This window comes from Paenibacillus sp. ISL-20 (assembly GCF_018613005.1).
Classification (GTDB): domain Bacteria; phylum Bacillota; class Bacilli; order Paenibacillales; family Paenibacillaceae; genus Paenibacillus_AQ.
In genome coordinates, this window is sequence record NZ_JAGGRD010000070.1 from 1 (window position 1) to 57671 (window position 57671).

At 51.5% G+C, this 57671-nt stretch carries 55 protein-coding genes and 2 pseudogenes; 6 read left to right on the top strand and 51 right to left on the bottom strand.

Annotated features, from left to right (window positions below):
- Nucleotides 1–41 precede the first annotated feature (41 nt).
- From J7E85_RS31750 to rpmG, 7 genes are all read right to left on the bottom strand, one after another.
- Nucleotides 42–1016 (bottom strand): Gfo/Idh/MocA family protein, encoded by a 975-nt coding sequence (locus J7E85_RS31750; RefSeq protein WP_215163988.1) that lies wholly within the window; start codon nucleotides 1014–1016, stop codon nucleotides 42–44.
- 24 nt (nucleotides 1017–1040) lie between these two features.
- Nucleotides 1041–1199, bottom strand: coding sequence for a hypothetical protein (locus J7E85_RS31755; RefSeq protein ID WP_215163989.1), 159 nt, complete (start codon nucleotides 1197–1199; stop codon nucleotides 1041–1043).
- A gap of 39 nt (nucleotides 1200–1238) precedes the next feature.
- Nucleotides 1239–1427 carry a hypothetical protein gene (locus J7E85_RS31760; RefSeq protein WP_076321309.1) on the bottom strand — a complete coding sequence of 63 codons (189 nt, stop codon included), beginning with the start codon at nucleotides 1425–1427 and terminating at the stop codon, nucleotides 1239–1241.
- A 180-nt stretch (nucleotides 1428–1607) separates the two neighbouring features.
- Nucleotides 1608–2519 (bottom strand): alpha/beta hydrolase fold domain-containing protein, encoded by a 912-nt coding sequence (locus J7E85_RS31765; RefSeq protein ID WP_215163990.1) that lies wholly within the window; start codon nucleotides 2517–2519, stop codon nucleotides 1608–1610.
- A gap of 209 nt (nucleotides 2520–2728) precedes the next feature.
- Nucleotides 2729–3337, bottom strand: a complete 609-nt coding sequence (locus tag J7E85_RS31770; RefSeq protein WP_215163991.1) for a DUF1349 domain-containing protein — start codon at nucleotides 3335–3337, stop codon at nucleotides 2729–2731.
- A gap of 105 nt (nucleotides 3338–3442) precedes the next feature.
- Nucleotides 3443–3916: a hypothetical protein gene (locus tag J7E85_RS31775; RefSeq protein ID WP_215163992.1), complete on the bottom strand. Its 474-nt coding sequence runs from the start codon at nucleotides 3914–3916 to the stop codon at nucleotides 3443–3445.
- Nucleotides 3917–4028: 112 nt separating this feature from the next.
- Entirely contained in the window at nucleotides 4029–4178 is a 150-nt protein-coding gene (gene rpmG / locus J7E85_RS31780; RefSeq protein WP_215163993.1) for a 50S ribosomal protein L33, read from the bottom strand.
- A gap of 306 nt (nucleotides 4179–4484) precedes the next feature.
- Here rpmG and pdxR point away from each other — a divergent pair, with 306 nt between their 5' ends.
- On the top strand, nucleotides 4485–5921 hold the full coding sequence (gene pdxR, locus J7E85_RS31785; RefSeq protein WP_215164061.1) for a MocR-like pyridoxine biosynthesis transcription factor PdxR: 1437 nt from the start codon (nucleotides 4485–4487) through the stop codon (nucleotides 5919–5921).
- A gap of 280 nt (nucleotides 5922–6201) precedes the next feature.
- On the opposite strand, the gene J7E85_RS31790 is transcribed toward pdxR, so the two are convergent.
- The 11 genes and pseudogenes from J7E85_RS31790 to J7E85_RS31840 form a co-directional block, all read right to left on the bottom strand.
- Entirely contained in the window at nucleotides 6202–6723 is a 522-nt protein-coding gene (locus J7E85_RS31790; protein WP_215163994.1) for a TlpA family protein disulfide reductase, read from the bottom strand.
- Between the two features lie 26 nt (nucleotides 6724–6749).
- On the bottom strand, nucleotides 6750–7325 hold the full coding sequence (locus J7E85_RS31795; RefSeq protein WP_215163995.1) for an SCO family protein: 576 nt from the start codon (nucleotides 7323–7325) through the stop codon (nucleotides 6750–6752).
- Nucleotides 7322–7687, bottom strand: coding sequence for a c-type cytochrome (locus J7E85_RS31800; RefSeq protein WP_251036194.1), 366 nt, complete (start codon nucleotides 7685–7687; stop codon nucleotides 7322–7324). Before J7E85_RS31800 ends, J7E85_RS31795 begins: the two co-directional genes overlap by 4 nt.
- Before the next feature lie 37 nt (nucleotides 7688–7724).
- A complete protein-coding gene (locus J7E85_RS31805) occupies nucleotides 7725–8126 on the bottom strand; it encodes a FixH family protein (protein ID WP_215163996.1) in 402 nt (133 codons plus the stop codon).
- A gap of 31 nt (nucleotides 8127–8157) precedes the next feature.
- Complete coding sequence (gene cyoE / locus J7E85_RS31810) at nucleotides 8158–9030, bottom strand: heme o synthase (RefSeq protein WP_215163997.1); 873 nt, start codon at nucleotides 9028–9030, stop codon at nucleotides 8158–8160.
- A complete protein-coding gene (cyoD, locus tag J7E85_RS31815) occupies nucleotides 9027–9350 on the bottom strand; it encodes a cytochrome o ubiquinol oxidase subunit IV (protein WP_215163998.1) in 324 nt (107 codons plus the stop codon). Before cyoD ends, cyoE begins: the two co-directional genes overlap by 4 nt.
- 1 nt (nucleotide 9351) lies before the next feature.
- Nucleotides 9352–9978: a cytochrome o ubiquinol oxidase subunit III gene (gene cyoC, locus J7E85_RS31820; protein ID WP_215163999.1), complete on the bottom strand. Its 627-nt coding sequence runs from the start codon at nucleotides 9976–9978 to the stop codon at nucleotides 9352–9354.
- Nucleotides 9978–11951: a cbb3-type cytochrome c oxidase subunit I gene (locus tag J7E85_RS31825; protein WP_215164000.1), complete on the bottom strand. Its 1974-nt coding sequence runs from the start codon at nucleotides 11949–11951 to the stop codon at nucleotides 9978–9980. The genes cyoC and J7E85_RS31825 overlap by 1 nt, the downstream gene beginning before the upstream one ends.
- A gap of 14 nt (nucleotides 11952–11965) precedes the next feature.
- Entirely contained in the window at nucleotides 11966–12886 is a 921-nt protein-coding gene (cyoA, locus tag J7E85_RS31830; protein ID WP_215164001.1) for a ubiquinol oxidase subunit II, read from the bottom strand.
- Between the two features lie 152 nt (nucleotides 12887–13038).
- The gene (locus J7E85_RS31835) at nucleotides 13039–13965 is read right to left on the bottom strand and encodes a COX15/CtaA family protein (protein ID WP_215164002.1); all 927 of its coding nucleotides are present in this window, start codon (nucleotides 13963–13965) and stop codon (nucleotides 13039–13041) included.
- 248 nt (nucleotides 13966–14213) lie between these two features.
- A pseudogene (locus J7E85_RS31840) lies at nucleotides 14214–14435 on the bottom strand (low molecular weight phosphatase family protein); the annotation flags it as partial.
- Here J7E85_RS31840 and J7E85_RS34430 point away from each other — a divergent pair.
- A pseudogene (locus tag J7E85_RS34430) lies at nucleotides 14436–14566 on the top strand (arsinothricin resistance N-acetyltransferase ArsN1 family A); the annotation flags it as partial.
- Nucleotides 14567–14598: 32 nt separating this feature from the next.
- On the opposite strand, the gene J7E85_RS31845 reads toward J7E85_RS34430, so the two are convergent.
- On the bottom strand, nucleotides 14599–16143 hold the full coding sequence (locus J7E85_RS31845; RefSeq protein ID WP_251036195.1) for a sensor domain-containing diguanylate cyclase: 1545 nt from the start codon (nucleotides 16141–16143) through the stop codon (nucleotides 14599–14601).
- Nucleotides 16144–16401: 258 nt separating this feature from the next.
- Between J7E85_RS31845 and J7E85_RS31850 the strand changes: the two genes are divergently transcribed.
- Nucleotides 16402–17049 carry a putative glycolipid-binding domain-containing protein gene (locus J7E85_RS31850; protein ID WP_251036196.1) on the top strand — a complete coding sequence of 216 codons (648 nt, stop codon included), beginning with the start codon at nucleotides 16402–16404 and terminating at the stop codon, nucleotides 17047–17049.
- 200 nt (nucleotides 17050–17249) lie between these two features.
- Here the strand turns inward: J7E85_RS31850 and J7E85_RS31855 are convergent, their stop codons facing one another.
- A complete protein-coding gene (locus tag J7E85_RS31855) occupies nucleotides 17250–18551 on the bottom strand; it encodes an NCS2 family permease (RefSeq protein WP_076320743.1) in 1302 nt (433 codons plus the stop codon).
- Nucleotides 18552–18746: 195 nt separating this feature from the next.
- Between J7E85_RS31855 and J7E85_RS31860 the strand changes: the two genes are divergently transcribed.
- Complete coding sequence (locus tag J7E85_RS31860) at nucleotides 18747–19454, top strand: SOS response-associated peptidase (RefSeq protein ID WP_215164003.1); 708 nt, start codon at nucleotides 18747–18749, stop codon at nucleotides 19452–19454.
- A gap of 157 nt (nucleotides 19455–19611) precedes the next feature.
- Here J7E85_RS31860 and J7E85_RS31865 read toward each other — a convergent pair whose 3' ends face one another.
- The 4 genes from J7E85_RS31865 to J7E85_RS31880 all read right to left on the bottom strand — a co-directional run bounded on the left by J7E85_RS31865 (nucleotide 19612) and on the right by J7E85_RS31880 (nucleotide 24737).
- Nucleotides 19612–19899 carry a stage VI sporulation protein F gene (locus tag J7E85_RS31865; protein WP_215164004.1) on the bottom strand — a complete coding sequence of 96 codons (288 nt, stop codon included), beginning with the start codon at nucleotides 19897–19899 and terminating at the stop codon, nucleotides 19612–19614.
- 86 nt (nucleotides 19900–19985) lie between these two features.
- On the bottom strand, nucleotides 19986–22037 hold the full coding sequence (recG, locus tag J7E85_RS31870; protein ID WP_215164005.1) for an ATP-dependent DNA helicase RecG: 2052 nt from the start codon (nucleotides 22035–22037) through the stop codon (nucleotides 19986–19988).
- A 14-nt stretch (nucleotides 22038–22051) separates the two neighbouring features.
- On the bottom strand, nucleotides 22052–22909 hold the full coding sequence (locus tag J7E85_RS31875; protein WP_215164006.1) for a DegV family protein: 858 nt from the start codon (nucleotides 22907–22909) through the stop codon (nucleotides 22052–22054).
- 49 nt (nucleotides 22910–22958) lie between these two features.
- Nucleotides 22959–24737 carry a DAK2 domain-containing protein gene (locus J7E85_RS31880; RefSeq protein WP_215164007.1) on the bottom strand — a complete coding sequence of 593 codons (1779 nt, stop codon included), beginning with the start codon at nucleotides 24735–24737 and terminating at the stop codon, nucleotides 22959–22961.
- A 366-nt stretch (nucleotides 24738–25103) separates the two neighbouring features.
- On the opposite strand from J7E85_RS31880, the gene rpmB reads away from it, so the two are divergent.
- Complete coding sequence (gene rpmB, locus J7E85_RS31885) at nucleotides 25104–25292, top strand: 50S ribosomal protein L28 (RefSeq protein ID WP_006209230.1); 189 nt, start codon at nucleotides 25104–25106, stop codon at nucleotides 25290–25292.
- Nucleotides 25293–25736: 444 nt separating this feature from the next.
- On the opposite strand, the gene spoVM is transcribed toward rpmB, so the two are convergent.
- The 18 genes from spoVM to J7E85_RS31975 all read right to left on the bottom strand — a co-directional run bounded on the left by spoVM (nucleotide 25737) and on the right by J7E85_RS31975 (nucleotide 46349).
- Nucleotides 25737–25817, bottom strand: a complete 81-nt coding sequence (gene spoVM, locus J7E85_RS31890) for a stage V sporulation protein SpoVM (RefSeq protein WP_034273235.1) — start codon at nucleotides 25815–25817, stop codon at nucleotides 25737–25739.
- A gap of 160 nt (nucleotides 25818–25977) precedes the next feature.
- Nucleotides 25978–26637: a ribulose-phosphate 3-epimerase gene (gene rpe, locus J7E85_RS31895; protein WP_215164065.1), complete on the bottom strand. Its 660-nt coding sequence runs from the start codon at nucleotides 26635–26637 to the stop codon at nucleotides 25978–25980.
- Between the two features lie 3 nt (nucleotides 26638–26640).
- A complete protein-coding gene (gene rsgA, locus J7E85_RS31900; RefSeq protein WP_215164008.1) occupies nucleotides 26641–27549 on the bottom strand; it encodes a ribosome small subunit-dependent GTPase A in 909 nt (302 codons plus the stop codon).
- A gap of 51 nt (nucleotides 27550–27600) precedes the next feature.
- Nucleotides 27601–29739, bottom strand: coding sequence for a Stk1 family PASTA domain-containing Ser/Thr kinase (gene pknB, locus J7E85_RS31905; RefSeq protein WP_215164009.1), 2139 nt, complete (start codon nucleotides 29737–29739; stop codon nucleotides 27601–27603).
- Nucleotides 29736–30512, bottom strand: a complete 777-nt coding sequence (locus J7E85_RS31910; protein WP_076320735.1) for a Stp1/IreP family PP2C-type Ser/Thr phosphatase — start codon at nucleotides 30510–30512, stop codon at nucleotides 29736–29738. Before J7E85_RS31910 ends, pknB begins: the two co-directional genes overlap by 4 nt.
- A 6-nt stretch (nucleotides 30513–30518) precedes the next feature.
- Nucleotides 30519–31559: a dual-specificity RNA methyltransferase RlmN gene (rlmN, locus tag J7E85_RS31915; RefSeq protein WP_076320734.1), complete on the bottom strand. Its 1041-nt coding sequence runs from the start codon at nucleotides 31557–31559 to the stop codon at nucleotides 30519–30521.
- 180 nt (nucleotides 31560–31739) lie between these two features.
- Nucleotides 31740–33122 carry a 16S rRNA (cytosine(967)-C(5))-methyltransferase RsmB gene (gene rsmB, locus J7E85_RS31920; RefSeq protein ID WP_215164010.1) on the bottom strand — a complete coding sequence of 461 codons (1383 nt, stop codon included), beginning with the start codon at nucleotides 33120–33122 and terminating at the stop codon, nucleotides 31740–31742.
- Nucleotides 33119–34060, bottom strand: coding sequence for a methionyl-tRNA formyltransferase (gene fmt / locus J7E85_RS31925; protein WP_215164011.1), 942 nt, complete (start codon nucleotides 34058–34060; stop codon nucleotides 33119–33121). The genes rsmB and fmt overlap by 4 nt, the downstream gene beginning before the upstream one ends.
- A complete protein-coding gene (gene def / locus J7E85_RS31930) occupies nucleotides 34057–34551 on the bottom strand; it encodes a peptide deformylase (protein WP_076320731.1) in 495 nt (164 codons plus the stop codon). Before def ends, fmt begins: the two co-directional genes overlap by 4 nt.
- A gap of 43 nt (nucleotides 34552–34594) precedes the next feature.
- On the bottom strand, nucleotides 34595–37123 hold the full coding sequence (gene priA / locus J7E85_RS31935) for a primosomal protein N' (protein ID WP_215164012.1): 2529 nt from the start codon (nucleotides 37121–37123) through the stop codon (nucleotides 34595–34597).
- Nucleotides 37123–38376, bottom strand: a complete 1254-nt coding sequence (gene coaBC / locus J7E85_RS31940; protein WP_215164013.1) for a bifunctional phosphopantothenoylcysteine decarboxylase/phosphopantothenate--cysteine ligase CoaBC — start codon at nucleotides 38374–38376, stop codon at nucleotides 37123–37125. Before coaBC ends, priA begins: the two co-directional genes overlap by 1 nt.
- A 124-nt stretch (nucleotides 38377–38500) precedes the next feature.
- Entirely contained in the window at nucleotides 38501–38701 is a 201-nt protein-coding gene (gene rpoZ, locus J7E85_RS31945) for a DNA-directed RNA polymerase subunit omega (RefSeq protein ID WP_100536098.1), read from the bottom strand.
- A gap of 58 nt (nucleotides 38702–38759) precedes the next feature.
- A complete protein-coding gene (gmk, locus tag J7E85_RS31950) occupies nucleotides 38760–39332 on the bottom strand; it encodes a guanylate kinase (RefSeq protein WP_076320728.1) in 573 nt (190 codons plus the stop codon).
- Nucleotides 39333–39345: 13 nt separating this feature from the next.
- A complete protein-coding gene (gene remA / locus J7E85_RS31955) occupies nucleotides 39346–39606 on the bottom strand; it encodes an extracellular matrix/biofilm regulator RemA (protein ID WP_006209218.1) in 261 nt (86 codons plus the stop codon).
- A gap of 53 nt (nucleotides 39607–39659) precedes the next feature.
- Entirely contained in the window at nucleotides 39660–40547 is an 888-nt protein-coding gene (locus J7E85_RS31960; protein WP_215164014.1) for a YicC/YloC family endoribonuclease, read from the bottom strand.
- Between the two features lie 38 nt (nucleotides 40548–40585).
- Nucleotides 40586–42457: a bifunctional homocysteine S-methyltransferase/methylenetetrahydrofolate reductase gene (locus J7E85_RS31965; RefSeq protein WP_215164015.1), complete on the bottom strand. Its 1872-nt coding sequence runs from the start codon at nucleotides 42455–42457 to the stop codon at nucleotides 40586–40588.
- Between the two features lie 184 nt (nucleotides 42458–42641).
- Nucleotides 42642–43478 (bottom strand): diaminopimelate epimerase, encoded by an 837-nt coding sequence (gene dapF / locus J7E85_RS31970; protein WP_215164066.1) that lies wholly within the window; start codon nucleotides 43476–43478, stop codon nucleotides 42642–42644.
- A gap of 75 nt (nucleotides 43479–43553) precedes the next feature.
- A complete protein-coding gene (locus tag J7E85_RS31975; RefSeq protein ID WP_215164016.1) occupies nucleotides 43554–46349 on the bottom strand; it encodes a calcium-translocating P-type ATPase, SERCA-type in 2796 nt (931 codons plus the stop codon).
- Nucleotides 46350–46527: 178 nt separating this feature from the next.
- Here J7E85_RS31975 and J7E85_RS31980 point away from each other — a divergent pair, with 178 nt between their 5' ends.
- Nucleotides 46528–48285, top strand: coding sequence for an Rqc2 family fibronectin-binding protein (locus tag J7E85_RS31980; RefSeq protein ID WP_215164017.1), 1758 nt, complete (start codon nucleotides 46528–46530; stop codon nucleotides 48283–48285).
- A gap of 176 nt (nucleotides 48286–48461) precedes the next feature.
- Here J7E85_RS31980 and J7E85_RS31985 read toward each other — a convergent pair whose 3' ends face one another.
- From J7E85_RS31985 to J7E85_RS32025, 9 genes are all read right to left on the bottom strand, one after another.
- Nucleotides 48462–49316: a PHP domain-containing protein gene (locus J7E85_RS31985; protein ID WP_215164067.1), complete on the bottom strand. Its 855-nt coding sequence runs from the start codon at nucleotides 49314–49316 to the stop codon at nucleotides 48462–48464.
- A 49-nt stretch (nucleotides 49317–49365) separates the two neighbouring features.
- A complete protein-coding gene (locus J7E85_RS31990; protein ID WP_215164018.1) occupies nucleotides 49366–50271 on the bottom strand; it encodes a selenium metabolism-associated LysR family transcriptional regulator in 906 nt (301 codons plus the stop codon).
- Between the two features lie 118 nt (nucleotides 50272–50389).
- Entirely contained in the window at nucleotides 50390–50827 is a 438-nt protein-coding gene (locus J7E85_RS31995; protein ID WP_071223691.1) for a hypothetical protein, read from the bottom strand.
- A gap of 430 nt (nucleotides 50828–51257) precedes the next feature.
- Nucleotides 51258–51521 (bottom strand): YlbG family protein, encoded by a 264-nt coding sequence (locus tag J7E85_RS32000; protein ID WP_076320721.1) that lies wholly within the window; start codon nucleotides 51519–51521, stop codon nucleotides 51258–51260.
- 47 nt (nucleotides 51522–51568) lie between these two features.
- Complete coding sequence (locus J7E85_RS32005) at nucleotides 51569–52006, bottom strand: YlbF/YmcA family competence regulator (protein WP_215164019.1); 438 nt, start codon at nucleotides 52004–52006, stop codon at nucleotides 51569–51571.
- Nucleotides 52007–52111: 105 nt separating this feature from the next.
- Nucleotides 52112–53830, bottom strand: a complete 1719-nt coding sequence (locus tag J7E85_RS32010; RefSeq protein WP_215164020.1) for a helicase-associated domain-containing protein — start codon at nucleotides 53828–53830, stop codon at nucleotides 52112–52114.
- Nucleotides 53827–55611: a DNA repair helicase XPB gene (locus tag J7E85_RS32015; protein ID WP_215164021.1), complete on the bottom strand. Its 1785-nt coding sequence runs from the start codon at nucleotides 55609–55611 to the stop codon at nucleotides 53827–53829. The genes J7E85_RS32010 and J7E85_RS32015 overlap by 4 nt, the downstream gene beginning before the upstream one ends.
- 213 nt (nucleotides 55612–55824) lie before the next feature.
- Nucleotides 55825–56997: a M20 family metallopeptidase gene (locus J7E85_RS32020; RefSeq protein ID WP_251036199.1), complete on the bottom strand. Its 1173-nt coding sequence runs from the start codon at nucleotides 56995–56997 to the stop codon at nucleotides 55825–55827.
- A gap of 30 nt (nucleotides 56998–57027) precedes the next feature.
- Nucleotides 57028–57537 carry an NUDIX hydrolase gene (locus J7E85_RS32025; RefSeq protein ID WP_215164022.1) on the bottom strand — a complete coding sequence of 170 codons (510 nt, stop codon included), beginning with the start codon at nucleotides 57535–57537 and terminating at the stop codon, nucleotides 57028–57030.
- Nucleotides 57538–57671: the final 134 nt, after the last annotated feature.

Below are 57671 nucleotides of genomic sequence, written 5' to 3' on the forward strand. Positions count from 1 at the left end.
AGTTACTATCCCCGCTGGGGAGAATCTGAAGGGTTAGTCGATCATTCCCCGACCTTCACCGGTACTCCCGATTCGGCTGACCGCAAAGCCGCATCGGTAACTTCCATGGTTTTGACGGCATCCTCATAGGTCGATAAGATTCCGGAAGCGTCGCCTGTGCGCAGCCCATGGATGAAAGCTTCATTCTCTCGAAGATAAGGATTGGCTGCATTGCGGATTTCTGTCAATCTTCCTTTTTCCTTGACGATGAGTTTATCGGGTTGAATGTCAATGACCCCCTGCTCCGTATAAATGGTCAAGCCTACCTTATCCGATTCCGGCAGCATGCAGGTATTGGAGATCGTTGCCACGGCCCCGCTCCTTAATTTCAGCGTTGCGGTGCCCACGTCGTGTACCGTTACCCCCTCATGAATGTCCTTCATGGCTCTATGGGCGAACGCCGCATACACTTCATCCACTTCACCCAGCAGGCAGCGAAGCAGGTCAACCATATGAGTGGTTTGCTCGATAAATTGCCCCCCGGAGCCTTCCTGCTGTCTCCACCAGTATACCTGCGGCATGTCTCCCATCCAGTAGCCAAGTGCCATCCCGATCTTCCGGCTTTCCAGCATCTCGGCAGCCTTCATGGCTGCATCCGTATAACGAAAATGATACCCGGCGGACGTCATTAATCCGGCCTTCTTCACCCCATGCAGAATCTGTCTTGGCGTAGCCAGGTTTGTCCCTAGCGGCTTCTCAACCAGAAAAGGAATGCCCCTCTGCACGAGCTGGGATTCGATCTCTCCATGCGCAAACGGCGGAACGCAGATATAAACCGCATCGGGCTTGGTTTCATCCAGCATCTGCTCAGTGTTGCTATACGCCTTCGCCGAGGCATAGCCCTGCACCGCTCGTGCCGCCTTCTCCTGACTTGTCCCGACAAAAGCAGCAACTTGTACTCCGTCCATGTTGGATAATATATCTGCATGTACTTTGCTAAACCAGCCTGTGCCTATGATTCCAATTTGCAATGCCATGTAATCCTAAGACCTCCCCTTCGATTAGAGACGCTGTGGTTTTCTTCTCAGCCATTGATATACAAATCCTGCAGCGAACACAACCAGCATCAGGACGTAAGCGATGATGACGATCTCCGTGGAGCTGATGTCTCCAGAATACATCAAATGGACCCAGGTTCCAATGATCATCATGAATAACAAAAGGCCGCTCCCCGATCGTTCAGGAAACAGCCTTTATAGTTATCTCAAAATCATCCATATCACAATAAACGCAATTAACGAAACAAAATAAATGATGAGCAGCTTCGTGAGATTGGTTTTTGTTTTCCGCTCATAGTTCGGGTTTGCCTTCTTATTCTCCTGAGATAATCCGACAAGAAGCGTGGAAACTCCACCAATTAATGCCAGCGCGATGACGATAATATACATAACCAACCACAAACAACCCCATTCGATTATTCATTATATACACTCTATTATAGAACCTGAGGCATCAGGATCAACAGTAATCATCATTCATTTGTCATTTCTGCCTCATTATAATGAACAATCGGCTAATGCACACCATCCAATTGCGCGTCAGTTATGACCATCCAATTGGATGGTCCGTCACCCTCCATTATGCTTTCCTCCACCGCACGCCACCCATTGATGCAGCCGCTCCAGTGCCTCTACGGCTTCAGGCATCGGAAACAGAGGCCACACATGCATCATGTTCTCGTATTCCCAGTACTCGGAATCAACACCTTCTCGGACCAGTTTATCGCGCAGCAGACGAGCGTCCGGCAGCAGAGAATCATCGGTTCCGACGAGAATGACCGTACGGGAAAGGCTTCCCATCTCGCCAAACAACGGACTGACCGCCGGGTCGTCCATAGGAAGGCTTCCTGCATACATCCTTCCAACCTCACCGAGCCCGGCCGGCTGCAGAAAGACGTCACGCTGCGGTATACCGAGCGAGGCAATCTGGGGATTGTCCGTAGCTGCATCCACCCATGGCGAGAGCAGGATTAACCCCTTTGGTGCAAGAGGCGTTTCTTTTACCGATTGGGCCATATCGAGGGCCAGCGCACCACCGGCCGAATCGCCCATTAGAAATACCGAACTCCCCGCCTGGGCGCAGATGTACTTGTAAAATTCGCGCATCAGCCCAGTCAGCTTCTTCGCATCAATAGCCGGGACGGTAGGGTAATTGGGTATAATTACGGTGAATCCGGTTCGCTTCGTCCACTGTTTGGCAAAAGCGAAATGGGGCGGTAAAATCTCTTCGATATAAGCTCCACCGTGTAAATAAACGACAATCCCCTGTTCCATCGCACCATGCGATATATAATAATTCATACTCAAGCCGGATCCGCTTTGAAAACAGCGGGTTTCAAATCCCTCCTGTTCCTCTGAAAGTGCAGGATATGGAGGCAGCGTTTCGATATATTGCCGAATCGTTCCGGCATTTTCCCATTTATGATTAAATCCCTCTGCAGTCAGCAGTTCCTTTATAGCAAAACTTTCTTTGCTCGGCATATGGTTTTATCCCCTTTGCTGGACGTGATCAATATATGGCAGATTAGTGTGTATCCAGCCTCAATATACCACCACACGCCGTATGGCCGCTGTGGCAATTGATACAGAACGATCTGCATATAAAAGAGACCTCACCGATCAATGAAATGATGGGTGAAGTCTCTTTGCCGCTATGTCTGTTGGTTATATCAGGAGTCTAGGCTCTACCTCTACTCTTCCACCGGCGGGTCAACATGAATGTCGCTGTCCGGCAGAGTACTCACCCAACGTGTGAAGGTCACGATGAGACCGGAGCGGGTAGGTGAACAGACAAAAGGCCCTGCCTGACTTGCTGTTCGGGCGGGAAAAGGTGCCACGCGAACGGTGCGCCAAGGATGCTTCCCGGTTCTCGCCCTAATGATGACCGCATCATTCAGCCTGGAGGCACGGATCGTGACACGCTCGCCAACCCACTCCGGCACGGGTGCGAGTGACCAATCCGAATATTCATGGGTGACCACCGTGGCCAGCTGGGGGATTCCGTCATTGATTTCAATCCCAGCTTTGATCCACTGTCCCGGAGCGTTCATTAGCATAAGCCCGGCCTGATCATATAGCTCCGTAAAGGCATCCAATTCAAAGGTGACCTCTATGGCCGTATCCTTATCCCACGCCGCAAGCAGTGAATGACCGCTGTCACGTTGAAACCCATACAGGGTTTTCTCCCAATAATCACTGCCTTCTCTGGACTCAACCTTCAGATGCAACCCTTCCTCTGCCACCGATACCGGTTCGGTTGTCCATTGACCTGAATTCCAAGCAATTCTCCGTTTCGTCATTCGATCACAACTCCTTATTTCCCCTATTAGGGTTGTTCGAAGCTAAGCTGCTCAAGGGACTCTGAGCCAGCAAAGCAATGTTATTTTATGTAAAAGCCCCATTTTCTACTGGACTAAATCTCTCAGTAACTGATCCGCACTGTGCTGGAGAAGTATACAAAAGGAACGGTTATGTCCGATAAAGAACGATGAAACGTCATAGCGGTGACGGGCAGGCTCATAGGTAATCAGCGCTCGATGCTTCATGTTACCCTTCAAAATGTTAGCGAACTGCTCCGCAGGACCGCTCGAGAAAAAAGTTAGGTAGGCGTACAGGGAATGATCAACGGGTTCATCAAGCGGGCTTACACCCGCGCAGGAAAACTCGGTCTCCAATCCCGCCTGCTGCAGCCGGATCAATATCAGGTATAACTGCTCATCGACAGGGGTATTGCCGAATACACGCGTCCGTTTGGGCTGTTTGCGCACCTTAGGTCTGTTGATCCACTCATTTAGCTCCTGCCTTCTTCGTCTCCACTGTTCCGGGGTATGTGTGCTTAGGAGCAGCTCACCGCTGGAATCATGTCGTTCCTGGTTCATCCCATCCATCCCCCTCATTTACATGGCTGCACTTCTGCTACTTTTAGTGTAATCCCATTTCACCTGAAGTCAAATAAGCCGGATGATAGATCCGGCTTACGGTCCGTATTCACTATCGGGTTTCCCGATGAAGCGTTACCCGCTTCAACCGTGGACAATATTTGCGCAATTCCATTCGCTCCGGGTGATTCCTTTTATTTTTAGTCGTTGTATAGTTACGGTCGCCGGTTTTCGTGCATGCCAATGTTACCGTCACTCGCATAGTAAGCACCTCCTAATCTTGTGTTTGTTTAATCGTAACGATTACTATTAGTCAAACCATACTTTATTCCTCTTTTTAAATTTTGTCAAGAAACCGAAAGCGCAAGCGAATTACAGCCACATCCCAGTAAGAGGGATTACGTTGACCCATCCAATTTACAATCAGATACACCATCCATGTTCAACGGATTGCAGGATATTTGTCATCGTAATGATGAAATTATGAAAACCCTTCATTTATACATAATGATATGATTAACATTACAGACAGAAACAGCCTGAATATGTTCACGAAAGGATGAGGAAGGTGTGGAAGCCGGATCGCAACAGCACACAACCTCTATATCAGCAAATTGCTGATGATCTGGAGCAAAGAATATCGTATGGAGAATTTCCACCAGGCAGCTTACTCCCCTCCGAACGAAAACTAGCGGAGCAAATCGGAGTTAATCGAAGCACCGTGGTTCTGGCTTACTCGGAGCTTCGGGCGCTTGGAATCATAGAGAGCCGTTCCGGGAGCGGCACGCGGGTCAGCAGTTCCAAGTGGGGCGCAACGCCAAAACATACTCCGAACTGGCGCCGTTACGCTGAGGGAGGAAATTTCCTGCCTAATCCCCCTTTTCTCCGCCGGATTCGGGAGGCGTTGGCGCATGATCCTTCTTTGATTGATTTTGCCAGCGGGGAGCTCGCCGGGGATTTGGCGCCGATCCAAGAGATGAATACGTTGATGAGTCAGAAACCCAATATGTCCTATTTCGGTTATGACAATCCACAAGGATATGGTCCACTTAGACAAGCATTGGTTACGTATCTCAAAAAATATCGCGGGATTCATACTACCGAATCGTCCATCCTGATCACGTCGGGATCCCAGCAATCGCTGTATCTCATTACACAGTGCTTGCTGTCACCTGGTGACGCGGTTGCCATCGAAGATCCATCCTATTGTTATTCACTGCCGATGTTTCAATCCGCAGGTCTGCGATTGTTCAGACTCCCGGTCGATGAACGAGGGGTACAACCGGAAGACATCCGCTCCCTGTACAAGAAACACCGGATCAAGATGATTTTCATTAATCCGAATTTTCAGAACCCGACAGGCACCGTTATGGATCATGAGAGAAGGTCCCAGCTGCTGGATACGGCAAGTGAGCTCGGGCTTCCGATCGTGGAGGATGACCCCTTCAGTTTAACGGCCTATCAGTGTTCTCCGCCTGCCCCTTTAAAATCCGTGGATTCTGTCGGGTCGGTGGTGTACATTGGGTCTTTCTCGAAAATAGCCGCATCCGGCCTCCGCGTAGGCTGGATGGTCGCCCCGAATTCGGTGGTGGAACGGCTTGCGGACGCCAGGCAGCAGATGGATTTCGGATTGAGCGTGGTGCCCCAAAGCTTGGCCGGACAGTTCCTCAATTCTTCCCATTTTGCTCCGCACCTGGACAGGCTAAGAGCAAGCCTGCTGTACAAGCGGGATTTACTAATCGAGGCCCTTCAGAAGGAACTACAAGACCTGGTCCATTTCCATGTGCCCGAGGGCGGCCTACATCTTTGGTGTAAAATCGTTCCGGACGTGAATGACAGCAAGCTGCTGGAAAGCTCCATTCAAAAAGGCGTGATTTTTGCACCGGGCAGCGTATACGGTTCAGCTTCAGGTTATGTGAGATTCACTTATGCTCGTGCCAGGGCCGAGGATATCCCATCCGGAATATCCAGGTTCGCTGAAGCTCTGCACACTACGATCCAATAGGGCAAACCAGCTGGAACAGGAACAGCCCCCCTTCTCTGGAATCAAGAGAAGGGGCTGTCCCAAAAGATCTTAGATCTTGCGGGAGGCCTTCTCGCTGTTAGAAGACGCTCCATGTACCAACTCGATCTGATCAAAACAGAAGCCATAGCGGTGTGGGAATAGCATCCTGAGCACCGCCATGGCTTTATTTGACACATTTTCTGTTTATGAGAGCCGTACGTCATGCAACTAAATCTACTTACGGGACGACCCCTTTTTTCGTATCCCGGCAGGCTCCATCCTATCGAATCCTGTCCATCATTTCTCTGATAAATTCAAGGCTTGGCAGCTCACCAGTTACGCGATCCACGATATTGCCTTGGTCATCGATCAGTACGGTTACCGGCAGGCCGCTTATACCGTATTTCCCTTTGATTTTGTTCTGTTGGTCCAACACGATCGGTATATCCAGTTGATGCTTCCGAACGAATGCCTCTGCTTTCTCGCGGCTTTCGCCTATATTAACGGCAATTATCTTAACACCTGGCTCCTGTGTATACGCTTCGTTCAGAATCGGCATTTCGTTCACGCAGGGACCGCACCAGGACGCCCAGAAGTTCAGCAGCACGGCCTGCCCTTTATAATCGGAGAGCCGGACCGGCTCACCCTGAAGATTCACCGCTTCAAAGCCAGGCGCGGCATACCCAATCTCTGCAATCTGGCCATCCTTCATCATGGATTGAAAGAGTGCATATGCAGCGGCTGCCAGAAGAATTGCCAGAATCAGCCCACGGACCCATGTTGAACGAGCGATAAGGTTCATCTCACTCCACCTCACGATATTCGCCGCTACTTCAGCAGCGATTTGACGTCCTTCAGGATCTTGTCATATGGAGGATCCGTGTTACCATCATACTTCGCAACGACTGTACCTGATGGATCAACCAAGTAGAAGGACGTCCCATGGATGACCTGATCCGCTGCAGTATCCATGGCGATAGGCGCTTTGAAGGATTGCAGCACAAACGTTTTAATTTCTTCAAACGTATAGCCTGTTAACGCATGCCAGTTCGTGAAATTCGCATCGAATTTACTCAGATAGCTCTTCAGTGCTGCAGGGTCATCCCGTTCGGGATCCACCGAAAAAGATACCAGCGTGGCTTCAAGCCCCGCGTTATCCAGCCGCTGCTGCAGCTCGGCCATATTAGCGGTCATGGTCGGACATACCGTAATGCACCGCGTGAACACAAAGTCTGCGATCCATACCTTGCCTTCCAGATCGGCTAAAGAAATCGGCTCTTCATCCTGGTTGATATATTCAAAAGGCTGGATCGGAATGCTCAGCTGACTTGGTTTAGAGTTGCCGCATGCGGCTGCCACCAACGTGAACACCATGATTACGCCTATAAACACAATCTTTTTCATGTATCCCCCTCCTGTTCCTCCTTCATGTTCGAAAGCCACATCGCAATGGACTTGATCTCGCTCTCCTCCAGAATCTTTTTATATGATGGCATGCCTTGATAACCCTCCATTACGATGTCCGCGATTTGATCCTCAGATAACCTCGTCCCGACATCCTTCAGACTTGGGCCAACCCTTCCGCTTAAGTCGACGGCATGGCACGACAGGCACTGGCTCTTGTACAGTGCAACTGCCTCTTCATCCTCCGTTGTGGTGATGCTGGCAAGAAGCACCGAATCATCCGTGGTCCGTTCACTGCATGCAGACAACGTCAGCATAGCCAGCATAACAACAATCCATATATATTTTCGGATCAACTCCATCTGCCACCCTTCTTACCGGATCATGGCAACCTTAAGTTCACTTTTTCCCCGGATTTCCTACAACGATCTCTTTCTTCGGCATCACATGCATGCCTCTTGCCGTAACATGCGCAGTCACTTCATAGGTCCCTTCCGCTTCAAATGTCTTATCGATCCGGTAACTGCCGTTTTCAGCATGGTTAGCGTCAATCAAATCATGTTCGTCTTGACCGACCAGCCGGAATTCAAAACTCACCTCTTGCGCATCTGCTACCGGTTCTTCACCTTGCGTCACTCGCGCCTCAAAGGGAACCGATTGCAAGGTCTCCACCGGGCCGGTCGGTAAAATCAAATCAACCTGAATCAATGCTTCAACCTCTGGATCGGGCGCAGGAGCCGGAGAACACGACACTAACAGAAGTACACACGCCAAAAGGACAAATAACCCTAATCTCCTCATAAGCCTCACCTCGTTTTTGCAATGCTTTTTATTAAATCGCAGGCGTGTCCAGAATCATAACAATGAACACAATCATCAAATAATTCACGGAAATCAGAAAATTGGTCCTGGCCCAGCGTTCATCCAGTGAAACGATCATTCCGCGCAGCGTATGCCATAGCCATATAACGCCACCGATCACAGACACTATCAGGAATACGGGACCGGAAAAACCGGTAACGTACAGCAAAATGACGGTTGGGAGCAGCAGCGTTACATAAGGAATCATCTGCAGCTTGGTGCGCCTGACCCCTTTTCGTACAGGAAGTAAGGGAAAACCAGCCGCTCTGTACTCCTCCACCCGCCGGATGGCCAGCGACCAAAAATGCGCGGGCTGCCACAAAAACAGCAAGCAGAATAACAAAACAGCTCCGGTATCTATCGTTCCCGTGCTGGCACAGTATCCGATAACCGGCGGAACCGCTCCCGACACGCCACCGACAGCGGTACTCCAGGTTGACTTCCGTTTAAGCCACATCGTGTATATGACAATATAAAAGAACATCCCCAGCAAACCGAGCCAACCTGCAATCCGGTTCACGTTTAAGAACAGGATCCATTCTCCTAAGATACCAAGGACCAGAGCACACCATAAGGCATGGGTTAACTGAATCCGCCCCGTGGCAAGAGGCCTGCCGTTCGTTCGAACCATTTTGCGGTCCAATTTATGATCCCAAATATTATTGAAGATACAGGAAGATGCCATCGTTAGCGTTGTACCAAGCAGCATCCAGCATAACAAGCCCCAGTCTATGACCCATTTAGAAGCCAGCCAGTAGCCTCCGAATGCTGCAACCAGATTAAGCTGGATAATGCGCGGTTTGACGAGCTGTATCCAATCTCCCAATACGGTGCGTTTCCTCATACAGCCACCATGTTGTACAGCATGATCCACATGGACCCTGCTACGATGACCAGCAAAATGACCAGGCCCAGAACCAGCGAGATCAGGTTGTACCTCGGCTTATTCTCTTCACGTAAGTGCATGAAGAATAAGAGCTGAACCATGAGCTGCAGCACGGCCGCAATCATCAACACAACGGTGTTCCAGGTTCCTTCCAACCAGTCATTCATGACAATCGTGATAGGAATAAGTGTCAGAATGATCGAGCAGATGAATCCGATAGTATACGATTTGAAAGAACCGTGCCCTTCCGGGGCTTGATGCGTATTGGACGGCACCATATTAACTCACCCCCATTAAGTACACGACTGTAAATACAAAGATCCATACCACATCGAGAAAATGCCAGAACAAGCTGATCACATTGACCTTCCGTTTGGTCACAGGGGTAATACCCCGCTTGGCAATCTGAAGGATCAGGGCGACCATCCAGACCAGTCCGAACAATACGTGCAATCCATGCGTTCCCACCAACGTGAAGAAGGCGGATAAAAATGCGCTGGTTCCTATCGTCGCGCCTTCATGTACCAGATGATTGAATTCAGCAATCTCCATCCCGATAAATATGGCACCCAGCCCGGCTGTAACCGCCAGCCAGGATATGAGGCCTTTAACGTTATGCTTGTGCATCGACAGCAGCGCAAGGCCGCAAGTATAACTGCTCGCAAGCAATATGAACGTACTGGCTATAATTCCGCCCATCTGAAACAGGTCTGCAGGTCCCGGACCTCCGTCCGTGTTGCGTTGCAGAACAATGTAGGTGGCAAACAATGTGCCAAATATAATAACGTCGGTCATGAGATAAATCCAGAAGCCGAACGTTCGTACTTCCTCCATATCCGGATGACCATGATGTGCTTCCTGCATGTGTGCTTGAGTTATGGGTTCTAATGTTTGGGACTCAGCCATTAGATATTCACCTTCCTTATGGCAGCTTCAGTTCGCTCGATTTCGTCAACGGGAATATAATAATCCGTGTCATAATTAAAGGAATGATATAGTAAACAGCCTACCACGCCTGCCAATCCGGTATAGATAAATCCGGTCCAATCGAATATGAAGCCAAACCCTGCTATAAACCAGAAAGCCGACATAACAATCGGAACACCGGAATTTCTAGGCATATGAATCGGTTCCAGCCGCTGCTTATTAGTCCGATGTGCCTCTGACGCTTGTTTCTGCTCCCACCATTCGTCTTGTCGGGATACATTCGGCAATACGGCAAAGTTATAGACCGGTGCCGGCGAAGGAATGGACCACTCGAGCGTACGGCCATTCCATGGATCCCCCGTGGTATCCCGGTTCTTTGCCTGGTGCTTAAACCCATCCACGATCTGCCAAACCTGAAACAGAAAGGCAATCGCCATGAGCACAGCACCGATCGTGGACACCAGATTCAGCTCCCACCAGCCTTTGTCCCAGCTATACGAAACGACCCGGCGGGTCATTCCCATCAGACCGAGCACATATTGCGGCATGAAGCAGCAATAGAAACCGATGTTCCAGAACCAGAATGCCCACTTCCCGATGCGTTCGTTCAGCTTGAAGCCGAACATTTTCGGCCACCAATAGTACAGCCCGGCAAAGTAACCGAATACGACGCCCCCTATGATCACCTGATGGAAATGCGCGACCAGGAAGTAACTGTTATGGAACTGAAAATCCGCCGGCGCTACGGATAACAGAACCCCGGTCAACCCCCCTACGATAAAACATGGAATGAATCCAATCGTCCATAACATAGGTGTTTCGAATGTGATTTTTCCACGGAACATGGTGAACAGCCAGTTGAACACTTTCACGCCAGTTGGGATTGCGATCAGCATGGTTGTTAAAGCAAAGAAAGCATTGACGTCCGCGCCTGACCCCATCGTAAAGAAATGGTGGGCCCATACCAGAAAGGACAGGACGCTGATGATCATCATCGCCCACACCATGGACTTGTAGCCAAACAGCTTTTTCTTCGAGAACGTAGAGACGATCTCTGAAAATATGCCGAAGGCCGGCAGGACAATGATATACACCTCAGGATGTCCCCACATCCAGATCAGGTTGATATACATCATCGGGTTCCCCCCGCCGTCAAGTGTAAAGAAATGCGCCCCGGCATAACGATCCAGGAATAGCAGTGCCAGCGTTGCCGTCAAAATCGGAAACGAGAATATAATGGCGATGCAGCTGGATAGGACCGACCAGGAAAACATCGGCATTTTCATAAGTTTCATGCCCGGCGCCCGCATTTTCAGAATCGTCACCAGGAAGTTAACCCCGGTCATCAAACTGCCGAGCCCCGAGATTTGGATTCCCCATATATAAAAGTCCTGCCCTACACCCGGATTGTACATGGAACCCGAATAGGGCGGATACGCCAGCCACCCGGCGTCGGGTGAGCCACCAATGACAAACGACAGGTTAAACAGCATCGCCCCTGAGAAGAACAGCCAGAAGCTGAGCGAATTCAGAAACGGATAGGCTACATCTCTAGCTCCGAGCTGCAGCGGCACCATGATGTTAAACAAACCGAACATGAACGGCATGGCCATGAACAGAATCATGATCACCCCATGCGTGGTGAAGATCTGGTTATAATGATCCGGCGGCAAAAAATCAAGCTCCGGCATAGCCAACTGCGCTCTCATGAGAAGCGCGTCCACTCCGCCCCGAAACAGCATCAGGAACGCGGACAAAATGTACATAATGCCGATTTTTTTATGATCGACGGTGGTCAGCCAATCCCGCCATAACCACTTCCACTTTTTGAAGTACGTCAAGCCGCTTACAATGGCAATCAACGTTAGAACGATGGTGACATCCGCGCCATAAATTAACGGATCGCCCGTCACGAAAAATCCGGAAGCAAATTCTTTTATCTTTTCCCACATTAGAAGCTCTCTCCTTACCTAGTCACCTGGTCCTCGAAATTGAAGTTTTGCGTGTTTTTCCATGACAAACCATGGTTGTGGGAAGCGGCATATTTTGTCACCGTCATCTCGAACAACCCTTCCGGAAAAGCGGAATATGTATGACCCTTGGATGCGGACGGCTCCCTCAGCTGTTTGTAGCCCTCCAATGTCAGCTTGGGCGACTCTGCCTTCACTTCCTCCACCCATGCGTCAAACTCCTCCTTGGAGATGGCCTCTACATCAAAATACATCTTGGCAAAATCCGTTCCCGTAAAGTTCGCGCCGGACCCCCAATAATTCCCGGCCTCATCGGCTTGCAAATACAGCGTCATCGCCATGCCCGACATGGCGTACATCTGGCCGCCAAGCTGCGGAATCCAGAACGAGTTCATTGGCGAATCCGCCGTAATTTCAAAGCGGACCGGCACGTCCTCCGGAATTTTCAACTCATTGACCGATGCTATGCCCTGTTCGGGATACTGAAACAGCCATTTCCAGTTCAGGGAGGTTACCTGTACGGTCAGCGGTTTCTCACTGGAGGCAATGGGCTTCGACGGTTCCAGTGCATACGTTGCTTTGACCGTGATAATCGCCAGCGTCAATATGATCAAGATGGGAATTCCCCACCAAATCAGTTCCAGCTTCGTGCTATGCTCCCACTCCGGGGTATACGCTGCTTTTCTTCCTTTTTTGTCCCGATACCGCCACACGATGATAGCTGTCAGTATCAACACCGGAACGATGACAATGCTGCACAGCAAGGTCGAGATGATCATTAAATCGCGCTGCTGCTCGGCAATGGGTCCTTTCGGATTCAAAATAATGATGTTCTCGCTGCATCCGGTCATGGCCAGCAGCATGATGGTCAGCAGAACCGCTAACCCCATGATTCGAAGTGTTATGGGTCGTTTCATTACATTCAGCTCCAATCTGCTCACTTGTCCTGACTTACTTTAGTTGACAAGGCAGTTGGTGTCACCAGCCGTTCGTTCACTAAATATGCAGGCCAAGTTCAAGATACTGTAACAAATTTCACATACAAATTCAGATTTTTTGTCTTTACGTCTCATCTTCTCTTCCATGTACGAATCCCAAAAACCGCGAGCATGCTGAAGAGCAAGGTCGCTAACACATTGTGAACAAGACTTGCAAAAATAAAAATATGATGATTGTTCATGGCAAGCGTCAGCCACGCCCCGCTTAAAATTTGTGCTAGCACTACGAGGTTAAGACCGATTACCAGCGTTGTTAGACCTGTTGAACGCACCCTTGTCTCATAATTTTTTACAGCTAAGAGCAGAAGAATCAGCAATATGAGTAAAACCGCAGCGGCGACCCGATGAAGAAAGACAATGCCAGAAGCCCCGCCCAGATACGGTATGACCTGGCCATTGCATAGCGGCCAGCCCATACAGCCGGCCTCCGACTCCGTATGCCGGATATAGGCACCAAGGTATACCACTCCGCAGCTATACAGCCAGATTCCCCAGCCCAAGAAGCGGATAGATGGCGGAACCGTAACGTTAGTACGATAATCCTGTGCTCCATGGAGTCCACGCATCCATACCACGAGCAGCATACTGCTGGCCACCGCAAACAAGGAGATTCCAAAATGAAGCGCCATGACCGCCGGCTGCTGCGGCCACATGACAGCCGCGGCCCCCATTAGAGCTTGTATCACAGTGAACAATAAGGTACCGCCAGCATAATAACTCGCCTCCCTATGGCCCCGGTAATGTTTCCGGATCACGATATAAGTGGCAAGCACCAGAATTCCGACCACGCCGGTTATCATCCGGTGCGAATATTCAATCATGGATTCCAGTGTATAAGCCGGGATGAATTTCCCGTTGCAAAGCGGCCAATCATCGCCACACCCAAGGCCGGAACCGGTCTTAGTTACAAGCGCCCCAGCCAGCAATACTAAGAACATACCGATAAATGAGGACCATACCAGCAAACGGTGCTTTAAGGATACTACGAACAATATCATCCACCTCTTGTGTCTGAATTTAATGTTGGAACAGGTTCAAGGTTCAAGACCTATCCCATTGCACAGGATAAAGAATTACACATGATCCGTGACCCTCCATTAGAGCTCAGTTTCCGACCATCCGCTTCACGTTGTTGACAAAAAAAGAACGCCCCGGTTAAGGGCGTTCTTGGTATATTGGGATGCAGGTTTTCGATATCTTCTTAAAGATTCTTTTATGGTTCGGACCCCGGCATAATGTTATCGTATTATTCGCCGGTTTCAGCGAATCGTTGAATGCGCTCGCCGATTTGATCACGAACGCGCTGGAAAACAGCCCATTTTTCTTCGTCAGTCCCCTGTGCCTTGGCTGGATCGTCAAAGCCCCAATGCTCTCGGCGAACATGCGGAGGCGTCATCGGGCAACGATCGGCTGCATCGCCGCACAAGGTAACCACCAGGTCGGATTGATTTAACATCTCCGGATCAAGCGTCGCGCCTATGATGGTGTTGCTGACCTATCCATATATATCGATCGGGCATTCCGAAGCAAAGGAAAACGGTTTTTATAAAATAGTGCTGTTCACCTTTTTCGTTTAATCAAGGCGGGCAAGGAATATACTTTAACTCGGTAATCTCCGATGGCTTGTACTATTACGCCGATAGCTCTGCCGTAATTGTCCGATTACGTCCTTCGGCCTTCGCCCGGTATAACGCCATATCCGCTGCCTGGAATACACCTTCGCGGTTTCTGCCATGTTCAGGATATAAGGATACGCCGATCGATACGGTAAGTATTAGGGAATAAGGTGTTTTGGAATTCAGAATCGCGTTGCGAATTCGCTCAGCTATACGATAGGCTTCATCCATACGATGCTTGCGAAGAAGAATGACAAACTCCTCCCCGCCAAAACGGGAGCAGACTGCACCCGCAGGAACACAATCGCTCATGACCGCCGCTACCAGTTTCAGGACTTGGTCGCCGGTTTGGTGGCCATATGTATCGTTAACGTTCTTAAAATGGTCAATGTCCAGCATTAAAACGGCATACGAATCTCCAAGCAAATCCCACGAATCAAGGCAGCGTTCCAGTTCTCTGCGATTGGTCAGCCCTGTTAATGGATCCGTGCTGGCTTCCTGCTGTAACGAATAGGCTTGTTTGGCAAGCGTTTCGGCAGCTGCACCCATAATCTGGTTCAATTGATCAGCTTCCCGATTCCAATGCGGCTGGAATTCCTCGGGAGACACCATTTCGCCGGCTGCTACCGCTTTTGTTAATTTATACAGCTGGGTAAATGGAGCGGCAATCCTTGCAGCCATATATGCGGCAATGACCAGCATGATCACGATCGGAAAAAGCATACTTCTCAGCTGGTCATGCAAGTTGCGATTGACATCGGCCAGAATGGAACTAACCGATGTCTGCATGACAATCCCCCACCCATTCATTGAAACGCTGGCGTAACCCGTCAAATAATCTTCACCTTGAGTATTCATGACACGTTGCATGCCGCTCTCACCGCTCATGAGCCGCTGCACCACGACATTAGAGCTTACGTCCTCCCCTACCCGGCTTTTATCCAGATGATAGAGCAGCTTACCTTCAGAATCAACGATATATGAGTATGAGTCTTCGATATTCCCCGCGCCGCTTCCGAAAATCCGATGCAATATATTATTTTCTTCCAAGTAGATCGTGCCGGCAATCATCCCGTGATACTTGCCGGCGCTGTCAAAAATCGGCTCGCTCGCAAGAACAATCCAGCGGCCGGTAGGGCTTCTATACGGTGTCGATATATAGGACTTTCTCTCCTTTAGCGCCTCCGTGGTCCCCACCGTTTTTAATCGGGCCTGATTCAAATTGTTTCCCACAGGAGAAACCACGCGAATAGTACCCGTTTGATCGGCCCAAAATACGGAGTTGAAATAAGGGCTGCTCTGAAGCATAAGATCAAAAATGACCTGCAACTCTCTCTCATCGGATGTCGCACTAGCCTCAATTGCCGGATTGTTGGCAGAGGCGCGAAGACTTTGGCGCATCCCCGAGAAAAGCGCTTCAATGGTAACTGCCATTTTTTGTGCGGAGGATAAATTAAGTGACATGGTATTGTTGTATAGGGATCGTTTCTCATTTTTATACTGAATGTAGATCATAATCGACATCGTCATGAGAATGGATAAGGAAACCAGCGCAGGCATGAGCATGGCTAGACTGATTTTGATGCGTTGTTTAGGTATGTTTATGACCGCTGCACCCCTACTCTTAATGAAAAATACTGCCGGATTAGTATACGATCCTTACATATTACTTCACAAACGATTTTGCGTCCATATATGGAATAAGCTTCTTGTGTGGAAGTCCCCGATTTATCTTCGGTTATCACACACGGTATTTATCGCTTTATAACAAACATATGTTCGTTATATAATATAGAGGTGTAGCATCTACTCATACTCTTGTTTGACAAAGGACGTGATCTCACTTTGAACAACCATATCCATGCTGAAGCAGACATGCAGCCCCTCGGACAAAAGACCACAAGCGCTGGTCAGCTTCTGCAATCGCTGCTATGGAACAGGCACGATCTTCCTTCCCTGGAGCATGGACGGCTCTATCAGCATCATGAAGGGTTTACGCTCACCGGAACGGTCGTAGCCAGCCTGGAAGGTCGGCAGCTCCACTGCTCCTATGAGGTTGAAACCACCAGCAGCTGGCAGACCCGGAGGGTAAAGATTAAGCTCACAAGCGGCACGGAGGAACGGTCCCTTCACCTGGAGCGGGATGACGACGGCTGCTGGTGGAGCGGCGATACCGAGCTCACGGCATTTGCCGGAATGAACGACATTGATCTCGGGATTACCCCATCCACCAACACGCTGCCGATCCGGCGCTTGAAGCTGGAGCCTGGGGAGAGTGCGTCCATGACGGCAGTCTGGATTCAGTTCCCGAGTCTAACCATCGCCCCGCTTCCCCAACAATACACGCGTACGGGCGAGTACACCTACCGTTATGAGAGTAACCATGGGGCCTATCAAGCGGATCTGGAGGTTGACGAGCACGGCCTCGTCACGAGGTACGCGGACGTATGGAGCCGAACTCGCTAAGCTCTGTGCATCTGCACGGCCATAAGAAGGCATGGCCCTTTAACCGGACAAGAATTAACAACCAGGAGCCGTTGCAGCATTTTCTCGATCCGTCACAAACAATGTTCAAGCTCATACGAGGGTTTATCGGCATGCCAAAAATCCCTGCCGGGTCTGCTTAGACCTTGGCAGGGGATTGTCATGCTTCTAATGCCCCTGAATCAATGCGGGACAAAGACAAGCTGCAGTACGAACAGCACAGCAAAAATATACATCAGCGGGTGAACCGCCTTCCACTTGCCCTTCACGATTTTCATCAGCGGATATGAAATAAAACCTAGCGCAATCCCGGTCGCGATGCTGGACGTAAGCGGCATGGTCAAGATCACGAGAAACGCGGGGAACGCTTCATCAAAATCATTCCACCGGATGTGCTGAACGTTGCTTAACATCAGGCACCCCACTACGATGAGCGAAGGTGCGGTGATGGCGGATAACCCGGAAACCGCGCCGATCAGCGGGCTGAAGAAGGCAGCAACCACAAACAATGCGGCAACGACGACCGCCGTTAATCCTGTCCGACCGCCTGCGCCAACACCGGCTGCAGATTCAACATAAGCGGTGGTCGGGCTTGTACCGACCATAGATCCGGCCACAGTTGCCACCGAATCGGAGAACATGGCACGATCCGCACGAGGCAGCTTGTTATCCTTCATAAGCCCTGCCTGTTCTGCCACACCAACTACCGTACCTGTGGTATCAAACAGTGTCACCAGGAGGAACGAAAACACAACGGCATAGAGTCCATGACTGATCACATCCGAGGCAGCGGTAATCGGGTTCCATACCAGAATGCCTTCCGGCAGCGTGGGAAGCGACATAATCCCGTTCGTAAAAGACAGCATATCGGCAAAATAAGCGATAATCCCGGTAATAATCATTCCGATAAACAAGGCACCCTTCACATCGCGCGACAGCAGCACAAGCGTAACCGCAAGTCCTACCAAGGCGAGCACAACCGATGGCTGGTGCAGATCACCGAGCGCTACCAGATTGTCCGGATGCGCTGTAATGATGCCGCTCATCCGCAATCCGATAAAAGCAATAAACAAGCCGATTCCGACCGTGATCGCATGTTTCAAATTGGCCGGGATCATCTCAATCAGCCTGCGCCGCAGGGAAGTCATCGATAATACCAGAAACAGAATACCGGCTATAAAAACGGCTGAGAAAGCTTCAATATACCCAAGTCCGGCATGTCCCTGAACGACGGAATAGGTGAAGTAGGCATTCAAGCCCATCCCCGGTGCTACAGCGATCGGATAACGGGCTACGAGCCCCATCAGCAGTGTACCAATCACAGCGGCAATAATAGTAGCCGTGAAGCTCTGCTCAAAAGGAACACCCGCTTGCGACAGAATCAGCGGATTCACAACAGTCACATACGCCATCGTGAAAAACGTCGTGGCCCCGGCAACAACTTCTGTCTTAACCGAGGTACCGTTTGCTTTTAAATCAAACACAAAAAATCCTCCATTCATGATGCTAGGCCTGACTATTCGCTAGGCCCTTTTGGTTAGTTACGTTATATTTGATATACTCAAACACAAATGTACTGTAAATCTCTACGTAGCAATTTATTTCTGAACTCGATAAAAGTCTTAATTAGACGCTATATTCAAATCTTAGCGACAGCAAATGACAGGAGGCTTGAAACGATGTGCGGACGCTTTACACTCACGGTCACTTGGGAAGAACTGATGACCAGGTATCTCATCGATCCCGAATCGGTCTCTCCCTTTCATATTCCCCGGTACAACATCGCGCCTACGCAGATGGTCACGGCTATTATCAACGACGGCAGCACCAATCGGATCGGTCAGCTGCAATGGGGGCTTGTCCCATCCTGGGCCAAGGATGCCTCGGCCGGAGCCAAAATGATCAATGCGCGTAGTGAAACGCTGGAAGCCAAGCCTGCCTATAGGATGCCCTTTTATCGGAAAAGATGCCTAATTCCTGCAGACGGTTTTTACGAATGGCAAAAAAACGGCAATGGCAAGCAGCCCTTTCGCATCAGCTTGAAGAACGGCGAAGTATTCAGCATGGCAGGTCTTTACGATACCTGGATTACCCCAAGCGGAGATAAGCTTAGCACCTGCACCGTCATTACAACCGAACCCAATCAACTCATGGCGCCGATCCATAACCGGATGCCGGTCATTCTGAGACCCGCAGACGAAGCGTTATGGCTTGAACGGCAGACGTCTTCCCATACCCATGAAGGTAGCCCCTCCCTCCTGCAAGCCCTCAAAGAGCTTCTGAGGCCTTACCCCGCGGTGGACATGCAAGCCATTCCGGTTAGCACAACCGTAAATTCCGTTAAAAATGACACGGAAGATTGCATCCGTTCTATTACAGGCAGCTAAATCCGTTGACCACAAAACAAGGGATTTCTTTTACGGGAGTCCGCCAGGAAGGTTGCATCCCTGCATACGCGAAATCAAAAGCCCCTGCTCATAAGGAGAAAACACTCCCGAGAGGGGCTTCTTCTATGCAAAGTAATTCCTTGATGTCATCCAATTATTATCGAAACATCCCCCACAGCTTGATCAAATGGAAGGTGTTGTTCGGATCGATGCGCTGTGCAAGCACAAACTGAACCATTTGCTGCTCCTGCGTGGAGCTCAGCTTTTCATTCAAGATGCCGCTGGCCGTCCGGATCATTTGATGCACTTTTGCGCTATTTTGAAGATCTGCCTTGGTTAAACCCTGCGTCAGCCCTTTGATTCTTTCCTTGACTGCCGGGTTTTTCATTTTTTGCTTGATTCGTTCTACCAGCTGCGGACTAATCCCGTACTGCTGATAACTCAATGTTAAAGCACCTCCAGTCATAAATGCTGCTACCTTTTTTGAGTATATGACGAAGGTCTGTCCATTGTGCTAACAGATTCATGTTATTAGTCCATGATATCGCCCTGGAAGATCTTCTCCCGCTGCAAAAAGTCTCGCAATGGCTCAAATTCAGGAGACGTCCAGAAGGAACTGTCGCTGACAAGAGCCGCTGCATCGCCCCTGGCCTCTTCCACTACTTTGAAATCGGCGACCATGTCGGCCAGCCGGAACTCCGGCAGTCCGCTCTGCTTCGTACCGAAAAAGTCGCCAGGTCCCCGAAGCTCCAAATCCCTCCGGGATACCTCGAAGCCGTCCTCGGTTTCGGTCATGACCTGCATCCGCTCCTGACCCACTTCCGATTTCGGATCGGCCACAAGAACACAGTAGGATGCATGCTGCCCACGGCCTACGCGGCCCCGCAGCTGGTGCAGTTGGGACAGACCGAAGCGATCGGCGTCCATTATGATCATCAATGTGGCATTCGGCACATCGACGCCAACCTCAACAACCGTCGTGGAAATCAGCAGCTGGACCTCATTGCTGTAGAATTGACGCATAACCTCATCCTTCTCGGCAGGCGTCATACGGCCGTGCAGCAGCCCCACAGCATACGTAGGAAAGGCCTGCTGCATCTGGACATGCAAATCAATCGCATTCTGAACGTCCAGCTTGTCCGATTCTTCAATCAAAGGAGCAATCAGATAAGCCTGACGTCCTTGATTTACTTCCCGGGAAATAAATCCGAGCACACGGTCCATGAGTTCATGTTTGACCCAATAGGTCGTAATGGGAATACGACCTTTCGGACGCTCCGACAGCGTGGATACATCCATATCCCCGAAAGCGGTAATGGCCAGCGTCCGTGGAATCGGCGTCGCCGTCATCGTGAGCACATCCGGGTTATAGCCTTTACGGCGGAGTACGCTTCGCTGATTCACGCCAAAACGGTGCTGTTCGTCCGTCACGACGAGTCCCAGCTCCCGGAAGTATACATCATCCTGAATGAGAGCATGGGTGCCCACGACAACGTCTGTCAACCCCATCTGTAAGGAAGCCAGCAGGTCTTTGCGCTTCTTCCCCGTGACACTGCCTGTCAACAGGCCAACGGTAATGCCAAAGGGCTCAAACAGCTTCTGCAGCGAACGCATATGCTGTTCGGCGAGAATCTCTGTCGGTACCATCAAAGCCCCTTGAAAACCTGAGCGCACTGTTGTAAACAGAGCGACGGCGGCAACAATCGTTTTTCCCGAGCCGACATCCCCTTGAAGCAAACGGTTCATGCAGTAAGGGGAGCGCATATCATGCAAAATCTCTAGCTCCACCTTCTTCTGCGCATCAGTGAGCTCAAAAGGGAAGCTGCGCACGAACTCCCGGATCGTTGCATTGTCAGTCGTATGTACAACACCGTCCATCCGACTCCGGTTCAGCGCGCGGAACGCCTGCATTTTCAACTGGAACAAGAAGAGCTCCTCATACACCATCCGGCGCCGCCCTTCCTGACCTTCCCGGGAGTCGACGGGCTGATGGATCGTCATGATTGCCGCTTTACGGGGCATCAGATCATATTTCCTGAGCAGGGATTGCGGCAAAATCTCGGGGATCATCTCCCCGTATTGCTCCAATGCCTGCCCCATTGTTTTTCGGATCCACGATTGCGTGATCTTACCGCCGATGGAATACACCGGCTGCAGCGTCCCGCTGCGGAAGGCTCCCTTATCCGGGAATTCGGATTCGGACACCGTAAGCTGCATTCTGCGCTGATCCCACTTGCCTGTCAGCACGATCTCCCGGCCAGCTGTAAGCTGGTCCTTCAGAAAATGCCGGTTAAACCAGGTCGCGGTGAACATCCAGTTTTCGGCCAGCATTTTGCAGGTGAGACGGGATTTACGCCCATAGCGCTGCAGTACCGGTACGCTGGCTATCTTGGCTTGAATGGTGATTTTGTCCCCGTCCTTGACTTCACTTAGGGAACGGAGCCGGTAATCCTCATACCGGAAGGGGTAATACTCCAAAAGATCCTTGACCGTAGAGACGCCAAAGGCGTGAAGCTCCCCCTCTTTCAGAGCGCTCACGCCGTTGATCTGTCTGACGGATATTTGATCGAGTTTGAGACTCATATCATCTACCTCACTTAAGCAGGCCATATATATGCTGCAATGGTTCCCGGTCCAACGTGCGTACCGACAACCGGACCGATCTCGGAAAATACGGTTTCCTCAATCGTAAACACAGCGGACAGCTGCTGCAGAAAATCCTCAACCTGAGCAGGGTCAGCTGTATGACCCACAGCCACTTTAATATTTTTCACACCGGATAGATCCTGTTGAAACAGTTCAATGATTTTCACTGTCGCTTTCTTGCGACCGCGGACCTTGTCTACCGGAAATATGATTCCTTCGCCATCAATGGACAAGATCGGCTTAATGTTAAGCAGCGTGCCCAGCACAGCCGAAGCCTTACCGATCCGTCCGCCCTTCTGCAAATATTCCAGCGTGTCTACCAGGAAGTAGAGACGCCGCTTGGAACGGAGCTCTTCGAGTGACGAAATAATATCAGAAACAGAGGCTCCTTCTTGTGCGAGCTTCGCTGCATGGACCACGAATAATCCGAAACCATAGGAGGCCGATTTGGAATCCCACACGGTAATATCCGCTTCTCCTTCGATGATAGAGGTGGCAAGCAATGCGGACTGATACGTCCCGCTCATGCCGGATGAGATGTGAATCGACACAATGGAGCAGCCTGGGTGCTGTTCCAAGATGGACTCATACGCAGCTGCAAAATCTGCGGGTGAAGGCTGAGAGGTCGTCGGAAGCTGTGGCGACTCAACCAGCTTTTTGTAGAACTCTCTCGGCGTTATTTCGACTCCGTCCAAATACGAATCTTCCCCGAACATGAGTTTCAGCGGCACAATATGAATGTTGTGTTGCTTCGCCAGGTCTGCCGGAATATCCGCTGTGCTGTCTGTCACAATAACGGTCTTATTCACCGGAACCCCTCCTATAAATGTACCTTGCATAATGTCAAAGCGTTGTATATTAAGACTCCACGGAGAACAGATAAGAATAGATCGGCTGTCCGCCGTAGTGTACCTCAACCTCTGCGTTAGGGTACTGCTCACCAAGCCACTCCGTGAGTGTGTTGGTCGATTCCTCGGTTGCGTCCGCGCCGGTAAGCAGAGTCACGATTTCATCCCCGGATTCCAGCATTTTACTCAGCAAATCCTGGGAGGTCGTAATCAGATCCGCGTTTGCTGCAACGATGTTGGAATTGCGAATACCGATGAACTGGCCAGCCTTGATCTCGAGATCATCGATCGTTGTGTCCCGAACGGCATAGGTTACCTGCCCTGATTGCACACGAGTGATCGCATTCAGCATATTGTCGGTATTCGTATCCGCATTCTCGTCTTCCTCGAAAGCAAATGCTGCCGCGATCCCCTGCGGAATCGTCTTGCTCGGAATAACCGTTACGCTGCGCTCGCCTTCGAGAAGCTCTCTCGCCTGCTGGGCAGCCAGCACGATGTTGGAGTTATTCGGCAGGATGTAAATCTGCTGCGCCGAGATCGAAGTAATCGCATTAACAAAATCCTCGGTGCTCGGGTTCATTGTCTGTCCTCCGGAGAGAACGACGTCAACGCCCAGGCTTTTGAATATATCGGAGATGCCTTCCCCTGACGATACCGCAATGAAACCGTACGGTGCGATCTCGTCTGCCGGAGGAACAGCCGGAGCTTCCGGAGTCACGGTCTCTGCCGGAATATCCGCAAATAACTCAGGCATCGGTGCGATATCCATTCCCGTTGTCAGCAAATCACGGTGCTGCTCGCGCATATTCAATATATGGATCTGAGTGATCTCTCCATACATTAGCGCCAAATTCAACACTTCGCCCGGAGCCTTGGAATGCACATGAACTTTGATGGTCTCGTCATCGGCGATGACAATGATGGAATCACCATTCACTGCAAGCGCTTTCTGGAACTTATCTTCATCAAAGTCTGCGTTCGTTCCTTCTCCGAGCTGCCGATTAATAAAGAATTCCATGTCATATAAAAATTCAATATCCTCTGTGGACAGTCTGGACTGGGCAGAAGCCGGAGCTTTCACCGCCGAGAAGTCAGGGACTGCTTGAAAGGCCGGTGCCGTGTTGCTCTGTTCAGTTTGTCCTCCGGCAACAGCAAACGATCCGGGCGGAGCGTCTTTTCTCAGCGCCTGCAAGAAACCTTCATAAATGTAAACCAGGCCCTGGCCACCCGAGTCCACGACGCCAACCTGCTTCAGAACAGGGAGCATATCCGGCGTCTGGGACAGTGTTTCTTTGGCTTTGGCCAACACCTGCTCCATCAATTCCACGATATCGTTGTTGCGGCGGGAGAAATAGACCGCATGCTTGGCCGCTTCTTTAGCTACGGTAAGGATGGTACCTTCAACAGGCTTCACGACAGCTTTATACGCAGCTTCTACGCCTGTCTGCAGTGCTGCGGCGAATTGATGAGAATTTAGTTCTGTATAAGGCGCAGCATATCGGCTGAAACCACGGAACAGCTGGGACAGAATAACCCCCGAGTTCCCTCTGGCTCCCATCAGAAGCCCCTTGGACAGCACACCGGCACTATGCCCGACGGACTCCGAGTACTTACTCTTCAGTTCTGCCACACCTGCAGTCATCGTCAAATTCATGTTGGTCCCCGTGTCGCCGTCCGGCACCGGGAATACATTCAGGGAATTGACGTGTTCTGCATGCTGCTGCAGCTGCTCCGCTCCGGCTAGGACCATCGCGGTAAATTCTGTTCCATTCAAAGAACGCTTACTCAATGAGAATTCCCCTTCCTGGCTTGATACCCATAACACTTCTTGTTGTAAATTTCATATCTATTTCATAGCTTATAGCTGACGAAATGCCCAAGCAGTAAATAAAAGACTTACCATGATTAATGGATCATAAATCTATGATGGGCTATCCTCTCGTCCTCTACGCTTTCCGGCGGTTCCCAAGCCTTTTGAGAGCCATACCGACAAGCCCACGAACTATTTCTTCGGAAATATTATGGACTAATCAACATTGTACTATAATGGCAAAGAGAAATAAATGTTTTTAAGACAGTTGACGGAGCAATTTTTACTGTGATATTATATTTAAGTATTGTTTCATGCAGGGTTAGGAACAAGGAGGTGTAATAAATGGCTCGCAAATGTTATGTAACTGGCAAGAAACCAAGCAGTGGTAACCATGTTTCTCACGCTAACAATCACAACAAGCGTTCTTGGGGTGTCAACGTTCAAAAGGTTCGCATTTTGGTGGATGGCAAGCCAAAACGTGTATACGTCAGCACTCGCGCTTTGAAATCCGGTAAAGTGACTCGCGTATAATCATCTTGTGTTATATGAAGAAAAACTTCTTAATCTCCAGGCACCATTTGTGGGCGATCCGGGACAAGGAAGTTTTTCTTGCGTTTAGATACATATTCTCCTTCTAAACAAAAAGCACCCTGAGCAGTTAGCAGGTGCTTTTTTTATTTAGATATAAGAAAAATGAAAGAGCAAAACTTCCGCTTTCTTATATCGCAAGAAAAACTTCCGGTCGAACGCAGTCTGTCCTCGATAAGTACGTCGCTAGACACTCTTCTTTTGATATAAGAAAGCGAAGGAGAACTCCCGCACATTATGGCTTTCTTATACCGCAAGAAAAACCTCCGCACACAGATGCGGTATGTCCTCCATGCGCGATCTATCGGAGTATTCTTGCCTCTTTCCCCAGAACCGGCTAGGCGGCGTCAGTCCCAGGCGGAGGTTTTGTTACGCCGGGACAAGCTGTCAGCTCTTGTGAAACGTATTTAAGATGGCCTTCACAAAACCTCCCAAAAACTTCGGCAGCTTGAACGTATAGAATTTCATGTCTCACCCTCCCCATCATTCTCATGCCTTCCTAGATTATGTTATGCACCAAGCCCACAGATGTGAACACAGACAAAAAAGGCTACATGAGAACCCAGCTCATGTAACCATATTTATGCGGGAACCCCGCGCCCTATGCATCCCGTTGCTCACGTTCTGGTCAAGATGTTACACTGTCACGGATTACTGCAATGGCTGCCGCGCGATCCGGCTTGCCGAATACGGCGCTGCCCGCAACCAGGACATCCGCTCCCGCTTCCACCACAAGCGGCGCTGTCTCCGCTGTAATGCCGCCATCCACTTCAATATGGATATTCGGGTAGTCGGAGTTTGAAATCCATTTACGCAGCTGTGAGATCTTGTTTACAGTCCGCTCGATAAATGCCTGTCCGCCAAACCCCGGGTTCACGGTCATCACCAGCACCAAATCCAAGTCAGGCAGCACTTCCTGAAGGACATGGGCTGGCGTAGCCGGATTGATCGCGACGCCGGCCTTCACGCCAAACTCTTTGATCAGATGGATGACTCGATGAAGATGCGGGCAGGTCTCGGCATGAACGGTGATCAGATCGGCTCCGGCCTTGACAAAGTCTGCAATATACAGCTCAGGCTGTTCAATCATCAAGTGTACGTCAAGCAGCAGGTTCGTATGGGGTCTGATGGCTTCGACGATCGGCGGTCCCAGCGTAATATTAGGTACAAAGTGTCCGTCCATGACGTCCACATGAATCCAGTCGGCTCCGCCAGCCTCGGCTTCCTTAATTTCTTGTCCCAGCTTCGCAAAATCCGCTGACAATATGGATGGCGCAATTTTAATCATCATTCAGTACCTCCGCTTCTTGTCTTTCATCTCTGTATAAAACTCCACATAATGTTCATAACGGCTAGCCAGGATGATTCCATCCTCTTTGGCTTGGATCACCCGGCAGCCCGGCTCCTGCAGATGCCTGCAGCCTCTGAATTTACATTCCGCAGCATAAGGAGCAAATTCTCTGAAACAGGTCGATAACTCCTCGACACCCAGCTCCAGAAAATCCAGCTGGCTAAAGCCGGGTGTATCGGCTACATACCCTCCGTTATCAAGCTCAATCAGCTCCACATGGCGTGTCGTATGTCGACCGCGGCCAAGACGCAGGCTGATTTCACTCGTCTCCAGCGAGAGGCCTGGCATCAACGCATTCAGCAGGGACGATTTCCCGACACCGGATTGACCGGAGAAGACACTGATTCGACCGGCCAGGCGTTTCTTCACCTCTTCGGTCCCGATCCCTTGCAGAGAGCTGGTAATCAGCACTTCATAACCAATCTCTTCATACTGGCGCTTCACCTGCTCCAGTACACCGTCGGAGGCGTCCACAAGATCCCGCTTCGTCAGACAGATCAATGCCTCAAGGCTCTCATGCTCAATATGTACCAGAAACTTGTCCAGCAGATGCAGGCTCAGATTCGGTTCTTTGACCGAAAACAACAGCACCGCCAAGTCGACGTTCGCGACAGGCGGGCGAATTAATTGGGAAGACCGTGGAAGAATTTCGTCCACGGTCCCTTCCCCATTTTCAGTCAATGAGTACATCACGTGATCTCCAACGAGCGGAGAGATACCTTTTTTTTTGAAAATGCCGCGGGCTCTGCATTGAACCGCTGGGTCCTCCCCGGATATAATGTTGCCATCCTGCATTGGTTTGACATAATAATATCCGCTTAGTGCCTTCACGATCAGTCCCTCTAGCATATAATAGGCCTCACCTTTCTTGTTGAAATTTAGTGTGCTCACAACTTGTTTCTAATGGTTATCTTTATCTTTATCTTTGCCCTTGCCGTTTCCATTGTTCCCGTTATCCCAATGGTAAGCAGCATCATCTTCCTCATTTGAACCTTCCTCGCCATTTCCTTCATCCGGATTAGTGTCCACCGGTACATCAGGTTCAACAGGCGGTTGTTCAAAGGTTGGCTGCGGCACGGTGCCATTCTTGACATCGCTGTAACTTACGCTGTACGTATCCACTTGGCGACCGTCACGGAAGATCATGACCGTTGCATGCTTGTCGGGAGCCAGCAGCAGCTTAACAGGTACCATTTCCGAGGTTGTAATGACCTTGTTCACAGCTTCCTGGTTTTCTCCCAGCGCATCGGTGAAAACCACCCGAATTTTGCTTTCTTGTCCCTCCATGCTAGGCGATACCGGCACGCTGTAATTGTACTCCAGTGCATCTGCAGGATAGCCGGAGCTTACGAATAATGTGATTTTGGAGCCTGGTGCAACTTGTTGATTGGCCTCATGCGGCCACTGCTCTATTACGATGCCCTTCTTCACTTCAAAGCTGGTTCTCTCTTTAATTGCCCCGATCTTAAAGCCGTTTGACTTCAAAATATTGACGGCATTCTCCTGCTCTAAGCCAACCACGCCCGGCATAGGGACCAAATTTTTGCCCTCGCTTACCGTTACGCTGATTTCTACCTCATCAGGGTCGATACTTGTATCAACTTCTGGACTCTGTTTAAAGATTTTGCCTTCAGGTACATCATCATTTTTCTCCGAATTCTGCTTAATGGCGATTTGCTTAACTCCGATCGCTTTTAGCTCATTAACCGCCTGATCAAATGTCTTCCCATTTAGATCCGGCATTTTTAGAAGCGGCTTGGCATCCCCAACCGACAATTGAACCGGAGCCCCCTCCCTCAGCATGGTCTCTGGTTCCTTGTCCTGGGCAAACACAATGCCTTCATCGACATTTGGTTTATATTCACGAATGACTTCCTCATCCACCGTCAAACCGTGTTCCTCAAGCGTGCGAATTGCCTCCTCTTCCGTCATGCCTACAACTGGGGGCACCTTAACCTCAGGTACCTCCAGCATGTTGCTCACATACATGACGACACCTGCCATGATGCCGAGGAACAGGAGCACCGAACCGATGATGATGGTCGGCTTGATCCATTTTTTCTTCGGCTTGCCGGTCGGTTTTTCCTCAAACTCCTCGTCATCCGAGTCGTCATCCGGGCCATGGTGATGCTGGCTGCTGCGCTGCATCGTCTTGAGCGCTGGCATGACCAGGGTTGAATCGGCATCGTCCTCGAACTCCATCTTCGGTTCGTTGAGTCGCATCGGCATTAAACAAGTCTCGAGATCGTCCATCATTTCTTCCGCAGACTGGTAACGCTCCTCCGGGTTTTTGCGCATGGACTTCAGGATGATGTTCTCCACGCTTTGAGGAATGAGCGGGTTCACTTCTCTAGGCTCATCAAATTCCTCCTGGAGATGCTTCAGCGCAACGCTAATCGGACTCTCGCCCAGAAATGGAAGACGGGCCGTGAGCATTTGATATATCACAATACCAAGTGAGTATAAATCCGATTTTTCGCCAGTAACGACGCCCTTGGCGTGCTCCGGCGAAAAATAATGCACAGAGCCCACAACAGAGCCTGTCTGCGTAATGGTTGTCGACGTGACCGCCCTGGCAATGCCAAAATCGGTTACTTTGACCCTCCCATTCCGGCCAATCAGAATATTATGCGGTTTAATATCCCGGTGAATGATCTGGTTATGATGGGCGTGCCCCAGTGCATCGCAGATCTGGATAGCAATCCGTACAGCTTCTTCCACCTGCAGCGGTGCCCGTTCTTTTATAATTTCATTCAAATTCTGACCTTCGATATATTCCATGACGATGTAATGCACTTCTTCCTCTTGGCCCACATCATAGATGCTGACCACGTTGGAATGCGACAACGAAGCCGCTGATTGTGCCTCACGCCGGAAACGGCGAATAAATTCCTCGTCGTGCACAAACTGCTGGCGCAGCACTTTGATCGCTACATTCCGGTTCAGCAAAATATCCTGAGCCTTGTAGACCAGCGCCATGCCACCGCCACCGATGCGTTCTATAATTTTATAACGACCAGCCAATTCATGTCCGATCATGAATCCCACCCCTTTATACGTTGCCCGACAACTTCTTCTTGATGTTCAAACATTGCGACCGTGATGTTGTCCTCACCGCCAGCAAGAAGTGCCAGTTGAAGCAGGCGATCCGCTCTTTCTTCCAGAGGAAGGTCAAGTGAACCGGAAATCTGTCCGATCAGCTCGCGGCTGACCCGGTTGCTGAGCCCGTCACTGCAGAGCAGCAGCACTTCGCCTTCTCCGATCGTAACCGGTGTTAGCTCAACCGTCACATCCACATCCGTTCCAAGTGCCCGGCTTAATACATTTTTCCGGGGATGGGTTTCCAGTTGATCTTCCGTAATCTGACCACTCTTAAAAAGCTCATTGACCAATGTGTGATCATCTGTGAGTCGAATCACTTGTCCGGGAACGACTTTGTAAGCCCTGCTATCCCCGATATGTCCGATATAACCTTCGGAACCTCGCAGCAGCACCGCTACAATCGTCGTGCCCATATTGTGAAGCCGCTCATCAGCCGAGGCTTCACGATAGATAACGGCATTGGCATGCAATATGGCATCACCAAGCGCAGCCCGAATACTTTCCATGGACATGTCCTGTTCCAAAGAGGACAAATCCTCGGCTACGGTATCTACCGCAAGCCTGCTGGCGGTATCACCCGCAAGGTGACCTCCCATACCGTCAGCAACCACACCCAAGGTATAGCCATGCTCCAGTGTGCTAACAAATACCGAATCTTCATTAACAGGACGAACGCGTCCCACATGGCTTACATGAACCGTCTTGATCAAATCTTCTCACCCCAACTCCATATGCTTGGCCCGCAGCTGACCGCAAGCGGCAGCGATATCATGGCCTTGTTCACGACGGATGGTCACATTGACCCCCTTGTCTGCTAACGCACGTTGAAATTTGAAAATATCGTTACGCGATGTGCGAACATATTTCCGTTCCGGCACATGGTTAACCGGAATCAGATTGACGAAGCAGTTCATATCCTTAATGACATCCGCAAGCTCTTCGGCATGCTCAACCTGATCGTTTACGCCGCCGATCAAGGCGTATTCAAACGTAATGCGCCGTCCGGTTTTTGCTTGGTAATAACGAAGCGACTCAATCACATCGTCAAACGGGAACCGGCGGTTAACAGGCATTAGCTTGGAGCGCAGCTTATCGTTCGGTGCATGGATGGAGATGGCCAGATTAATCTGGGTATCCTCTTCCGTGAATTTATAGATGTTAGGCACAATGCCACTCGTCGAAACGGTAATGTGGCGCTGGCCGATATTCAATCCTTTTTCATGGATCATCGTGCGCAAAAACTTCATGGTCGCTTCATAGTTCTCAAACGGTTCGCCTGAGCCCATGATCACGATGCTGCCGACACGTTCTCCCGTTTTATCGAGAATCTTCTGCGCCTGAACCACCTGGGCAACAATCTCGCCGGAGGTCAGATTCCGCTTCAAGCCACCCAGTGTGGATGCACAGAACGTACATCCGATACGGCAGCCTACCTGTGTTGTAACGCAGATGCTGTTGCCGTAATTATGCCTCATGATGACGGTCTCGATCGCATGGTCATCATGCAGACCGAACAGAAACTTGACCGTTCCGTCCTTTGACTCCAGCTTGGTGATTTCCGTCAGGGTAACGAAACTAAACTCCTGCTCCAGCTTCGTCCGAAGCTCCTTGGACAGATTCGTCATTTCCGCAAAGTCATTCACCCGCTTTACGTACAGCCAGTCATAAATCTGGGTTCCGCGAAACGCCGGTTCCCCATTCTCTTGAGCCCATGCTTGAAGCTCTTCCAGTGAATAATCATATATAAAAGGTTTCATTCTCACCACACCTGTCTAATTTAAAGGAAGTCCAGTCAGCATTCTTCCGAACTCTCCCTATTACATTCATATGCATCTCTTTTTTCATTCTTCCTATTCTAACATAAATAAAAGAGACGGTAAAAGAGGAAAACCCGCCGGCATTGGCGGGATACGACTATAGTCATGGCGGCGAACACCCTAAGAGGGGCGTCTGCTGAGTCTTGCAATGTAAAAGCCGTCACTATGATAGTGCTGGGGCAGAATTTGAATCCCGCCTCCACGCTGAAGTGATTTCTCTTCCAGCCGGCTTAAGTCTCCGAGGCCATCTTCCGCGATGTCAAACTCGGAATGGCCTTCCAGAAAAGCAGATACAACGCCTTCATTCTCCAGCGGCTCAATCGTACACGTGCTGTACACCAAGAGTCCTCCGGGACGAAGCAAGGTGGAGACCGACTCCAGCAGCCTTAGCTGCAGCGCCGCAATTTCATCGATGTCCTCCTGTGACTTGCCCCACTTCAGATCAGGCTTGCGACGGATTACGCCAAGTCCCGAGCAGGGAGCATCCAGCAAAATTCGGTCAAAAGACGCAGGCTCGAAGCGGTCAACCAAATCCAGCGCGTCACCAGTTACGATCGAAATGCTGTCCAGTCCCAAACGGCTGGCCTGATCCGATATCAGCTTGCCTTTATGCGCATGGATGTCGTTGGCAACAATGCTGCCTTCATCCTTCATCAGCTCGCCCATGTGGGCACTTTTCCCGCCCGGGGCTGCGCAGCAATCCAGCACCCGCATTCCCGCCTCTGGCTTGACAGCCTCGGCGACCAGCATGGAGCTTTCATCCTGAATCGAGATCATCCCGTCCCGATACCAATCGGTCAAGGCCATATTGCCCGCTCCTTTTACGACAATCCCATAGGGGCTAAGCGACGAAGGTGTGGCATTGAGGCCGTGGCTGCTCATTAATGCCAACATGTCTTCCCGGCTGATCATCGTGGTGTTCACCCTTACGCTGACAGCCGGCGGTTCATTATTCGCGGCACAGATTGCCTCTGCGGTCTCGATCCCATACTGGGATATCCAGCGCTCCACCAGCCACTGCGGATGGGAATGCAGCAGAGAAATGCGCTGGGCCGCCGGCATATTCTCAGGGATCGCCAAGCTTTCCTTCTGACGCAAAATATTCCGAAGCACCCCGTTCACCATACCGGAAATCCCTTGATGCCCGCGGCGCTTCGCCAGATTAACGGCCTCGCTGACAATCGCGTGATCCGGAATCCGATCCAGATATACGACCTGATACAGACTGATGCGAAGTAGTGCCCTTACCCACGGCTGAAGCTTCTGTACCCCTTTATTGACAAACTTGTCCAAAAAATAATCGAGCGTGTTCAGTCGCGAGATCGTGCCATAGATCAGCTCTGTAGCAAGTCCGGCGTCGCTCTTCGCAAGCGAGGACTTCTGCAGGGCGGTGTTGAGCAGAAGATTGCTGTACGCCCCCTCCTGCTCAACCTGTGTTAATACATTCATCGCCAGCTCTCTCGGGGAGTCCTGACGCCCCTTCGGGCTGCGGCTCCCGCTCACGTCAACACCGTCCCGACCGTCAGGCTCGTCCCGCGCACGAATTGCGCCGCATCCATCGCCTTCTTGCCGCTGGGTTGAACTGTTAACAGCGTCAGCGTGCCGTCGCCAGTTTTCACGACGATCCCCTTTTCATGGAGCTCAAGCACAGTTCCGGGCTGTGCATCGCTAGATGGGGTCTGTGCGCTGTCCGGCTTAGCCGCTGCCCATACTTTAAACACATCCCCGTTCCACAGCGTAAATCCACCGGAGAAAGGAACCAGACCGCGAATTTGATTGTAAATTTCGCGGGAAGTGCGAGTCCAGTCGATTCTCTCATCATCCCGGGTCAGATTTGAAGCATACGTTGCCTTCGTTTCATCCTGGGACTCCGCATCTACCTTGCCCTTCACGAGCCGCGGCAGCTCCCGCAACAGCAGCTCCGCACCGGCTTGGCTCAGCTTCTCGAACATCGTTCCGGCCGTATCGTCATCTTCAATGGGAACCTCGGTTCGTGAGATCATGTCCCCCGTGTCGAGCCCCTCCGCCATATACATCAACGTGATGCCTGTTACGGATTCTCCGTTGATGATGCTGCGCTGAATCGGAGCTCCTCCCCGATAAGCGGGGAGCAGCGAGCCGTGGACATTAAGACAGCCGAGTGACGGCATATCCAGCACTGATTTTGGCAGGATTTGGCCATAGGCGGCCGTGACGATCAAATCAGGCTTATATTGGGCCAGCTCGGCCACGGCTTCCGGATTCCGCAGGCGCTGAGGCTGCAGAACCGGGATGCCGTGACGAAGAGCGGCTTCCTTAACCGGCGTTGGGGTCAGCACTTTTTTACGCCCTTGCGGACGGTCAGGCTGCGTAACGACGGCAGCTATGGAATAACCTTCGGCAATCAACATTTCCAGGCTGGGTACTGCAAAGGCCGGGGTGCCCATAAATACAATATTCATCGATTCTCCAGCTCTTTTCTCGGCTGTTCCGGAACATACTCATACACCCGATCAGCGATTTCCGTAAACAGCACCCCGTTCAGATGATCGATTTCATGCTGAAACGCTCTCGCAAGCAGCCCGGTACCCGTAATGATAAGCTCTTTGCCTTCACGATCAAGCCCCTTAACCGTCACTTTCTCCGCACGGCGCACATCCCCGTTCCATCCCGGAATGCTCAGGCAGCCCTCCGGTCCGAATTGCTCGCCTTCGCTCTCCACGATCTCCGGATTGATCATCTTGATCAAGCCGTGCTCGTCACCGGCATCAATCACGATCAGACGCTTCAGAATGCCGACCTGCGGCGCAGCTAATCCAACGCCTTCCGCATCGTACATGGTATCGGCCATATCGTCCAGGAGCTTTTGAACGTTCGGCGTAATTTTGGTAACTTCCTTTGCCTTTTTATGAAGAACCTCATCCGGTTCTTTAACGATAATACGAATCGCCATGTCTATGACACCATCCTTGTGCTTTTCATCATTATATGCTGGATTACATTAACATTTGCGGATCTACGTCAATACTGATCTGGAGCTTGCTGTCCCGCGCCGAATCCTGAAGCTTCTCGGCAACCGAACGCACCAGCGAGACAGCATCCATCGTTCCCCGCCATTTTATCATACATTGAAATCTGTATCTATTTTTCAACCGCGGAATGGGAGAGGCTACCGGACCCAGTATATCGAGCGCGCTAGCGTCGAAGCGGTCCAGACTTCCAAACCATCCCCGGCGGTCGGATTCGCTTTTGATAGTCGCGGCAAAATTCTCCGCCATTCTTACCAGCAGCGGCAGCTGTTCATGCGACAGCGTCACCAGGATCAGCCTGCAATACGGCGGATAATGGAGCGCTTTGCGGTGCTTCAACTCGTCCTTGACAAAGGATAAATAATCATGGCTGCTTGCATGAATAATCGAATAATGCTCGGGTGTATAGGATTGGATAACCACTTCACCCGGCAGATGGTGGCGTCCTGCTCTTCCGGCAACCTGCGTGAGCAGCTGAAACGTCTTTTCGGCCGCCCGGAAATCGGGCAGGTTCAGCGCTGAATCGGCCGTAATGACACCGACCAAGGTGACATCGGGGAAATCCAGGCCTTTGGCGACCATCTGGGTGCCTAACAGCACGTCCCCTTTTTTATCACGAAACTGCTTCAGCAGCTTCTCATGGGAACCCTTCTCAGTCGTGGTATCAACGTCCATCCGAATGACGCGAATGCCGGGAAACAGCTTGGCCAATTCTTCCTCGACACGCTGCGTTCCCGTACCGAAATAGCGTATATGTTCACTTCCGCAATCCGGGCAAACCTCCGGCGCCTGTGCGGCATAACCGCAATAGTGGCAGCGCAAATTATTCGATTTCTGATGATAGGTTAGCGATATGTCGCATTCCGGACAGCCTGCCACATATCCGCAGCTCCGGCACATGACAAACGTGGAGTAGCCCCGCCGATTCAGCAGGAGCACCGTCTGTTCCCCGCGTTCCAGCCTTGCCGAAATCGCGGCATGCAGGGAGCGGCTGAACATCGAGCGATTTCCTTCTCGCAGCTCCTCTCGCATATCCACGACCTGGACCTCAGGCAGCTTGTTGCCCAGCGCACGGCTCGGCATCTCCAGCAGTTGAGGCGCAAAATCATCCTGAGCTTGCGATCTCGCCGCATGGTAACTCTCCAGCGAAGGCGTTGCCGAACCCAGAATAACGGCTGCACCGGTCAGCTGGGCACGGTGAATCGCAACATCCCTGGCATGGTACTTCGGCGTCTCTTCCTGCTTATATGAACCTTCATGCTCTTCATCCATAATGATCAAGCCCAGACGGTCAAACGGCGCAAATACTGCCGATCGTGCGCCCACGACAACGGACGCCCGGCCTTCCCTTATTTTCCGCCATTCATCGTAACGCTCCCCATCTGAAAGGCGGCTGTGCATGACAGCTACACGATCGCCAAAACGGGCTTTGAACCGTTCCACCATTTGGGGTGTCAGCGATATCTCAGGCACCAGCACAATCGCCTGACGCTCCTGTTCGAGGCATCGCTGAATCGTCTGCAGGTAGATTTCGGTCTTGCCGCTGCCCGTTACCCCGTGGAGAAGAAACACGCCATGCTTGCGTTCATCCAGCTTGTGCACGATGCTGCGGTACACCGCTTGCTGCTCCAGTGTGAGCGCCAATGGGGTGCTAGGCGTAAAATGCCGCCCCCGATAGGGGTCGCGGAACACTTCGATATCCTCAAGGTTAATCAGCCCTTTGTCCGCCAGCGCCTTCACGGTACCTGCGGTGACGCCCAGCGCCTGCAGCAGATCCTTCTGCGATATCGGCAGAAATGCTTCCATTTCCAATATATACTGGAGCACTTCCTTCTGTCGCTGGGCCTTGGCCGGAAATGAAGCAAGCGCCAGATGCGCTTCCTCGCTCGATACGGCAAGCTCTACCGCTTTCACCGTTTTTTTCTGCAGTTTATCCTTGATTTGCTGATATTCACTCAGCCGTCCACGGCCGATCAGTGCTTTGATGGTGGCAGCCCCATCCGGAAATGCCCGCGTTAACTGCTGGAGTGAAACCTCGCCTCTCTGACTGACAAATCGGATGATCTCCTGTTCCGATTCACTTGTTGGCAGGAGCGCAAATAATCCGTCGGTTTCATCCGTCAGGGACGTGTCTGAATCACCAATGGAAATGTACCGCTCAGCCTTCCCTTTCAGCGCGGTAGGGAGCATCGACTGCAGAACCGATATATAGCGGCATGCGTAACGCTCCTTCATCCATTCTCCAAGCTCAATCAGTTCAGGCGAAAGCGGCGGCATCACATCGAGCACTTCCTGAATCGGCTTCATTTTGGCCGTATCCATCTCGGGCCGGGGATGCAGAGAGACCACGAACCCCTGAAGCGTACGATGCCCGAACGGCACGCCGACCCGGCTGCCTACCTCGACCCATGGGCGGAGCTCCTCAGGAATCAAATAATCAAAAGGCCGGTCCGTATCCTTGGACGGCACGTCCACAATTACGCGGGCCATTTCCATCAGGATGACCTCCCGGACAACCGATCAGCCGCCAGCGTTAACAGCCTCTGGGCCACTTCCTCCTTGGACATCACGGGAAGCTGCAGGACCAGCCCTTCTGCATCAAAGATATGAACGCTGTTCGTATCCGTGCGGAAGCCTGCTCCTTCCTGTGTAACATCGTTAGCAACGATCAGATCGCAATTTTTGCGTTTCAGCTTTTCTCTGGCAAACTGCTCCACCGTATCGGTCTCAGCGGCAAATCCGATTAAGAACTGGGTGGTTTTTTGGCGTCCCAGGCTCTCCAGAATGTCCTTTGTCTTGACAAGATCCAGCGTCATCGTCTCCCCGCGCTTTTTGATCTTTGATGTCGCTACCTCAGCAGGGCGATAATCGGCAACCGCTGCTGCCTTGACCACGATATCGCTATGATCGAACACGCGTTGCACCGCATCGTACATATCTTGAGCCGATTCCACCTTTTCCGTACGGATTCCCTCTGGCGGAGCTTCATCGGTATGAGCGGCAATGAGGTGAACATCTGCTCCCAGCTGCTTGGCCACTTTCGCGATCGCAAACCCCATTTTTCCGGAAGAATCATTCGTTATATACCGGACCGGATCAATGCGTTCGATCGTGCCGCCGGCCGTGACAACTACCTTTTTACCATGCAATATGCCTGTGGAGCTGCTAGTCATCCCCTCATTCAACGCCACAGGTTGTGCGGCATGATCTCGGAAAAACCGTTCAACCACGTCAACAATCGTATCGGGCTCTTCCATCCGTCCCTTACCGACATATCCACAAGCCAGAAGCCCTTCTCCGGGTTCAATCATGGATACTCCGCGGGAGACCAGCGTCTCCATATTCGCCATGACGGCCGGGTGCGTGTACATATGCACGTTCATTGCCGGTGAGATCATGACAGGAGCCGTGGTCGCGAGCAGCGTCGTGGTCAGCATGTCATCCGCCAGGCCATGTGCCATCTTGCCGATGACATTGGCTGTGGCCGGAGCGATCAATACCAAATCGGCCAAATCAGCCAAGTGGATATGCGAGACGACCGATGGGTCCCGTTCATCAAAGGTATCGCTATAAACCGGGTTTTTGGTCAGCGTTTGAAGCGTTAATTCCGGAATGAACTGCTTCGCGGATTCCGTCATAATGACATGCACATCCGCTCCCCTCTGGACAAGCCTGCTGCATAAAGTCGCTGCTTTATACGCGGCAATGCCACCTGTAACGCCAAGCACAATGACTTTTCCGTTCAACATGACAATCCCCCGCTTTCCATAGTGTTAAAGGCTACATTCTCATATCTTCTCAAAAAAATAACAACCTTTCGGTTGTCACATTTTCGCGCGCTAACGCATGATATTCAAATATTGAAAAAAGGTCTTAGTCCTGTCCCTTCTCGATTTTCACGTAATCGCCATAGATTTCTTCCAGAGCAACACCGACAAACTTATGGGATTTCGGATTCTTCAACTCGCTGACTCCGCCTTCACGCAATTGGCGTGCACGGCGGGAAGCCGCAACCACAAGAGAATATTTACTGTCTACTTTATTCATCATTTCATCAATGGATGGATATAACACAGTCGAAGCACCTCTTCTTCTTTTACTTGAAAGTTAACGTCGTCTATGAAAAGACAGGTTACTTTCTCACCTTACAATGTTCGGCAATAATGATAGATTGTATTCTCTCACAAGCGAGATTGATTTCATCGTTCACTACCGCATAATCATAATGCTGCAGTAAATTGATTTCGTCAACCGCTACGGACATGCGGTGGTCAATGGTAGCCTGACTCTCTGTTCCACGGCCCTGGATCCGATCTTTCAGTTCATCCAGCGACGGCGGCATCAGAAACACAAAGATACCTTCCGGAAACTTCTCCTTGACCTTCAGTGCACCCTGCACTTCGATCTCCAGTATAATATCCTTACCGGAGGCTAAAGTTTCTTCCACAAAATCACGCGGGGTTCCATAATAGTTCCCAACGTATTCCGCATATTCGAGAAGCTGGTCGTTCTCAATCATATCCATGAATTGTTCCCGACTCTTGAAAAAATAGTTCACACCATGTACCTCACCGAGCCGCGGCGAACGTGTCGTAGCCGACACCGAATACACCAGCTCCGGAACCAGGCTGCGAAGTGCCGTACAGACGGTTCCTTTTCCCACCCCGGAAGGACCGGACAATACAATCAATAATCCTCTAGACATAGTACTCCTCATCTTATTCGTCGTTGTCGTCATCTTTGCTGGACAGACGGTGAGCCACCGTTTCTGGCTGCACAGCCGATAAAATCACGTGGTCGCTATCCGTAATGATAACAGCCCGTGTCCTTCGGCCATATGTAGCATCAATCAGCATATGACGGTCCCGTGCTTCTTGAATGATCCTCTTGATCGGAGCCGATTCAGGACTCACGATTGAGATGATCCGATTGGCCGATACGATGTTTCCGAAGCCAATATTAATAAGTTTGATTGCCATAGTGCGGTTGCTCCCCCTATACATTTGACTCTTACTTGCCGATGAAGCTGCGGTCATTCCACATTAGCGGCTTGTTCACGAATCTTCTCCAGTTCCGCTTTCATTTCGACAACACGGTTTACCAGAGTCAGATGATTGGCTTTCGATCCAATCGTATTGACTTCTCTGTTCATTTCTTGAATCAGAAAATCCAGTTTACGGCCTACAGGGCTTTTCTGATGAAGCAGCTCTCTGCATTGCTCCAAATGACTGTGAAGTCGAATCAACTCCTCGTCCACATTAGAACGTTCAGCAAACAGGGCAACTTCCATTCCGAATATATGTTCATCAACAGCAAGCGACCCGTCATCAAGAGATTCTATGCGCTGCCGCAGACGCTTCCGGTACTCTTCCGGAACTTCAGGAGCAAGTTCGGTCATCTCTCGGTGAAGCAGCTGCAATCGGTCTAGCCTCTGCCCGATATCCTTCACGAGAAAAGAACCTTCCCTGCTGCGCATCTGAATCAGACCCTCCAGCGCTTGTTCAAGACCTTGAAGAAGCGCATCATTCCATAACTTCTGCTGCGCTTCATCCATGGGAAGTCCGCTCGGACTAACAAGAACATCTGGCAGCGACAAAATATCCCGCACCGCCAGATCTCCCTTGATTCCATATGACTTCAAATCCTCGGCTGCCTGTAAATACGCCTGAACCATGGCGTGGTTCAGCACAGCACCCTGGGACTCGCCGTTGTTTTCCTTGTTAATATAAACATCAATCCGCCCGCGTCCAATTCGGCTCTGTACCGCCCGTCGAAGTGAATCCTCGAAGCAAGCCCACTCACGGGGCATACGAAAGACGATTTCACAATACCGATGATTGACTGACTTCACTTCGAAAGAGATACTGTAACCTTGAAAATCGACAACGGATTGCCCATATCCGGTCATGCTCAATGACATCGGAATCACATCCATTACACTATTGTAATTGATAATTATTAATGAAACAAGGGGGTCAATCGACGGCCCGATTTCTCCCAGACATACTCCATTAATTGTACGCTCATTTCATAGAACATAAACGGCGTCATCAAGTATATGCCGTTAAAATGCTCTGTTGCAACATCCAGCAGCTCCTTGCCGATCTTGACACCCATCGCCCGGCCCGCTTCACCTTCAAGCCCGGCCATGCGGCTGCGGACTTCGTCCGACAGTTGAATGCCCGGTACCTCATTATGCAGGTATTCCGCGTTCCGTCCGCTTGCCAGCGGCATGATGCCGATAAAGATCGGAATATCCAGATGTGCCGTCGCTTCCCTCAGCCTAACCATTAACTCGGGATCGTACACAGGCTGTGTCATCACATAATCCGCACCCGACGCAATCTTCTTCTCCAAGCGGGCAACCGCTTTGTCCAGATGCCTTACATTGGGATTGAACGCTGCGCCGACAACGAATTTGGCCTTTTGCTTAAGCGGCTTTCCGGAAAAAGCAATGCCGTCGTTCAGCTGTTTGATCATGCGGATGATTTCAAATGAGGTCATGTCGTACACCGAGCTGGAATCCGGCAAATCCCCGAAGCGTGCCGGATCACCCGTCACCGCAAGCACATGGTCGATCCCAAGCGCATCAAAGCCCATCATGTGCGACTGCGTGCCGATCAGGTTTCGGTCACGGCAAGCGATGTGGATCAGCGGCCGCAGTCCCGTGCGTGCTTGTACTAGATGGCCGAGCGCCATGTTGCTCATACGGGTTACGGCCAGCGAGTTATCTGCAAGGGTCAGCGCATCGGCCCCCGCTTTTTTCAAAGCTTCCGCACCCTTCATGAACTTGGTGATATCCAGATCCCTTGGAGGGTCCAACTCGACGATAACGGTATGACGTTCCTGCACGATATCGACAATCGTCGGCTCCCCGATTCGCTCGTAAAATTGCTCTTGGGCTGTCTCGTGAATCACGATCCGGTTGACTTCAGCCTCATCGACGGCAGGAAGCGGCGCGGGTACGTAATCGGACAACGCCGATGATATTTCTGCGATATGCTCCGGTGTCGTTCCGCAGCAGCCGCCGACAATCCGGGCACCACGTTTCGCAAACTCCAAGGCCGTCTTGCCGAAATACTCGGGACTCGCACCATACCGGTATTCCCCATCCACATAATCAGCGATCCCCGCATTTGGATAGACCGAAGCCGGAAGATTCATAATGCCGTTCAGGGTTTCAAGTGCGCGCATGATACCGTTTGGACCCGTCCGGCAGTTAAAGCCGATCACGTCCGCACCTTCTTGACTCAGGATGCGGTAAGCATCCGGCATCGTGAAGCCGTCCAGTGTACGGGCAATATCCTCTACCGCAAACTGGCAGATCACCGGCAGGTCGCTAAGCATCCGAGCCTGCGCCAAAGCCAATTGAATCTCGTCCACGTCATAAAACGTTTCGAGCAGAATGCCGTCAACGCCTTCCGATATGAGTACCGACAGCTGCTCTTCGAAGTAACGCTTGAGCTCGCTCGTGGAAATGTTGCTTCTTTTGCCTGCACGAATGGAGCCTACCGCACCCACTACATATCCGTGATCGCCGGCAGCTTCACGCGCAATTCTCACGCCTGCACGGTTAATCTCTCCTACCTTCGCCTCCAAACCGTATTTGGACAGCTTGTCATAATTGGCAGAGAACGTGTTCGTCTCAATGACCTGGGCACCTGCCTCAGCATACTGGCGATGAACGTTCCCGATGACCTCCGGGGAGGTTAAATTCAGTTCTTCATATGATATGCCTACAGGAAATCCTTTTTGATATAAATAAGTACCCATCGCGCCGTCACCGACCAGTACCTGATTCTCCCATGCCTGCCGAAGATTCGGTTTCATCGCGTTTCTCCTCCACCCGACGTTTATTTTCAACTAATGTATCATAAAACCTCGCAAAAGATAAAGAGACAAAAGGGAGGCCTTCAAAAGGCCTCCCTTAACGTGTCCACCCCTAATGGACAAACTTTAGATCATATTGTTTTTTTCACTTTTGCGGGCAGGATTGTAACGGCTGGCGGATGCTCTACAAGGCAATCGTGCCTGCGTACACGACCTCGGCTGGCCCTGTGATGTACACATGATGGTCGGACTCATCCCACTCGATAAACAAGTCCCCGCCTTTAAGAGAGATCGTTGCGCTGTGGTCTGTCAATCCGTTCAGTACTGAGGATACCAAAGTTGCGCAGGCGCCGGTGCCGCAGGCCAAGGTCGGTCCTGCACCACGCTCCCATACCCGCATGTCCACTTGACCCCGTGAATTCACCGTCGCAAACTCCACGTTAATCTTTCTCGGGAACAGCGGATGTACCTCAAGCTTGGGTCCCCATACACCGAGATCGAAGTTAATGGCATCATCCACATAAATGACGCAGTGCGGATTGCCCATGGACACCGCGGTGAAGCGGAACTCTTGGCCGTCCACTTCAATTGGATGATTCACCACCGGATGGAGATCGATCTTCGTAGGCACGCTCAGTCCATTCAGGACCGGTTCACCCATATCGACCCGCACGCTGCTCACTTGACCATCCTGCACCGTAAGGCGTACTTCCTGTACCCCGGCGCCGATGGTTTCAATGGTAATCTCCTCTCGGTCAATATGGCCGTGATCATACACATACTTCGCTACACAACGAATGGCATTACCGCACTGTTCCGCTTCGGAACCGTCTGAGTTCATTATGCGCATCATGAAGTCAGCCTTCGTGGAAGGCAAAATATATACAAGTCCGTCTGCACCGATGCCGAAAAAGCGATTGCACAGCTTCACGGCCCATTCGGATGCATGGGATGGAAGTTCTTGCTCGCCGTATACGACAACGAAGTCGTTGCCAAGTCCATGCATTTTCGTAAATTCCATCATAAAACCCATCTCCTCTGCAATTGCTATGCTCGTGCTTAGCATATCGCAGAGGTGATGGGCCATCCATTCAATTTATGCCGAAATATTTGCACTCTTCGTCATCATGCTGCGGCGGTTCCGGTTGCGGTTTCGTCTGCCTCCCCACACGCTTCCCGCTCCCATCAGGAAGGTAGGAATGCCGGCGGCCACGAGTGTCAGTGCCCATTCCTTCAAATTCAATGGAACGGTCTTAAAGATCGGTTGGAACGCCTCGATGTACATGACGCCAAGCATCAGCAATACCGAGGACAGCACAGCAAGCACCAGCGCTTTGTTCTGAAGCGGATTGCGGTGGAAAATCGAACGCGAGCTGCGGCAGTCAAACACATGGATCAGTTGCGCCATGACGAGTGTCGCAAAGGCAACGGACTGTGCCCTGGCCAACTGGCCCGGATCATTCGGCGCGATGCGCAGCGTAATCCAAAATGCGCCAAGTGTACACAAGCCGATCAATATGCCGCGGCTGATGATTTTCCAACCAAGACGTCTGGCAAAAATATTTTCCTTGGCTCCGCGCGGCTTGTGCTCCATCAGATCCTTCTCCGGCTGATCCACCCCAAGCGCCATAGCCGGCAGTCCATCGGTCACGAGGTTGACCCACAGAATCTGGATCGGAACGAGCGGAAGCGGCAGACCCATCATCATCGCGAAAAACATCGTCAGAATTTCGCCGACATTAGAAGCCAGCAAATAGCGGATAAATTTGCGAATATTTTCATAGATGCTGCGCCCCTCCTCAATCGCCGAAACAATCGTGGAGAAATTATCGTCACTGAGCACCAGCGAGGACGCTTCCTTCGTTACGTCTGTTCCGGTAATCCCCATGGCAATTCCGATATCCGCCGCTTTGATGGCCGGAGCATCGTTCACGCCGTCCCCCGTCATAGCAACCACATGCCCCTTACGTTGAAGCGACTTTACGATGCGGAGCTTATGCTCAGGGGATACGCGGGCGTAAACAAAGGTCTGATCCACCCTCGCATCCAGCTCTTTGTCATCCATCCGGGATAACTCCTGGCCCGATAACGACAAGCCGTTCCTTGGCAGGATGCCAAGCTGGGCGGCGATCGCTTCCGCCGTCGTCCGGTGGTCGCCCGTGATCATGACGGTCTTGATGCCCGCGCGGCGGCATGTCGCAATCGCATCGCGCACTTCACGGCGCGGCGGATCGATCATCCCGGCCAGCCCGACAAAGATAAGCTGGCTCTCAGCCTCTTTCTCCGTTTCTGGCTTGTCATAGGAACGCAAATCCCGATAAGCCAAACCAAGCACGCGCAGCGCATCGGAAGCCATGCCTTCATTGGCGGCAAGCACCTTCTGACGGAGTGTAGCGGTAAGCGGAACAACGTTTCCTTCCCACATCATATAAGCACATGCATCTAGCAAGACATCCGGCGCTCCTTTCGAGCAGAGCAAGCGTCCGCCCTGATGGCTAACGATGACAGACATCAGTTTTCGCTCCGAATCAAACGGAAACTCTTTGTCTCTCTGGTAGATGGAGTACAGGCTTCCCTTTGTCAATCCCATTTTGGACGATAGCGTCAACAGCGCTCCTTCGGTCGGGTCCCCTTTTAATTCCCAGGCAGCAGCTGTCGACTCTTCCTTGCTCTTGCGCTTGTTCCGCGTTTCTTCCTGCACGTTCTCATAGATTTCGGCATTGTTGCACAGACCGCTGATTTGCAGTAATCTGCGTAGTCCCTGGTCGGACCGCAGCTCGACCGGTTTGCCTCTATGAAGGATCTGACCCGTCGGGTCATAACCGTACCCGGTCACTTCCAATGAGCGCCCTCCAAGCCAAATTTGGGTTACAGTCATTTTATTCTGCGTAAGCGTCCCTGTTTTGTCCGAACAGATTACGGATGCACAGCCCAGCGTTTCCACGGATGGCAGCTTGCGCACAATCGCTTTGCGCTTAATCATCCGCTGCACGCCGAGAGCGAGCGCAATCGTGACGATGGCCGGAAGCCCTTCCGGGATGGCCGCAACCGCAAGGCTGACTCCAGCGAGGAACATGCCTGCGGCAGGCTGTCCATGCAGAATGCCTGCTACGACGACCAGAATCGTAAGCCCCAGTGAAACGGCGATCAGGATTTTGCCCAGCTGCTCCAGTCGATGCTGCAGCGGCGTCTCCTGGGATTCCGTGTTCTGGATCAAATCGGCGATTTTTCCCATCTCCGTATCCATTCCGGTTCGGATGACAACACCCTTCGCCGTACCGCGGACCACCATCGTGCCCATGAACCCGATGTTCTTCCGGTCACCCAGCGGAACATCCGCATCACGAATCGGCTCGGCATGTTTGTTCACCGGCAGGGACTCGCCGGTCAAGGCCGATTCCTCGACGCTGCAGCTGTTGATCTCAAGCCAGCGAACATCGGCCGGAATGCGGTCTCCGCTCTCGACGAGCACGACATCGCCAGGGACGAGTTCTCTGGCCGCAACCTGTACCACTTTACCGTCACGAATGACCCTGGACATTGGCGCGGACAGCTGCTTCAAAGCCCGAAGCGACCGTTCCGCCTTGAATTCCTGAACGAAACCAAGGATCCCGTTGATCAGGATGATGGCCACAATCGTTACGGCATCCAGATACTCGCCCAGCAGACCCGACACCAGGGTGGCTCCAAGGAGCACCAACGTCATGAAATCCTTAAATTGATTCAGAAATAGAACAAATGGAGAAATTTTAACGCCCTCGGAGAGCTCATTATAGCCGCTTTTTTTTCGTCTCTCCCCGGTTTCCTCTTCCGTGAGGCCTTGCTCCGGATGCATATGCAGCGCTTGCTGCAATTCATCCGTATCCATCTGATGCCATTGCTTTTGTTCCATGCTTCCTTTCCCTCCCGGTTGTTTTCCTCCGGCGGATGACAGCTTTTCCACCCTTTCTACGTAAATGTATTCGGACAGGTCCTGAATTATCACAGAAGGGGCCTTAAGTTTTTGAGGGAAATATGGCATCATAGAGAAGTACGATAGGAAGGGTAACAGACAGATAGGAGAATGAAGGATGGCATTAGACGGCATTGTCACGCGTGCGATCGTGCATGAGCTTCAATCATGCCGGGGCGCACGGATCAATAAAATATATCAACCGAACGATCGGGACATCGTGTTTCATATACGCACCCAGCAGGGGAACGCCAAGCTGCTGCTATCCGCTAACCCCACGTATCCCAGGGTGCATCTGACGCAGGAGTCCTTTCTGAATCCGGCCGAAGCCCCTATGTTTTGCATGATTTTGCGCAAGCATTGCGAGAGCGGCATCATTGAGGACATCCAGCAGGTCGGCATGGAACGAATTATTCATATTACGATCCGGCAGCGCGACGAACTTGGGGATATCTCCTCCAAGAAAATCATCGTCGAACTGATGGGCAGACACAGCAACATCATTCTGCTCGACCCCGCAAGCGACACCATCCTGGACGGCATCAACCATGTGACGCCCGCCATCAGCAGCTACCGCGTGGTCATGCCGGGATTCTCCTATACGAATCCGCCGGAGCAGCACAAGCTGAATCCGCTCGAAACCTTGCAGGAAGCCTTCCGGGAATCTTGTCTGATGAACGAGGAGCAGGCCGTTCCATGGTTGGTCAGCGCGTTCAGCGGCCTCAGTCCGCTCGCGGCCCAGGAAATTGCCCACCGCGCAGGGGGAAGCAGTGCCAGCGGGGTTGAAGGGGAAAAAGATTGCGGCAGCCTGTGGAGCGTTTTTGATGAACTCATGGAACAAGTTCGCAACCATCAGTATACGCCCGTTACAGGCGTCAATGCCAAGGGGAAATCGGTGTTCTCCGTCATTCCGCTGACCTTGCTGGTGGACGAAACCACAACCTACGAGTCGGTCAGTCGATGCATGGAGGATTATTACGGAGACAAGGCGCAGCGGGATACAGTTAAACAGAAGGTAAGCGACCTCCTCCGATTCCTGCAGAATGAACGGACGAAGAACATCAAGAAGCTGGATAATCTGAATAAGGACTTGGAAGAAGCAGGAGATGCCGACCGGTATCGTATCTTTGGCGAGCTTCTCTTCGCCTCGCTCCACCAGATTCAGAAGGGCGACCGTGAAGCCCAGCTGGTTAACTTCTATGATGAAGAGCAGGCAACCGTCACCATCCCGCTGGATCCGCTCCTGACTCCGTCGGACAATGCACAGCGCTATTTCAAAAGATATAACAAGTACAAGAACAGCCTCGCGGTCATCGACGAACAATTAATCAAAACCCGCGAAGAGATCAACTATATCGAGAATCTTCTGCAGCAGCTGTCACATGCTTCCCTGAGCGACATCGATGAAATCCGGGAAGAGCTGATCCAGCAGGGATACTTAAGAGACCGCAATCGTAAAGCGAAGAAAAAGAAGAAAAACGACAAGCCGACGCTGCATGTCTATACTTCATCCGAAGGCATCGAGCTTTATGTAGGCAAAAACAACCTTCAAAACGAGTACGTTACCAACCGTCTCGCTTCCTCTAACGATACATGGCTGCACACCAAGGATATCCCGGGCTCCCATGTGGTCATCCGTAGCAGCGAGTACGGGGATGCAACGCTGCAGGAAGCGGCACAGCTGGCTGCTTATTACAGTCAGGCAAAAGAATCGAGCAGTGTTCCCGTCGACTACACTCTCATTCGTCATGTACGCAAGCCGAATGGAGCCAAGCCCGGATTTGTCATTTATGACAATCAGAAAACGCTGTTTGTCACGCCGGACGAACAGCGGATCAAGGCGATGCCCAATTCGGTAAAAAACAACCGCAATTAAGATGATCTAAGACATCGATATATCGTTAATTTAACTAAAAAACGGGTACCCCGAAAGGTCGTAATGACCAGCCGGAGTACCCGTTTTTTCTTAGTGTCATGCCAGGATTCTCCAATACGAATCCGCCCGAGCCGCACAAACTTAATCCGCTCGAAACCGGGCAATATTGTCGATTCTTAGCTCCTTGACTGCGCCTGTTGAAGCAGTTCCAACACCTCGATAGATACCTGGCGGCTTCCGATATCCCCATGGAATACCTGGCCCTGTCTCTCACCATGGTAATCCGATCCGGCGGTCATGATCAAGCCGTATTCCTCGGCCATGGCCAAGTAGCGTTTCTCCTCCGCTGCCCCATGGTCCGAATGATAAACTTCAATCCCCTTGAATGCAGCCTCTTCAATGACCGCTCTCACCAACGCATCATCGCCGTAGAGTCCAGGGTGTGCAAGCACCGGCACGCCTCCGGCTTCCCGTATCCATTCGCAGGCTTCCTTGGGATGAATCCGCGGCTGCGGCACATAAGCAGCCGCGCCCTGTGCGAGATAACGGTCGAAGGCATCCCTTAGATCGTGAGCATGACCCTTAAGGACCAGCGCATCCGCAATATGCGGGCGGCCGATGCTCTCATCGGGCTCCAGCGGCCGTCCCAAGCTGGCGATCACTTCCTCCATCGTAAGCTCGATGCCAAGCTCTCTTAGCTTGGTCATAATCTTCTCATTACGCTTCTCCCTCGTGCGACGGAGCTCTGCCAGCCGCTCCAGAAATACGGGATCCTGGTAATCGATGTAATAGCCCAGGACATGAATATCCGTCCCGCCTGCCATGGTGCTGATTTCTACGCCAGGGACCACGATCATGTTCAGCCGTTCCCCGGCTTGCAGCGCCTCCTCGACACCGGCCACGGTGTCATGATCCGTTATAGCTAGCGCCCCAAGTCCCCGCTCGAAGGCAAGCTGCACGTTCTCCGAAGGTGTGTTCATCCCGTCCGAAGCCTGGGTGTGGGAATGCAGGTCGCAGCCTGTCCGATCCATCGATGTATCCAAGATATTCAATCCCCTTTCGTTGTATGTGCGGGTGTGCTTATCGCTGGTTTCGCTGGCGTTCCTTTAAGTAGGCCAAAAACGTCATCGCCGACATCGGCAGCAGCGCTGACCGCAACTGAATGGAATAAAAGTTCCGTTTAAATGAGGCATCCGCAATATCGATCATTTTGACTAACCCGAGCGCGGTTTCATGCTTGACCGTTGAGGTCGACAGCATCGTAATGCCGAGCCCTTCTTCTACCGCCGATTTCACCGCTCCCGTACTCCCAAGCTCCATCACCGTCCGGATGCTTTCGGGATCGTACCCCCGCATAAGCAGCACATCCTCCATCACCTTCCGGGTGCCAGACCCCTTCTCACGAAGGACAAACGGGTACTTCAGCACCTCCTCCAAATATATCGCATCTTCCCTTGTCGCTAAAGGATGGCTGGAAGGAACGATCAGTTTCAGCTCATCCTCCATAACCGAATCCAGCACCATATCCGGATGCTCGACAGGTGCCTCAATCAGTCCAAAATTCAATTGATGGCCCGCGATTTCCTCGAGAATCTGCGTGGTATTCATCACTTTAAGCATGATGGATATATCGGGATACTCCCGGCCGAAGGGCCCCAGCAGTCGAGGCAGCACGTACTCCCCGATGGTCAGGCTAGCCCCCAGTTGCAGTCTTCCCTGAAGCTTATTTGAGAATGCCGCCATCGCTGCGTCCGTCTCCTGCGACAGCTCCAGGCTCTTGCGGGCAAAAGGAAGCAGCGTCCTCCCGGCCTCGGACAATTCCATGCGCTTGGTGGAACGAATGAGGAGCTTTGTCCCAAAATACTCCTCCAGCGATTGTACCTGCATCGTCACAGCGGGCTGGCTCATATGAAGCGCCTGGGCAGCAGCGGAAAAACTCCCACGCTCTGCTACCGTGTAAAAAATATGTAGCTGATGAAAGTTCATAGCATCGGTTCCCCTCTCGCTGCCTCTCTTTGTTCTTATCATTGTAACGGATCAGAGCGGAGCATACAAAAAAGACATCCGCGCTTACGCTCGCATGCCATATGATGACTCTATTTCTTTATTTACGTTTCCGGCTATTCTTAATCAGTGTCATACGACGTGAATGGCGAAGCCATGAGTAATACGACTTCAGGTCTCGAAGCTCAATGGTTTCTGACATACGTCCCAAAAAAGTTACAATAATCATCCGATGCAGCGGGTTGCCAATCAAATCACGTTCATGCTCCAGCTCCGAAAACTCCGCCACAACCACCAGGTCGTCGTCAATCAGATAGACATCCTGTTCGTTGCGGTAATACGGCACGATCCGGTCCTGTTTCAGGCACTCCCACATCCAAGTCCCGATTTCCTCATGGGAGGTGTCGTTACCCTGAACCCGGTCCGTATAACGGCTCTTCGCATGATTGGTAATTACGATGTCGGCTACCTTTTTATCATTTAACGTAATATAAAACGGCTCATAGGTGCTCCACCGCTCAGTCCCTTTGTCGCGCATGGAATATCACTCTCCACCAAATGGGTCTTTGTATCTATGTATATATACCCAACATATTACATCATTCCACTGGCATTCACAAGATTGAAACCTCGCTTCTTGTGAACAATCACCGAAAATTTAGAAATATCTCTAGTTGTATCCTGTGCGTTAGGCGCTGACGTCGCCTGGAATGATGGCTTGATTAAAATGTAAATTGTACCTTACTTATACTATTTTATCAAACAAGATTCCGATTTATGCCAATCTATCGCCATCAATCCATAATAAACTTTATAAAAAAGCGGATTTCCCTTGCGAGATCAGGAAGTCCCATGCTCCAGTTTTATACCTTCCAATATCTTAAAAAAAGCGGCCCCCGTGGGGGCCGCTTTACGCTCTTTTCGCTAACTTATGCGTTAACGTTAGATTCGCGATCAGGCACATCATGCTAAGGACCGTAAAACTTCGCTTTATCCGGCCCTTTGCTGCTGTACTCCGTCTTAATCTCATTCCGGAAGGAGCGCTCGATCTTACGAACGTAGGACAATCTCCGGATGTTCTTCATTGTTTCCTCGGCGCGGTCAGCATTGACGTACATGACAACATAATGCATGCGGCGTGATATATAGTGCACACTGCCGTATTTCTCCAAATTTCTTGCTGCCTTCACATCGCTGACCCATATAATAAAACCGGTCCGTTCAGCCAACATCCTAAGCTCCTCGCCTCACTTTCGTCTCTATCTCTAGTCTATGCCTATTATCCGCACGAACAAGCTCCGCCGCTGCCGCACCCCTTCTTGGGAAGAGGATCGTTGCCAGGTACCTTGATGCTCTCCGAAACCGAAAAAGCAATCTTCTCCGACATCGAATGCAGCAGATCGTCCAGATTCTTCTCCGCCTGCTTAAACCGGGCTACAGGCTCGTAAGCCTCAAGCTCCGCCTCCACTGCGGCTACTTCATCCTGGGCCGAATGGTAATTCGGGTGAAAGTGACCGAACCGCTGAGTCTCTTCAAATAGCTCTTTCTTGGAATCAAGCTTTCTGATCAAAGCCTGAATCGTAGGATCACCTTCAACTGCCTGCTTCCAATATAGATAATCCGCCACTTCGACGGAAGCATTAATCATGTCGCCTATTTCATAGGCATAGGTGAGCACCTCGGCCATATCGACCGTGTTTATTTCCGATACGCTCATGAACTCATCCCGCTTTTCTAATAGTTTGGCCCACGCTTTATTTTTGTGGACTCTTTCATCATAGCATAACGCTCGTATCTTAAGAAGGGGGGAATTCATACGCTTTTACGGAATCACAAGCCGCATTTCCTTCCATTCCCCTTCGCCTAACTGCACCACGGTTCCCGTCATTTCGGAATCGGAATCCAGATCATATAATGCTCCCGAAATTTTCCATGGCTGCCGCTCGAGCTGAAATGGAATAAACTCCATCCGGCTTCCATCGACCGCAATCTCTAATTTGGCTGACAATTCAAGCGCCTGCTCCATCATTTGCTTGGCCGTCGAACCGTGATAAGAACGCCAATCCCGTGTCCACATGATGGGAATCCGGTTCAAATCCGGAACGATTGACGCTTTATCCGGAAGGCTGTCGTCCCATTCAAGAACAAGCTCACTGCGCGCAGAGCGAATGAATCCGCTGGAAGGGCAGCCTGGATAACGCGGCAAAGCGTAACGGTTATCTCCTTCATCACTGGCCCCGATCTCCGTTTCATCTTCTGGAGCTGCCACGGAATACCATAAAGAAGACTCATTCCTTCCCGCGCGTTCAATCTCCTTGCCCCACTGACGTAGGGCCGTGTACACGTTCTCTGGAATTCCTGCCGCTGCATGTTCCGTGAAAAAAGCCGTGATCGCTTCCGGCCCCATTCCTGCAGTCGCCGCCTGAGCTACCGAATCTCTGGTCAGTCGATAAACCGTCATTACGTCATCCGAGAAACGCTCCGTGCATAGGGCAGCCGTAAACTTGACCATATAAGGCACGTCAGGCGGAATCAATATATCAAAATCCGGCTGAATAAACAGCCCCGAAGATCCGGTGTCATCCTTACTGCTTCCACTCAACAAGGAGCAGGGATCCATACGCCACCGGAACAGGAATTGACCAGCGTGATCCATCCCAAGATCTGTGTAACCGCAACCGGTCAATAAACGGAGCCATGAAGCCGCATCCCCCGCGGACAACTCCCTTCCCCTAAGAGGATCCCAGTTCAGTGGTTCCTCGCCCTTTGCTAACATGTGCTGAGCATAATACCACATCCCGCCGATCCGTGATGAGTGGCAAATCTGCCATGTGAAATGCTGATACTCGGCCGAACCCGGAACATAACGCTCCATCATGTGCAAAAGAGCCAATCGGTCCATCGCTTCGCGTGAGAGTGCGAGCCAATGACGCAACGCGGTCATGTTCAGCCTAAGCTCCCTTTGCTCCAAGGCGACCAGCTCAAACGAAAACAGCAGATCCAATACGATCGCAACATGCGGTGGATAAACATCAGCGTGATCATATTGGAGAGTAAGCTCCTCGACATCGGATGGCATTAATCCCACGATACTCCCCAGCTTCTGAATAAACTTCTTATGCATAACCCCTTTAGTGGTAATAGCCACCCGGTTCTTAGCCATATAGACAAGCACATTGAACATGTCAACTGCTATGCCGCATCTTCCCTCTTGCTGGAGCTTCACGGCAGCAGCGGAAACAGAATCCGCCTCGAGATTGCCAAAGGCCTCCTGGAGAATCTGAAGTTTATCAAAAGGAATGAAATACAGCCTCTCGCCCCAGCCCTGTTTCACCGCTTGAACCCATCGCTGCTGCCTCAAGGATAAGAAGGCGAGCTGTATTTCCACACCGCTCAGGCGCTGAACGCGAAGCGAGCGAAGCTTGTCGTCATCAAAGCTCTGCCCGGCAAAGCGGCCCCAAATATGATAAAGGACCGATCGCTCCTTCGGAAGAAGATGCTCTAAGCTTGTGGCTGTCGCCAAGTCCTGCTGTTCCATCATCTCCACGAGGCCTCCTTCCCGTCAGGAATCTGCAAGCGATGCGTATGCCGCATCGCTATGAGGTCAAGGGAGGCCGGATGCTTCGCTTGAATCGCGTGATACTCATACCCCTGCTCAATCAGGAACAGCTGGCGCCGGATCGCAAACATCTCCTCCCGGCTGTCCTCCGTCACCAATGCATAGAAATAAGCCCGATTCTCCCCCTGCTTCGGCCGCAGCAAGCGTCCAAGGCGCTGCGCCTCCTCCTGCCGTGAGCCGTAACTGCCCGAAACCTCGATCGCGACGGAAGCATCGGGCAGGTCAACCGCGAAGTTAGCCACTTTCGAAACGACAAGTACACGAACGGCTCCTTCCCGGAAAGCCTTATACCATTCATTACGCTGATCCTGTGTCATCTGCCCTGTAATGAGAGGGGCCTGCAGCTCCTCGGCAATGGCGTGAAGCTGATCCAGGTATTGCCCTATGATCAGCGTCTGTGCATCTTTGTGGAGTTCCACGAGCTGCCGAATCACGCGGAGCTTAGTGGGATTCTCGGCAGCCAGCCGATACTGCTCTCTTTTGCCTACCGTCTTGCAGGCTTCTCTTATCTCATCCGGCAGCGGCACCTTAATCTCCGTGCAGTCCACCGAAGCAATCCAGCCCTGCTCTTCCAACCTTTTCCAAGGCATCTCATATCGTTTGGGGCCGATCAGCGAGAACACGTCATGCTCCCTTCCATCCTCGCGAACCAGGGTGGCGGTCAGTCCGAGCCTGCGGGTCGCCTGAATATCGGCCGTTGCACGGAATACCGGGGCGGGGAGGAGATGGACCTCATCATAGATGATTAAGCCCCAGCGACGTTCATTAAACAGCTTCATATGCTGTTGTTCATCACCCTTGCCCTGTCGGTGGGTCAAGATGTGATAGGTAGCAACCGTTACCGGCCTCACCTCTTTGCGCTGACCGGAGTATTCACCGATCTCCTCCGGGGAGAGCGTGGTTTTCTTCAGCAGCTCGTCGATCCACTGCCTTACAGACGTTGTGTTGGAGGTGAGAATCAGGGTCTCGCACTGCAGATCGCGCATGGCAGCGATGCCAATCACCGTTTTCCCGGCACCGCATGGCAGGACAAGCACCCCGTTCCCACCTTCTCCACCGATATCCCGAAAGGATTCGGCAGCCTTCTGCTGATAGTCGCGAAGCTTGAATCGCTGATTGTTTGAGCCGCCGCTTAAACCTTCGCCTTTCTCCGTGCCTGGTGGTTCTCCTCGCCAAAGGATGTTCAGATATTGCCCGTCCAAATATCCCGCCTGATCCAGCACAGGATATCCAAGCCGGGTCAACTCTTGCTTTAATAGGCCACGCCGGTCTGAGGGCACCTCTGCCTCGTTTGCCGAAATCAACCGAACGCCGATTTCCATCAGGGAACGCTTGGACCTGAGCTCCTGCATCAGGGCTTCACTATTGCTGTGTAGCAGCAATGAACGATCCTGTGTGGGATGCGGCAGCAGCGACAGCTGTCCGTAACGCCCAACGAGCTGGATAACCTCTTCCAGCAGGGCCGCCGGTACATCCCAACGTGACAGCGACTGAAGGCTCGAACAAATCGCCTCAGCTGTCAATCCTCCGGCAGCGGCGTTCCATAAGGATAACGGAGACAGGCGATATGTATGAAAAGACGTAGGACTTTTGATCAATTCCGCATACTGGGCCAGTTGTTCGCGTGCGGCCTCAGCATCCGCATGAGCGGTCTCAAGCAATATGGTCCGATCCCGCTGGACGATGCACGGCTTGTTATGCATCCTAATCCCTCCTCGTAACATTTGGCTCTCTATTTTTCATGGCAGGTTAGAAAATCGTCTATCAACGTACTTTCTCAGAAGACAGACCGCATATAGCGGAGGTTAAAAAAAAGAAGCCCACATCCATATCCATGGATCTGAACTTCCCCCTATGATCAATAGGATTTCCAAATGACGAGCGTTCATGCGCGATGATTGCGATTTTCTTAAAGTCTAGTCCCCGTTCTGATAACTCGACACCATCTCGACCAGCAGCTTCGCCCCATAACGCATAGCATCTTCATCAAAGTCGAACATCGGGTGATGATGCGGATAGATTGCCCCCTTGTCCGGGTTACCGGCTCCAACAAAAATGAAGCAGCCTGGAATTTCCATCAAGTAATAGGCAAAATCCTCCGCTGGCATCAGTTTGGGCGAGACCTTGACCTGATCCGCTTCGAATACTTTCGGTGCCGTACGGAAGAACCGCGCGGTTTCGGTCTCATCATTCACCAAGGGTGGATAACCGACGAGATATCGGACCGCTGCCTTCGTGCCGTAGGTTTCCGAAACCGTCGGGGTCATATGTTCGATCCGCTCCCGGATCAATGTCCGGGTAGGTTCGTCAAAGGTGCGCACCGTTCCCGTGATCCGGCAAGAGGAAGCAATTACGTTTTGTGCCGTTCCGGCTTGGATCGTTCCTACCGTAACCACGGCAGGCTGCAGTGGATCTACCGTGCGGCTTACAATGGTTTGGAGCTGCATAACAAGCGCTGCCCCCGCTACCAGGGCATCGGCTGTCACATGCGGCATACCGCCATGTCCCCCGCGCCCTGTAATATCAATGAAAAACTCATCCGCCGCAGCCATCAGCGGACCCGGCGCGCTCGCTGCGGTCCCTACCGGAAACGGCGTCCATAAGTGGAGACCATAGACAACGTCGGCTCCGTCAAGTGCTCCATCCTTGATCATCTCTACCGCACCACCGGGACAGACTTCCTCCGCCGGCTGGAACATAAAACGAATTTCGCCCTGGACTTCTTCCGGATACGTGCTGTAAAAAGCAGCGGCCCCCAGCAGCATGGAGGTATGCCCATCATGCCCGCAAGCGTGCATCACGCCTTGCACCCGAGATCTGTACTCGCAGCTCTTGCCGTCTTCAATCGGCAGCGCATCCATGTCAGAACGCAGCACAACGGTCTTGCCAGGTTTTTCTCCTTTTAGAATTCCTATAACGCCATGCCCGCCCACACCTGTCTTGACCTCCAAGCCAAGCTCCTGCAGCCGGGTTGCTATAAATGTCGAAGTTTCCTTCTCCTGGAACGAAAGTTCCGGGTGCATATGTAAATGACGACGCCACTCCACCATCCTTGGATACCATTGTTCCCAAAATGCTTCCTTCGTCAAGTTCCATCATCCTCCCCCGCTATATGCGGCTCAATCGATCGCAAGAAATCCGTAAAGCTTGCTCAGCAGCAGTCCGTGCCCAACCATGGCATCCATTCGGCCGCCTTCCTTGATCTTGCGATATACATCCCTGAGCGGGACCCACAAAGCTCTAACATCTTCGTCCTCAACTTGATTCGACTCTTGGCTGCCAGACACCTTCAAATCGTCGGTGAAATGAAAATGAACGTTCCGGTTGGCCAGAGAAGCCATCGGATAAGCACTGCCCATATAGGACAGGTCCTTGCACAGCACGCCTGCCTCTTCCTCAAGCTCCCGCTTCACGGCAAGCTTCCGTTCCTCACCCGGTTTCACCGTTCCGCCGGGAAGCTCCCAGGTGATCTCATGAACCGCTTCCCGGTGCTGGCATACCAAGAGCAGACACCCTTGATGAACGGCCACAACCGCTGCCGATTCCGGAATCCGGTCGATCACGACGATTTCCTTCTGCCTGTTCTCTTCCACTGCATAATAATCCGTGCGGTAAACGACGCGATTCATCGGCCATATCCACCCTTCGCTTAATTGAAGTCCTATGAATATATAACCACCAGGATGGAAAGCGTACATTTCACAGCGTTTTCACTTCCATTTATTTTAGCAGAAAAGAAGAATGCCTGTCGTTATCAAAATCT

Coding starts and splice junctions, on each gene's coding strand:
- cyoA (WP_215164001.1), bottom strand. CDS start 12,886: ATGAAACGACCCATAACACTTCGAATCATGGGGTTAGCGGTTCTGCTG.
- J7E85_RS31995 (WP_071223691.1), bottom strand. CDS start 50,827: ATGCGCGACAAAGGGACTGAGCGGTGGAGCACCTATGAGCCGTTTTAT.
- J7E85_RS32025 (WP_215164022.1), bottom strand. CDS start 57,537: ATGAATCGCGTCGTTTACCGCACGGATTATTATGCAGTGGAAGAGAAC.
- J7E85_RS31750 (WP_215163988.1), bottom strand. CDS start 1,016: ATGGCATTGCAAATTGGAATCATAGGCACAGGCTGGTTTAGCAAAGTA.
- J7E85_RS31760 (WP_076321309.1), bottom strand. CDS start 1,427: ATGTATATTATCGTCATCGCGCTGGCATTAATTGGTGGAGTTTCCACG.
- J7E85_RS31765 (WP_215163990.1), bottom strand. CDS start 2,519: ATGCCGAGCAAAGAAAGTTTTGCTATAAAGGAACTGCTGACTGCAGAG.
- J7E85_RS31965 (WP_215164015.1), bottom strand. CDS start 42,457: ATGAAACCGAATCTTCGGCAGGCATGGGAGAATCAGGTACTGGTCGGT.
- pknB (WP_215164009.1), bottom strand. CDS start 29,739: ATGATCGGACATGAATTGGCTGGTCGTTATAAAATTATAGAACGCATC.
- rlmN (WP_076320734.1), bottom strand. CDS start 31,559: ATGAAACCTTTTATATATGATTATTCACTGGAAGAGCTTCAAGCATGG.
- J7E85_RS32010 (WP_215164020.1), bottom strand. CDS start 53,830: ATGATGGAACAGCAGGACTTGGCGACAGCCACAAGCTTAGAGCATCTT.
- rpe (WP_215164065.1), bottom strand. CDS start 26,637: ATGATTAAAATTGCGCCATCCATATTGTCAGCGGATTTTGCGAAGCTG.
- fmt (WP_215164011.1), bottom strand. CDS start 34,060: ATGAATATTGTATTTATGGGCACCCCGGCCTTTGCAGTACCCAGCCTG.
- def (WP_076320731.1), bottom strand. CDS start 34,551: ATGGCGATTCGTATTATCGTTAAAGAACCGGATGAGGTTCTTCATAAA.
- remA (WP_006209218.1), bottom strand. CDS start 39,606: ATGGCAATCAAACTTATTAATATTGGCTTCGGAAACATCGTATCGGCC.
- rpmG (WP_215163993.1), bottom strand. CDS start 4,178: ATGCGAGTGACGGTAACATTGGCATGCACGAAAACCGGCGACCGTAAC.
- cyoE (WP_215163997.1), bottom strand. CDS start 9,030: ATGAGGAAACGCACCGTATTGGGAGATTGGATACAGCTCGTCAAACCG.
- J7E85_RS31790 (WP_215163994.1), bottom strand. CDS start 6,723: ATGAACCTTATCGCTCGTTCAACATGGGTCCGTGGGCTGATTCTGGCA.
- cyoD (WP_215163998.1), bottom strand. CDS start 9,350: ATGGTGCCGTCCAATACGCATCAAGCCCCGGAAGGGCACGGTTCTTTC.
- J7E85_RS31990 (WP_215164018.1), bottom strand. CDS start 50,271: ATGAACTTTCATCAGCTACATATTTTTTACACGGTAGCAGAGCGTGGG.
- J7E85_RS31980 (WP_215164017.1), top strand. CDS start 46,528: ATGGCATTAGACGGCATTGTCACGCGTGCGATCGTGCATGAGCTTCAA.
- J7E85_RS31975 (WP_215164016.1), bottom strand. CDS start 46,349: ATGGAACAAAAGCAATGGCATCAGATGGATACGGATGAATTGCAGCAA.
- J7E85_RS32000 (WP_076320721.1), bottom strand. CDS start 51,521: ATGTTGGCTGAACGGACCGGTTTTATTATATGGGTCAGCGATGTGAAG.
- priA (WP_215164012.1), bottom strand. CDS start 37,123: ATGGAAATGGCCCGCGTAATTGTGGACGTGCCGTCCAAGGATACGGAC.
- cyoC (WP_215163999.1), bottom strand. CDS start 9,978: ATGGCTGAGTCCCAAACATTAGAACCCATAACTCAAGCACACATGCAG.
- rsgA (WP_215164008.1), bottom strand. CDS start 27,549: ATGCTAGAGGGACTGATCGTGAAGGCACTAAGCGGATATTATTATGTC.
- J7E85_RS31775 (WP_215163992.1), bottom strand. CDS start 3,916: ATGAACCAGGAACGACATGATTCCAGCGGTGAGCTGCTCCTAAGCACA.
- gmk (WP_076320728.1), bottom strand. CDS start 39,332: ATGTCTAGAGGATTATTGATTGTATTGTCCGGTCCTTCCGGGGTGGGA.
- coaBC (WP_215164013.1), bottom strand. CDS start 38,376: ATGTTGAACGGAAAAGTCATTGTGCTTGGCGTTACAGGTGGCATTGCC.
- J7E85_RS31825 (WP_215164000.1), bottom strand. CDS start 11,951: ATGTGGGAAAAGATAAAAGAATTTGCTTCCGGATTTTTCGTGACGGGC.
- J7E85_RS31770 (WP_215163991.1), bottom strand. CDS start 3,337: ATGACGAAACGGAGAATTGCTTGGAATTCAGGTCAATGGACAACCGAA.
- J7E85_RS31985 (WP_215164067.1), bottom strand. CDS start 49,316: ATGGATCGGACAGGCTGCGACCTGCATTCCCACACCCAGGCTTCGGAC.
- J7E85_RS32015 (WP_215164021.1), bottom strand. CDS start 55,611: ATGCATAACAAGCCGTGCATCGTCCAGCGGGATCGGACCATATTGCTT.
- J7E85_RS31845 (WP_251036195.1), bottom strand. CDS start 16,143: ATGCCTGCGCTGGTTTCCTTATCCATTCTCATGACGATGTCGATTATG.
- recG (WP_215164005.1), bottom strand. CDS start 22,037: ATGAGTCTCAAACTCGATCAAATATCCGTCAGACAGATCAACGGCGTG.
- J7E85_RS31795 (WP_215163995.1), bottom strand. CDS start 7,325: ATGAAAAAGATTGTGTTTATAGGCGTAATCATGGTGTTCACGTTGGTG.
- J7E85_RS31805 (WP_215163996.1), bottom strand. CDS start 8,126: ATGAGGAGATTAGGGTTATTTGTCCTTTTGGCGTGTGTACTTCTGTTA.
- J7E85_RS31860 (WP_215164003.1), top strand. CDS start 18,747: ATGTGCGGACGCTTTACACTCACGGTCACTTGGGAAGAACTGATGACC.
- J7E85_RS31960 (WP_215164014.1), bottom strand. CDS start 40,547: ATGTCATTGAGCATGACCGGATATGGGCAATCCGTTGTCGATTTTCAA.
- dapF (WP_215164066.1), bottom strand. CDS start 43,478: ATGGAATTTACGAAAATGCATGGACTTGGCAACGACTTCGTTGTCGTA.
- rpmB (WP_006209230.1), top strand. CDS start 25,104: ATGGCTCGCAAATGTTATGTAACTGGCAAGAAACCAAGCAGTGGTAAC.
- spoVM (WP_034273235.1), bottom strand. CDS start 25,817: ATGAAATTCTATACGTTCAAGCTGCCGAAGTTTTTGGGAGGTTTTGTG.
- J7E85_RS32005 (WP_215164019.1), bottom strand. CDS start 52,006: ATGAGCGTATCGGAAATAAACACGGTCGATATGGCCGAGGTGCTCACC.
- J7E85_RS31800 (WP_251036194.1), bottom strand. CDS start 7,687: ATGGAGTTGATCCGAAAATATATATGGATTGTTGTTATGCTGGCTATG.
- J7E85_RS31835 (WP_215164002.1), bottom strand. CDS start 13,965: ATGATATTGTTCGTAGTATCCTTAAAGCACCGTTTGCTGGTATGGTCC.